The sequence below is a fragment of the Blastococcus aggregatus genome (genome assembly GCF_900221005.1).
In the GTDB taxonomy this organism is placed as follows: domain Bacteria; phylum Actinomycetota; class Actinomycetes; order Mycobacteriales; family Geodermatophilaceae; genus Blastococcus; species Blastococcus aggregatus.
In genome coordinates this window covers 227,579-285,249 of record NZ_OBQI01000005.1, presented here as the reverse complement: position 1 = coordinate 285,249, position 57,671 = coordinate 227,579, and the positions used below count along the sequence as shown (strand labels likewise).

The 57,671-nt window shown below is 75.1% G+C and carries 53 protein-coding genes (2 of these 53 running past the window's edge); 39 read left to right on the top strand and 14 right to left on the bottom strand.

Annotated elements, in window-relative coordinates; all coding sequences use genetic code 11:
• The 5 genes in view from CRP29_RS17065 to CRP29_RS17045 are tightly spaced (at most 1 nt apart) and all read right to left on the bottom strand, a layout consistent with a single transcriptional unit that may run on beyond the window.
• Positions 1-978: the 5' portion of a glycosyltransferase family 2 protein gene (locus CRP29_RS17065; protein WP_097196252.1), read on the bottom strand. Its footprint begins 171 nt before the window's first position; 978 of the gene's 1,149 nt are visible here — the first part of the coding sequence; the start codon lies at positions 976-978; its stop codon lies off the left edge, out of view.
• Entirely contained in the window at positions 975-1,784 is an 810-nt protein-coding gene (locus tag CRP29_RS17060; protein WP_245852953.1) for a carotenoid biosynthesis protein, read from the bottom strand. The genes CRP29_RS17065 and CRP29_RS17060 overlap by 4 nt, the downstream gene beginning before the upstream one ends.
• Positions 1,781-3,454 (bottom strand): phytoene desaturase family protein, encoded by a 1,674-nt coding sequence (locus CRP29_RS17055; RefSeq protein WP_176523017.1) that lies wholly within the window; start codon positions 3,452-3,454, stop codon positions 1,781-1,783. Before CRP29_RS17055 ends, CRP29_RS17060 begins: the two co-directional genes overlap by 4 nt.
• 1 nt (position 3,455) lies before the next feature.
• Positions 3,456-4,049, bottom strand: coding sequence for a GNAT family N-acetyltransferase (locus CRP29_RS17050; protein ID WP_097196251.1), 594 nt, complete (start codon positions 4,047-4,049; stop codon positions 3,456-3,458).
• On the bottom strand, positions 4,046-4,576 hold the full coding sequence (locus CRP29_RS17045) for a YbaK/EbsC family protein (RefSeq protein WP_097196250.1): 531 nt from the start codon (positions 4,574-4,576) through the stop codon (positions 4,046-4,048). Before CRP29_RS17045 ends, CRP29_RS17050 begins: the two co-directional genes overlap by 4 nt.
• A gap of 260 nt (positions 4,577-4,836) precedes the next feature.
• Between CRP29_RS17045 and CRP29_RS17040 the strand changes: the two genes are divergently transcribed.
• The 4 genes from CRP29_RS17040 to CRP29_RS17025 are packed head-to-tail and all read left to right on the top strand — an operon-like array spanning position 4,837 to position 10,094.
• Entirely contained in the window at positions 4,837-5,160 is a 324-nt protein-coding gene (locus CRP29_RS17040) for a DUF6504 family protein (protein ID WP_097196249.1), read from the top strand.
• A complete protein-coding gene (locus CRP29_RS17035) occupies positions 5,160-5,636 on the top strand; it encodes an SAV_6107 family HEPN domain-containing protein (RefSeq protein ID WP_097196248.1) in 477 nt (158 codons plus the stop codon). Before CRP29_RS17040 ends, CRP29_RS17035 begins: the two co-directional genes overlap by 1 nt.
• Positions 5,633-9,466: a DNA polymerase III subunit alpha gene (locus CRP29_RS17030; protein ID WP_097196247.1), complete on the top strand. Its 3,834-nt coding sequence runs from the start codon at positions 5,633-5,635 to the stop codon at positions 9,464-9,466. Before CRP29_RS17035 ends, CRP29_RS17030 begins: the two co-directional genes overlap by 4 nt.
• 25 nt (positions 9,467-9,491) lie before the next feature.
• Positions 9,492-10,094 (top strand): GDSL-type esterase/lipase family protein, encoded by a 603-nt coding sequence (locus CRP29_RS17025; protein ID WP_097196246.1) that lies wholly within the window; start codon positions 9,492-9,494, stop codon positions 10,092-10,094.
• Between the two features lie 40 nt (positions 10,095-10,134).
• On the opposite strand, the gene CRP29_RS17020 is transcribed toward CRP29_RS17025, so the two are convergent.
• Together CRP29_RS17020 and CRP29_RS17015 are read right to left on the bottom strand one after the other, a co-directional pair.
• Positions 10,135-10,335, bottom strand: coding sequence for a hypothetical protein (locus CRP29_RS17020; RefSeq protein ID WP_097196245.1), 201 nt, complete (start codon positions 10,333-10,335; stop codon positions 10,135-10,137).
• Between the two features lie 74 nt (positions 10,336-10,409).
• Complete coding sequence (locus tag CRP29_RS17015; protein WP_097196468.1) at positions 10,410-10,823, bottom strand: GNAT family N-acetyltransferase; 414 nt, start codon at positions 10,821-10,823, stop codon at positions 10,410-10,412.
• A 127-nt stretch (positions 10,824-10,950) separates the two neighbouring features.
• Here CRP29_RS17015 and CRP29_RS17010 point away from each other — a divergent pair, with 127 nt between their 5' ends.
• From CRP29_RS17010 to CRP29_RS17000, 3 genes are all read left to right on the top strand, one after another.
• Complete coding sequence (locus CRP29_RS17010) at positions 10,951-11,439, top strand: VOC family protein (RefSeq protein WP_097196244.1); 489 nt, start codon at positions 10,951-10,953, stop codon at positions 11,437-11,439.
• A gap of 64 nt (positions 11,440-11,503) precedes the next feature.
• The gene (locus CRP29_RS17005) at positions 11,504-12,259 is read left to right on the top strand and encodes a methyltransferase domain-containing protein (protein ID WP_097196243.1); all 756 of its coding nucleotides are present in this window, start codon (positions 11,504-11,506) and stop codon (positions 12,257-12,259) included.
• Positions 12,259-13,461 (top strand): alkaline phosphatase family protein, encoded by a 1,203-nt coding sequence (locus CRP29_RS17000; RefSeq protein WP_097196242.1) that lies wholly within the window; start codon positions 12,259-12,261, stop codon positions 13,459-13,461. Before CRP29_RS17005 ends, CRP29_RS17000 begins: the two co-directional genes overlap by 1 nt.
• Here the strand turns inward: CRP29_RS17000 and CRP29_RS16995 are convergent.
• From CRP29_RS16995 to CRP29_RS16985, 3 genes are all read right to left on the bottom strand, one after another.
• On the bottom strand, positions 13,450-14,436 hold the full coding sequence (locus CRP29_RS16995; RefSeq protein WP_097196241.1) for a ferredoxin family protein: 987 nt from the start codon (positions 14,434-14,436) through the stop codon (positions 13,450-13,452). The two genes, CRP29_RS17000 and CRP29_RS16995, sit on opposite strands and share 12 nt — an antisense overlap.
• A complete protein-coding gene (locus tag CRP29_RS16990) occupies positions 14,433-15,398 on the bottom strand; it encodes a cupin domain-containing protein (protein ID WP_342745236.1) in 966 nt (321 codons plus the stop codon). Before CRP29_RS16990 ends, CRP29_RS16995 begins: the two co-directional genes overlap by 4 nt.
• Positions 15,399-15,712: 314 nt before the next feature.
• Positions 15,713-15,967, bottom strand: coding sequence for a BatC protein (locus CRP29_RS16985; protein WP_097196239.1), 255 nt, complete (start codon positions 15,965-15,967; stop codon positions 15,713-15,715).
• A gap of 243 nt (positions 15,968-16,210) precedes the next feature.
• On the opposite strand from CRP29_RS16985, the gene dinB reads away from it, so the two are divergent.
• Complete coding sequence (gene dinB / locus CRP29_RS16980; protein ID WP_245852951.1) at positions 16,211-17,434, top strand: DNA polymerase IV; 1,224 nt, start codon at positions 16,211-16,213, stop codon at positions 17,432-17,434.
• 126 nt (positions 17,435-17,560) lie between these two features.
• Entirely contained in the window at positions 17,561-17,971 is a 411-nt protein-coding gene (locus CRP29_RS16975) for a DUF3040 domain-containing protein (RefSeq protein ID WP_097196237.1), read from the top strand.
• Between the two features lie 3 nt (positions 17,972-17,974).
• Here CRP29_RS16975 and CRP29_RS16970 read toward each other — a convergent pair whose 3' ends face one another.
• Genes CRP29_RS16970 through CRP29_RS16960 form a run of 3 tightly spaced genes read right to left on the bottom strand, consistent with a single transcriptional unit; the run spans position 17,975 to position 22,637 of the window.
• The gene (locus CRP29_RS16970) at positions 17,975-20,317 is read right to left on the bottom strand and encodes a transglutaminase TgpA family protein (protein ID WP_097196236.1); all 2,343 of its coding nucleotides are present in this window, start codon (positions 20,315-20,317) and stop codon (positions 17,975-17,977) included.
• Positions 20,314-21,648: a DUF58 domain-containing protein gene (locus CRP29_RS16965; RefSeq protein WP_097196235.1), complete on the bottom strand. Its 1,335-nt coding sequence runs from the start codon at positions 21,646-21,648 to the stop codon at positions 20,314-20,316. Before CRP29_RS16965 ends, CRP29_RS16970 begins: the two co-directional genes overlap by 4 nt.
• A 5-nt stretch (positions 21,649-21,653) precedes the next feature.
• Positions 21,654-22,637: an AAA family ATPase gene (locus CRP29_RS16960; protein ID WP_097196234.1), complete on the bottom strand. Its 984-nt coding sequence runs from the start codon at positions 22,635-22,637 to the stop codon at positions 21,654-21,656.
• Positions 22,638-22,860: 223 nt separating this feature from the next.
• Between CRP29_RS16960 and mraZ the strand changes: the two genes are divergently transcribed.
• From mraZ to CRP29_RS16865, 19 genes are all read left to right on the top strand, one after another.
• Positions 22,861-23,295: a division/cell wall cluster transcriptional repressor MraZ gene (gene mraZ / locus CRP29_RS16955; protein ID WP_097196233.1), complete on the top strand. Its 435-nt coding sequence runs from the start codon at positions 22,861-22,863 to the stop codon at positions 23,293-23,295.
• 429 nt (positions 23,296-23,724) lie between these two features.
• On the top strand, positions 23,725-24,720 hold the full coding sequence (gene rsmH / locus CRP29_RS16950) for a 16S rRNA (cytosine(1402)-N(4))-methyltransferase RsmH (protein WP_097196232.1): 996 nt from the start codon (positions 23,725-23,727) through the stop codon (positions 24,718-24,720).
• Between the two features lie 56 nt (positions 24,721-24,776).
• Positions 24,777-25,235: a cell division protein FtsL gene (gene ftsL / locus CRP29_RS16945; RefSeq protein WP_097196231.1), complete on the top strand. Its 459-nt coding sequence runs from the start codon at positions 24,777-24,779 to the stop codon at positions 25,233-25,235.
• A gap of 2 nt (positions 25,236-25,237) precedes the next feature.
• Positions 25,238-27,088 (top strand): peptidoglycan D,D-transpeptidase FtsI family protein, encoded by a 1,851-nt coding sequence (locus CRP29_RS16940; protein WP_097196230.1) that lies wholly within the window; start codon positions 25,238-25,240, stop codon positions 27,086-27,088.
• 94 nt (positions 27,089-27,182) lie between these two features.
• Positions 27,183-28,748, top strand: a complete 1,566-nt coding sequence (locus tag CRP29_RS16935) for a UDP-N-acetylmuramoyl-L-alanyl-D-glutamate--2,6-diaminopimelate ligase (RefSeq protein WP_245852945.1) — start codon at positions 27,183-27,185, stop codon at positions 28,746-28,748.
• On the top strand, positions 28,745-30,142 hold the full coding sequence (locus tag CRP29_RS16930; RefSeq protein WP_097196229.1) for a UDP-N-acetylmuramoyl-tripeptide--D-alanyl-D-alanine ligase: 1,398 nt from the start codon (positions 28,745-28,747) through the stop codon (positions 30,140-30,142). Before CRP29_RS16935 ends, CRP29_RS16930 begins: the two co-directional genes overlap by 4 nt.
• Positions 30,139-31,215, top strand: a complete 1,077-nt coding sequence (mraY, locus tag CRP29_RS16925) for a phospho-N-acetylmuramoyl-pentapeptide-transferase (RefSeq protein ID WP_097196228.1) — start codon at positions 30,139-30,141, stop codon at positions 31,213-31,215. Before CRP29_RS16930 ends, mraY begins: the two co-directional genes overlap by 4 nt.
• A 1-nt stretch (position 31,216) precedes the next feature.
• Positions 31,217-32,638: a UDP-N-acetylmuramoyl-L-alanine--D-glutamate ligase gene (gene murD, locus CRP29_RS16920; protein ID WP_097196227.1), complete on the top strand. Its 1,422-nt coding sequence runs from the start codon at positions 31,217-31,219 to the stop codon at positions 32,636-32,638.
• A 4-nt stretch (positions 32,639-32,642) separates the two neighbouring features.
• A complete protein-coding gene (ftsW, locus tag CRP29_RS16915) occupies positions 32,643-34,070 on the top strand; it encodes a putative lipid II flippase FtsW (RefSeq protein WP_245852941.1) in 1,428 nt (475 codons plus the stop codon).
• Entirely contained in the window at positions 34,067-35,191 is a 1,125-nt protein-coding gene (gene murG / locus CRP29_RS16910) for an undecaprenyldiphospho-muramoylpentapeptide beta-N-acetylglucosaminyltransferase (RefSeq protein WP_097196226.1), read from the top strand. The genes ftsW and murG overlap by 4 nt, the downstream gene beginning before the upstream one ends.
• Positions 35,188-36,660 carry a UDP-N-acetylmuramate--L-alanine ligase gene (gene murC, locus CRP29_RS16905; RefSeq protein WP_097196225.1) on the top strand — a complete coding sequence of 491 codons (1,473 nt, stop codon included), beginning with the start codon at positions 35,188-35,190 and terminating at the stop codon, positions 36,658-36,660. The genes murG and murC overlap by 4 nt, the downstream gene beginning before the upstream one ends.
• Positions 36,657-37,463 carry a cell division protein FtsQ/DivIB gene (locus CRP29_RS16900; protein WP_097196224.1) on the top strand — a complete coding sequence of 269 codons (807 nt, stop codon included), beginning with the start codon at positions 36,657-36,659 and terminating at the stop codon, positions 37,461-37,463. Before murC ends, CRP29_RS16900 begins: the two co-directional genes overlap by 4 nt.
• A gap of 366 nt (positions 37,464-37,829) precedes the next feature.
• A complete protein-coding gene (ftsZ, locus tag CRP29_RS16895; protein WP_097196223.1) occupies positions 37,830-39,101 on the top strand; it encodes a cell division protein FtsZ in 1,272 nt (423 codons plus the stop codon).
• Positions 39,102-39,142: 41 nt separating this feature from the next.
• Positions 39,143-39,880 (top strand): peptidoglycan editing factor PgeF, encoded by a 738-nt coding sequence (gene pgeF / locus CRP29_RS16890; protein WP_176523016.1) that lies wholly within the window; start codon positions 39,143-39,145, stop codon positions 39,878-39,880.
• A complete protein-coding gene (locus CRP29_RS16885; protein WP_097196221.1) occupies positions 39,877-40,623 on the top strand; it encodes a YggS family pyridoxal phosphate-dependent enzyme in 747 nt (248 codons plus the stop codon). The genes pgeF and CRP29_RS16885 overlap by 4 nt, the downstream gene beginning before the upstream one ends.
• A gap of 58 nt (positions 40,624-40,681) precedes the next feature.
• Entirely contained in the window at positions 40,682-41,368 is a 687-nt protein-coding gene (locus CRP29_RS16880) for a cell division protein SepF (RefSeq protein WP_097196220.1), read from the top strand.
• A gap of 70 nt (positions 41,369-41,438) precedes the next feature.
• A complete protein-coding gene (locus CRP29_RS16875) occupies positions 41,439-41,729 on the top strand; it encodes a YggT family protein (protein WP_097196219.1) in 291 nt (96 codons plus the stop codon).
• 100 nt (positions 41,730-41,829) lie between these two features.
• Positions 41,830-42,558, top strand: coding sequence for a DivIVA-like cell division protein Wag31 (gene wag31 / locus CRP29_RS16870; RefSeq protein ID WP_097196218.1), 729 nt, complete (start codon positions 41,830-41,832; stop codon positions 42,556-42,558).
• A 188-nt stretch (positions 42,559-42,746) separates the two neighbouring features.
• Positions 42,747-43,469, top strand: a complete 723-nt coding sequence (locus CRP29_RS16865; protein WP_141437158.1) for a hypothetical protein — start codon at positions 42,747-42,749, stop codon at positions 43,467-43,469.
• On the opposite strand, the gene ileS is transcribed toward CRP29_RS16865, so the two are convergent.
• The gene (gene ileS / locus CRP29_RS16860) at positions 43,466-46,666 is read right to left on the bottom strand and encodes an isoleucine--tRNA ligase (RefSeq protein ID WP_217991636.1); all 3,201 of its coding nucleotides are present in this window, start codon (positions 46,664-46,666) and stop codon (positions 43,466-43,468) included. The genes CRP29_RS16865 and ileS overlap by 4 nt on opposite strands.
• Before the next feature lie 76 nt (positions 46,667-46,742).
• On the opposite strand from ileS, the gene CRP29_RS16855 reads away from it, so the two are divergent.
• From CRP29_RS16855 to dnaE, 11 genes are all read left to right on the top strand, one after another.
• The gene (locus CRP29_RS16855; protein WP_097196216.1) at positions 46,743-48,254 is read left to right on the top strand and encodes a potassium/proton antiporter; all 1,512 of its coding nucleotides are present in this window, start codon (positions 46,743-46,745) and stop codon (positions 48,252-48,254) included.
• A 105-nt stretch (positions 48,255-48,359) separates the two neighbouring features.
• Complete coding sequence (locus CRP29_RS16850; RefSeq protein WP_097196215.1) at positions 48,360-49,598, top strand: DUF4032 domain-containing protein; 1,239 nt, start codon at positions 48,360-48,362, stop codon at positions 49,596-49,598.
• Positions 49,599-49,915: 317 nt separating this feature from the next.
• Complete coding sequence (locus CRP29_RS16845) at positions 49,916-51,115, top strand: extracellular solute-binding protein (protein ID WP_245852932.1); 1,200 nt, start codon at positions 49,916-49,918, stop codon at positions 51,113-51,115.
• Positions 51,112-52,071, top strand: a complete 960-nt coding sequence (locus CRP29_RS16840) for a carbohydrate ABC transporter permease (protein ID WP_097196213.1) — start codon at positions 51,112-51,114, stop codon at positions 52,069-52,071. The genes CRP29_RS16845 and CRP29_RS16840 overlap by 4 nt, the downstream gene beginning before the upstream one ends.
• 3 nt (positions 52,072-52,074) lie before the next feature.
• Positions 52,075-52,908 (top strand): carbohydrate ABC transporter permease, encoded by an 834-nt coding sequence (locus CRP29_RS16835; protein WP_097196212.1) that lies wholly within the window; start codon positions 52,075-52,077, stop codon positions 52,906-52,908.
• Positions 52,909-52,972: 64 nt separating this feature from the next.
• A complete protein-coding gene (locus tag CRP29_RS16830) occupies positions 52,973-54,253 on the top strand; it encodes an ABC transporter ATP-binding protein (protein ID WP_097196211.1) in 1,281 nt (426 codons plus the stop codon).
• 52 nt (positions 54,254-54,305) lie between these two features.
• Complete coding sequence (gene lspA, locus CRP29_RS16825) at positions 54,306-54,893, top strand: signal peptidase II (RefSeq protein ID WP_245852930.1); 588 nt, start codon at positions 54,306-54,308, stop codon at positions 54,891-54,893.
• Complete coding sequence (locus CRP29_RS16820) at positions 54,890-55,843, top strand: RluA family pseudouridine synthase (protein ID WP_245852917.1); 954 nt, start codon at positions 54,890-54,892, stop codon at positions 55,841-55,843. Before lspA ends, CRP29_RS16820 begins: the two co-directional genes overlap by 4 nt.
• Positions 55,844-55,864: 21 nt before the next feature.
• Entirely contained in the window at positions 55,865-56,644 is a 780-nt protein-coding gene (locus CRP29_RS16815) for a CPBP family intramembrane glutamic endopeptidase (RefSeq protein ID WP_097196210.1), read from the top strand.
• Positions 56,641-57,084, top strand: coding sequence for a GNAT family N-acetyltransferase (locus tag CRP29_RS16810; RefSeq protein ID WP_097196462.1), 444 nt, complete (start codon positions 56,641-56,643; stop codon positions 57,082-57,084). The genes CRP29_RS16815 and CRP29_RS16810 overlap by 4 nt, the downstream gene beginning before the upstream one ends.
• Before the next feature lie 181 nt (positions 57,085-57,265).
• Positions 57,266-57,671: the beginning of a DNA polymerase III subunit alpha gene (gene dnaE, locus CRP29_RS16805; RefSeq protein ID WP_097196209.1), read on the top strand. 3,155 nt of this gene lie beyond the right edge of the window; only the first 406 of its 3,561 coding nucleotides appear in the window; its start codon is at positions 57,266-57,268; its stop codon lies off the right edge, out of view.

The window sequence follows — 57,671 nt, the reverse complement described above, 5'->3', positions numbered from 1 at the left end:
GCCGCCGGTCGCGGCGGCGCTGATCGCCCGACCCGCCACCCCGAACGCGTAGCCGACGAGCCCCGCGCGCGACCCGCGCACCGCGGCGACCGCCGGCAGCACCCAGACCGCGGTGAGGGCGCCGGCGGTGACCAGGCCGGCCGCGGGCGAGCCACCGACCGCGGCCCACAGCGACTTGCCGTAGCCCTCCCGCACCCCGGCCCACCCGTCGTACATGCGGCAGACGGCGAGGGTCGAGCCGTCGACGACGGCGCCGCGCCCGCCCGCTGCCTTGACCGCGCGCAGCAGCGCGACGTCCTCGATGACCTCGCCGCGCACCGCCCCGTGCCCGCCGGCCCGCGCGTAGGCCGCGCGCCGCACGACCAGGAACTGCCCGTTCGCGGCCGCCAGCGACGGCCGCGGCGACCGCTCGGCGAGCCGCAGCGGCAGCAGCGTCGCCCAGAGCCACTGCTGGAGGGGCTGGACCAGCCGCTCGGCCGCGCTCACCGTCAGCTGCCGCGGCCAGGGGGAGACCAGGTCCAGCCCGGTGTCGTCGAGGACGGCGATCGCCGCGGCGAGGGCATCGGGCATCAGCCGCACGTCGGCGTCGAGGAAGACCAGGACGTCGGTGTCGCCCGCGGCCGCCGCGCCCTGGGCGCAGGCGTTCGGCTTGCCGAGCCAGCCCGCCTGCGGGGCCCGGGCGGGGACGAGCCGTACGCGCGGGTCGGGGCAGGCCGCGACGAGATCGGGGGTGCCGTCGGTCGACCCGTCGTCGACCACGACCACCCGCAGGTCCGGGACGCCGCGCTGGTCGAGGACCGCGGCCAGGCAGTCGACGACGTCCGCCGCCTCGTCGCGCACCGGCAGGACGACGGTGACCGCGCGCCGCACCGGCGGCGCGGCGGCCGGGGGGCGGCGCAGCAGGGCGGCGTTCAGCGCGGCGTGCGCGGCGCCGGCGACGGACAGCCCGGCGAGCGCGCGGAGCAGCCGACCGCTCACCGCGACCGCTGGAGCGCCAGGACGACGAGCACCACCGCGCCCAGCCCGGCACCCCACGCCGCCGAGCCGGGCAGGCCCAGCCAGCCGGCGTGGGCGAGCGCCCCGCCGAGGGTCATCCAGGCCAGCGCGAGCAGCGGAGCGGCATCCCCGATGGCCGGCCGGGCGGCGGTCCGCGCCACGAGCAGGTCGAGCAACGTCATGAGCACCACGCCGGCCAGCAGCCAGCCGGCCAGGTTGGTGAGCGGGACCGTGTCGATGCCGGGAAGCCCCGGGTCGGGGTGCTCCCACGTCCAGTAGCCGGCGTCCACCATCTGCGGGTCCAGCACGACGTCCCAGGCGGCGAAGAGCGCCGCGGCCCACGCGATGCGGGCGGCCCGCCGTCGCTCCCGGCGGACCGGACGGGCCAGCCGGCCGGCCAGCAGCCAGCTCGGCCAGGCCATCATCAACCAGGCCAGGGGCACCAGGAACGGGACACCGAGCAGCGTCGGGCCCAGGCTGTCGCTGTAGGAGTAGCTGCCGTAGGGGATTCCGGTGGCCAGGCCGACGCTCTCGAACAGCACCGCGACCACCCCGACGAGCACGAGCACGCCGAGGCCGGTGCGCACCCCACGGCTGAGCGCGGCGTGGACCACAGAGAGGGTCGCGCCGAGCAGGACGATGGCCCAGCTGACCGCGTCCCGGGTGTCGCCGTCGGTGAGGGGATAGGCGATCGCCGTGCCCACGAGGGCGAGCGCCAGGACCAGCGGTGCGACCTGTCGTGCGGACCAGGCGCGGGGGAGCGGGAGGGCGGCGATCGAGGGGATCACGAGCGCCTCCGCACCAGCCGACCCGCCGCGCGGCGCAGCGAGCGGCCCGTCGCGGCCCGGGCCCGGGGCAGGGCACCGCGGTCACCGAGCACCACGCGGGCGGCGCTGCGGCCGGAGTTGCCGGACACGCCGCCCCCGGGGTGGGTGGAGGCGCCGGCCAGGTAGAGCCCCGGAAGGCCGGGAACCCGGTAGCCGGAGAGCGCGGGGGTGGGCCGGAACCCGAACATGCTGGCCAGACCCATCTCCACGTGCATGACGTTGCCACGGGGCAGGGACAGTTCCCGCTCGAGCGCCAGGGGCGTCTGGACGTACAGCCGCTGTACCGAGTCGGCGAAACCGGGGGCGAACCGGTCGACCGCCTCGACCAGACGCTGCGCCTCGGCCTCGGCGAGGGCGTCCCAGTCGCCGCCGTCCGCGAGGGCGTAGGGGTACCACTGGCCCCAGAGGGTGACGACGTGCTGCCCGGGCGGGGCGAGCGTGTCGTCGCTGGCGGAGAAGGACATGGCCAGCGGCACCGGCTCCCGCGGCACCCGGCCGGCGCCCCAGTCGCCGTGCGCAGCGGCGAGCTGACCGCGATCGGTGCACAGCAGTTGCAGTCCCTGTAACGACTCCTCCGGCGTGGCGCCGGGATAGCTCGGCGGCGCGGTCGTGAGGGCCCGCACCACCAGGCCGAACCCGTTGCCCACCGGCGGATCGGCGTCGGCCAGCGCCGGGGGTGCGTCCGCGCCGGCGAGCCGGCGGGTCACGCCGATGTGGCAGGCGGCGACGACGGTGCCGGCATGGATCCGCCGTCCCGACTCCGTCTCCACGCCGGTGACGCGCGGACCGGTGCCGTCGTCGTCGACGAGCAGGCGGGCGGCGCCGTCGCCGAGCACGACCCGGCCGCCGTCGTCCTCGAGCCGGCGGCGGAGTGCCTCGGTGAGCCCGCCGGAGCCGCCGACCGGGTGGCCGGGCGGGACGTCGTGCAGCAGCGCGACCCAGCCGACCATCGCGGCGGTGCCGGGCTCGGACATCGGGGGGCCGGACTGGGCGCCGAACCAGGCCAGCGCCGCCTTGAGCCGCTCGCTGCGGAACCAGCGGTCCAGCAGGGCGTCGCCGGATCCCAGGAAGTCGACCGCGAGGTCGCCACCGGGCGTCCGCGCGCGGCCCTCGCCGGGCGCGCCGAGCGGCCAGAAGGAGCGGACCAGCCCGCCGGCGCTCGGCCGCCGCCCGAACGAGGCGACGACGGCGCGGCTGCGGGGGCCCCACACCGCGACGAACTCCCGGTAGGCGGCGGCGTCGTCCTCCCCGCACGCGGCCGCGATCGAGGCGCAGGTCGCGTCGAGGTCGACGGAGAAGACCAGCGGCCGGCCCTCCGGGCCCTCGTTCCCGGGCGCGGGTGCGGGCGCGAAGCCCCACGGGTCGCAGTCGATGTAGCGCAGGCCGGAGGCGGCGAGGTCGAGCTCCTCGACGATGCCGCTGTGCCGGATGATCACGTGCGCGCTCGAGCCGCGGTCGACGCGCACGCCCGGCCAGCGCTCGACGGTCGACACCGCCCCGCCGAGCACGTCGTCGGACTCGACGACCTCGGCCGACAGCCCGGCCCGCGCCAGATAGCAGGCCGCGACCAGGCCGTTGTGGCCCGAGCCGATCACGACGACGTCGACGGCGGTGTCCGGAGCTGGGTTCACCTCAGCTGTTCGCCGGATGCGGGGTGCGCGGATGCAGCGGGAGCTCCGCGCCGAGGATGGCGAACGGCCGCGCGTCGCCGGGGAAGTGGTAGCCGCGGGCGAGGTCGACGAAGCCGTCGGCGTGGTACAGCCGGAACGCCTTCGTGTCGGCGTCCGGGGTCGAGAGCAGGGCGACGGGGTGCGGCAGGTCGGCGACCAGGGCGTGCAGCAGCTGCCGGCCCAGGCCCCGGCTCTGCGCGTCCGGGTGGACGTGCAGCTCGCAGACCTCGAAGGCGCCGGGCAGCCACTTCTTCGCCGTCCGCCGGTCCAGCGCCGCCCGCACCTGGTCGTGCCACCACTGGCCCGGTGCGATCTCGTAGCCGTAGCCGAAGCCGACCAGCTGCTCGCCCCCACCCGCCCCGGTGGCGGCGAAGGCGCCGACGGCGCGGAAGCCGGGACGGTCGGTGTGCTGGATGGCGTAGCCGTACCGGCCCGCGACGACCGCGGAGTCGTAGTCCATCGCGAGGCCGTAGATCGCCAGCGCCTCGTGCATGTGGTCGCGCAGCCACGGGATCGGCAGCTCGGTGATCCGGGTGTCCGGCCTGGTGTCGGTCACGTGCCGACCGCCTCCTCGATGTCGTGGGGACGGGGGGCGGCGGGGGTGTCGTCGCCGACCTCGGCGGGGATGCCGTCGGTGAGCCGGAGCAGCTCGTCGTAGGTGGTGGGGAAGACCGTCGCCGGGTGGCCCGCGGCCGCCCACACCCGCGCGTGGCGGGCGAGCTCGACGTCGACGAGGGTGCCGAGGGGTTCGGGGTGGCCGACGGGGGCGACGCCGCCGATCGGCTGGCCGGTCACCCGCCGGACGAGCTCGGCCGGCGCCCGGGAGACGGAGGGGACGCCGAGCAGGCCGGCGACCTTGGTTTCGTCGACCCGGTGCGCGCCGCTGGTCAGGACGAGCAGCGGTTCGCCGGCGGCGACGAACACCAGGCTGTTGGCGATCGCGCCCACCGGCACGCCCAGTTCGGCGGCGGCCGCGGCGGCGGTGCGGACCTCGGCCGGGAGCACGCGCACCTCGCCGGCCGCGCCCGCCTCCTGCAGCAGGCGGCTGACCACCGCGACCCGGGGGTGCGCGGGCGAGGACATGCGCCTGATCCTGCCACCGGTCCCGGAGGCGTGCGTGCCCCGTCCGCCCGGGGCGTGCGGACCGCCGCACCGGCTCACCGGAGCGGCCGCAGTTCTGAGGGCGCGCGTCGTCTTGACGACGCACCCGCGCTCCGGTCTACTGGACAGCGTTCGAACAGACGTTCGAACGAGGAGTTCCAGTCGCCACCCGCACCCGTCCCCGGCCTTCCCCACGGGGTGGTGCGGACGGCGGGGTGTCGGAGACGTGGGGAGGTCGGTCGATGAGCCGGGTGCTCGGTGAGGCCGTCGAACGGGTCGGCGAAGAGGTGCAGGTGGAGCGGGGTGCCCTCGGTCCGGTGCAGTTCTGGCGCGGGCAGTCCCGCTACCTCGTGGGGGAGCTGCTCGACTCGTGGCTGGAGACCTCCCCCTGGTGGCAGCGCGACGCCGGGGCCGGGGGAGCGTCGGCCGACCTGGTCGCCGCGCGCGAGGTGTGGCGGGTGGAGGCGGTGCGGGCCGGGCGCTCGCGGACGGACTTCGCCGGCGTCTTCGACCTGTCCTGGGACGCCGCCGCGAACCGCTGGTGGCTCGTCCGGGTGCACGACTGATGGGCGCCCGACCGCTGATGGCCGACCAGCTGCCCCTGCCCCCGGCGCTGCCCGCCGCCGCCGTCACGCTGCTGGACCAGGCGCGGCGCGGGCTGGTCGAGGCCGCCGCGAGCAGCGATGTCCGGGAGCGCTACGCCACCGCGCACCTCGGCGCACTGCGGGCCGCGGCGGCCGTGCTGGCTGCCCGCACCCGCCCCGAGTCCGGGCGGCGCCGGCCGCGCAGCGCCTGGGTGCTGCTCGAGCAGGTCGCCCCCGAACTGGGGGAGTGGGCCGCCTTCTTCGCCGCCGGCGCGGCCAAGCGGGCCGCAGCCGAGGCCGGTCTCTCCTCCGCGGTCACCGACCGGGAGGCCGACGACCTGGTCCGGGACGTCGGCACCTTCCTCGCGGTCGTGGAGAACTGCCTGGGCGTCAGCGCCCGGCCCGCCTACCCGCGGCCGCGGGTCGTCGGCGGCACCTCGTCCGAGTCGCCGAGGTGAGTGACCCCTTCGTCCACCTGCACGTCGCGTCGGGCTACTCCATGCGGTTCGGGGCCAACCACCCCGCCGACCTCGTGGCCCGCGCCGCCGAGCACGGGATGGGGGCCCTGGCCCTCACCGACCGCGACGGGCTGTACGGGGCGGTCAAGTTCGCCCTGGCCTGCCGCACGGCGGGGATCCGGCCCATCTTCGGGGTCGACCTCGCCGTCGCGCCGGCGCTGGACACCACCGCGCCACCGGCGCTCGCCCGCGCCCTCGGCGGCGCGACGTCCGGAGCCCGGCCGCCCCGGCTGCACCCCGCTGCCCCGGCGGGCACCCGCCGGGCGCCGGCCCGGGGAGGCGCGGCCGTCGACGCCCGGCTGCCCCGCGCCACCTTCCTCGCCCGGGACGGCGCCGGCTGGGCGTCGCTGTGCCGGCTCACCAGCAGCACCCACCTGCGCGGCACCCGCGGCGAGCCGGTCAGCTCGCTGGCCACGGCCGCCGAGCACGCCACCGGGCTGACCGCGCTGCTCGGTCCCGACTCCGCGGTGGGGCGGGCGCTGGTCGCCGGCCGCGCCGACCACGCCGCAGCACTACTGGACACCTGGCGGGCGGTCTTCGGCTCGAACCTGGTCCTGGAGGTGGTGCACCACCGCGGCCGGGGGGACCGGCAGCGGGCGCAGGCGATGCTCCGGTTCGCCGCCGAGCAGGGCGTGCCGGCCGTGCTCAGCAACGCCGTCCGGTACGTCGACGCCCTGGACGCGCCGACCGCCGACGTCCTCGACGCCGCGCGCCGGCTGGTGCCGCTGGACCTGCGGCACGTCGACCGGCGCACCGCCGAGGGCTACCTGAAGTCGGGCAAGGAGATGGAGCAGGTCGCCGAGGACCTCGTCGGCCCCGACCGGGACGCCGCCCTGCGGTTGCTCGAGCGCACCGCGCGGCTCGCCGAGCAGTGCGCCGTCGATCCCCGGGACGACCTCGGCATCGGCAGCGTCCGCTATCCCGAGCTCGACGTCGTCACCACGCCCACCGAGCGGGGGCTGACCTCGTCGGAGGTGCTGCGGGCGCGCTGCGAGGCAGGGATGGGCCGGCGCGGGATGCCGTCGTCGGAGCGGGTGCGCGCCCGCCTCGACGAGGAGCTGGCGGTGATCGACTCGCTCGGCTATCCCTCCTACTTCCTCACCGTCGCCGACGTGGTCGACCTCATCAAGAGCTTGAGGGTTCGGGCGGCGGCGCGCGGCTCGGGCGCCGGCAGCCTGGTCACCTACCTGCTCGGCATCTCCGACGTCGACCCGATCCGCTACGGCCTGCTGATGGAGCGGTTCCTCTCGCCGCTGCGCCACCAGCTGCCCGACATCGACATCGACGTGGAGTCCGCCCGGCGGATGGAGGTCTACGACGCCGTCCTCGACCGCTTCGGCGCCGACCGGGTCAGCTGCATCTCGATGATGGACACCTACCGGGTGCGGCACGCGATCCGCGACGTGGGCGCCGCGCTCAGCCTGCCGCAGGCCGAGATCGACGCCGTCGCCAAGGCCTTCCCGCACATCCGCGCCAACCAGGTGCACGCCGCGCTCCGCGACCTGCCCGAGCTGCGGGCCAGCCGGTACGGGTCCAGGCGCGCCGGCGGCTCGGGGGATCTGGACCTGCTGTTCGACCTGGTCGCCCGGCTCGACGGGCTGCCCCGGCACATCGCGCTGCACCCGTGCGGCGTGCTGCTCTCCGACGCCACCCTGCTCGACCGCACGCCCGTCGAGAGCAGCTACCTCGGCTATCCGATGAGCCAGTTCGACAAGGACGACGTCGAGGAGCTCGGCCTGCTCAAGCTCGACCTGCTCGGCATCCGGATGCAGTCGGCGATCGCGCACGCCCTGGACGAGGTGGCCCGGGTCGACGGCGAGACCCTCGACATCGACGCCGTCCCGCGCGACGACCCGACGACCTTCGAGCTGATCCGCAGCACCCGCACGCTGGGCATGTTCCAGATCGAGTCGCCGGGCCAGCGCGAACTGGTCGGCAAGTTCGGGCCGCAGACCTTCGAGGACATCATCGTCGACATCTCGCTGTTCCGGCCCGGCCCGGTGAAGAGCGACATGGTCACCCCGTTCCTGCTGGCCCGGAACGGCTGGCGCGAGGCCGAGTACCCCCACCCCGACCTGGAGTTCGCGCTCGCGGAGACCGCGGGAGTGGTGGTCTTCCACGAGCAGGTGCTGCAGGTGGTGTCCCGGATGACCGGCTGCTCGCTGGCCGAGGCCGACGAGGTGCGCCGGGCGCTGGGGGAGAAGGACGCCCATCCCGAGGTGCGGGCGTGGTTCATGCCCCGGGTGCTGGACGCCGGCTACCCGGAGGCGGTGGCCGAACAGGTCTGGCAGGTGCTGGTGGCCTTCGGGTCGTTCGGCTTCTGCAAGGCCCACGCGGCGGCGTTCGCGCTGCCCACCTACCAGTCGGCCTGGCTCAAGACCCACCATCCGGCGGCGTTCCTCGCCGGGGTGCTCACCCACGACCCCGGCATGTACCCGAAGCGGCTGATCCTCGACGACGCCCGCAACTTCGGCATCCGGGTGCTCGGCCTCGACGTCAACGCCTCGGGCGCGACGTACCGGGTCGAGCGCCTGGATCGCGAGGAGGGTGGAGGGGAAGAGGGGTGTGACGAAACCCCGCCCGGGAGTTCCGCCGGGGGCTGGCGGCGGCCGGAGTGGATGCCGGCGACGATGTCCGATCCCTCCCGGTACGGCATCCGGCTGTCCCTGGCCGACGTGAAGGGCATCTCCGACGACGAGGTCGCCCGCGTCGTCACCGGGCAGCCCTACCGCTCGCTGACCGACTTCTGGTCCCGGGCGTCGGTGTCCCGCCCGGTGGTGGAGCGACTGGTGCTGGCCGGTGGGTTCGACTCGCTGTACGGCTTCGGCATGCGCGACCGCGAGTCGCACCGCCCCGCGCACCGGCGTCGGCAGCTGACCCGTCGCGACCTGCTGCTGCAGATCGGCGAGCTCGACCGGTGGAGCCGCAGCGGTGCGCGGGCGAGCTCCGCCGGGCAGCTGAGCCTGGACCTCCTGGGCATGGAGGAGGACGGCGCCGGGCAGGACGCGCTGTTCGGGCTCGACGAGGTGGAGGGGCAGGACGAGCGCGCCGGCGGGCTCGGCGCGGGTCCCGGCTGGGCCGAGGGCAGCGGGTTGCCGGAGTTCACCGACGCCGAACTGGTGCGCGCCGAGCTCGAGGTGCTCGGCCTGGACGCCAGCCGGCACGTCGTCGACTTCTACAAGCCGTTCCTCGCCGCGCTCGGGGCGGTGCCGGCCGACGACCTGCTCGGCTGCCGCAGCGGATCGGAGCTGCTGGTCGCCGGGGTGAAGGTGGCCACCCAGACCCCGCCGATCCGGTCGGGACGCCGGGTGGTCTTCGTGACCCTGGACGACGGGACCGGCTGCACCGACTCCACCTTCTTCGAGGACGCCCAGGGCCCCTACGCCGCGACGGTCTTCCACTCGTGGCTGCTGGTGATCCGCGGCGTGCTGCGCCGCACCGGCGCGCGGGGGGTCTCCCTGCGGGCGACGGGGGCGTGGGAGCTCCCGGCGCTGCACGAGGCCTGGGAGACCGGCGGGCTGGACGCGGTCCGCGACCTGATGGCCGCCCCCGGGGAGTACACCGAGCAGGCGATCGCCGGGGCGGCGGCCTCGCACGGGCCGCGGCCGGTCGTGGTCCGCCCGGTGCTGGTGCACCCCACCGGCTTCCGGATGTCGCCCTACGCCGACATCAAACCGGCCGGCGACGACGCCGGGACGGCAGCGCGGCGGGCGGCGGCCGGCCCGCCCCGCAAGCTGTGGCACTCCAGCCCGGGCAGCTCCGGGCACTGAGCGGAGGACTCGGCAGGATGGCGCCGTGACCCGGGATCTGCGCGTGTGCTTCGTCGGCGACTCCCTCGTGGCCGGCGTCGGTGACCCCGGGCACCTGGGCTGGGTGGGTCGGCTGGCCGTCGGCAGTGAGCGCGACGGTCTGCCGCTCACGCGGTACGTCCTGGGCGTGCGGCGGCAGACCACCGCCGAGGTCGCCGAGCGGTGGGCTGCCGAGTGCCGGGTCCGTCTGGCCGGCGGCGGGTGGGAGTCGCGGGTCGTCCTCTCCACGGGCGTCAACGACACCACCGAGGAGGACGGCGCCCCGCGCCTCGCGCCCCAGGAGTCGGTCGCGGCGCTCACCCGGATGCTGGCCGGTGCGGCGGACGCCGGATGGCCGGTGCTCGTGGTCGGGCCGCCGGCCGTCGCCGACGCAGCCCAGAACGACCGGATAGCCGACCTCGACGACCGCTTCACCCGCGTCTGCGCCGAGCACGACGTGCCGTACGTCCCCGTCGTGACAGCTCTGGCCGCCGACCCGACCTGGATGGCGGAGCTGGCCGTCGGCGACGGTGCCCACCCGGGGGCCGACGGCTACGCCGTGCTCGCCGGCCTCGTCCGCCCGCACTGGCAGCGCTGGCTCGCCGGCTGACCGGGGGGAGTGCGCGGCCCCCCGGTCAGCCGGTCCGGTCTCAGCCCTCGCTGTCCTCGCCGTCGGTCGCGTCCTCGACCTCGCGCTCGGCGTCGTCGACGCCTTCCTCGATGTTCTGCTCGACGTCGTCATCGACGACGTCGGACCCGCAGGCGACGGTCGTGAGGGACGCGGCGGCGATGGCGAACGCGGCCGCGGTGGTGCGGAGCAGGCGACGGCGGGGGCGGGTGGCGCTGGTCATGGCGACTCCTCGGGACGGCAACGGTCCAGGGACTCGTGCCCGCCGGCGGGGTACCGGCAAACGGGCGATCGCCCCTACCGGAGCGAGGGCAGGTGGACCAGGCCCGCGTCGGTCTCCCGGAACCCGCAGGCGCCGACGTAGAAGGACCGCAGCTCCGGCCGGTAGTCGACGTGCAGCCACTCGCAGCCCGCTGTCCTGGCCCCCTCGGCCGCGGCCCGTACGACCATGGCGCCGATGCCCTGCCGCTGGCGGTCGCCCCGGGTCTTCGTGTCGATCAGGAAGGCGTGGTCACCGCCGTCCCACGCGACGTTCACGAAGCCGACGAGGCTGCCGCCCGTCCGGGCGGTCACCCACCCGAGGCTGTGCGGGCGGATCCGGTCCCACCAGCCCGGCACCGGCGTCCCGCCGTGCGAGGCGACGAGGTCCACCATCTCGTCGTCGGACAGCGGCCCACGCCAGGCGATCACCACCGCCGGGTTCTCCCGCATGCCCGGCACCGTAGGTGGACCCGCGCCGCGACGCCCGCCGTTTCCTCCGGCCGGCCGCCGATCAGTTCGAGGGCTCGGCGGCGTCCTATCTCCGACAGCGACCGCACGGCCAGAGAGGACTCCCACCATGCCCAAGCAGATCCCGTGCCTGTGGTTCGACGGCCAGGCCGAGGAGGCCGCGACGCTCTACACCTCGCTCTTCCCGAACTCGAGCGTCGGCGACGTCACCCGCTACGGGCCCGACATGCCCCCGCCGATGAAGGAGGGCGACGTGATGACCGTGAGCTTCACCCTCGACGGCCAGGAGTACACGGCGCTCAACGGCGGTCCGCAGTTCCCGTTCACCGAGGCCGTCTCCTTCCAGATCATGTGCGCCGACCAGGAGGAGGCCGACCACTACTGGTACGGCCTGCTCGAGGGCGGCGGCGAGGAGAGCCAGTGCGGCTGGCTCAAGGACCGGTTCGGCGTCTCCTGGCAGGTGAACCCGGTCCAGCTCACCGCCCTGCTCGGCGACCCCGATCCGGGCCGGGCCCAGCGCGCGACGCAGGCGATGCTGCGGATGCGCCGCATCGACATCGCCGAGATCCAGCGGGCCGCGGACGACACCGGCGCCTGACCCGCGCGCGGCGCCCACCGGCGGGGAAGCGGTGGGCGCCGTCGCGCGCCACTAGGCTCCGACTGTGCCGACCCCGTCCGCTCCCTCGCCCGCCGAGCAGCTCCCCCCGCGGAGCGCGGCCGTCTGGGCGGCGCTGGATCCGGTCATCGGCGCCGGCACCCCGCTGCGCGTGCTCGACGTCGGCGGCGGCAGCGGCATGTTCGCCGTCCCGCTCGCACGGCTCGGCCACTCGGTCACCGTCGTCGACCCCAGCGCCGATGCGCTGGCCACGCTCGCCCGGCGCGCCTCGACGGCCGGCGTCGGCGACCGCGTCCGCGGGATGCAGGGCGACGGCGACCAGCTCGGCGAGCTGCTCGCCACGCTTCTCCCGGACGGCGGCGGCTACGACCTGGCCCTCTGCCACTCCGTGCTCGAGGTCGTCGACGACCCCGCCCTCACCCTCCGGGAGATCGCCGGCGCGCTGCGCCCCGGCGGCCAGGTGAGCGTCGCCGCGGCGAACCGCGCCGGCGCCGTCCTCGCCCGCGCCGTCGCCGGGCACCCGGTCGAGGCGCTGGCCCTGCTGGAGGACCGCGACCCGGCGGTCGGTCGCACCCGGCCCATCGCCCGGCGCCGGTTCACCCCCGCCGACCTCCTCGCGCTCGTCGAGGGAGCCGGCCTGCGTCCCGGGCCCTGGCGCGGCGTCTCGGTCGTCGCTGACCTGCTCGACGCCTCCTCGGGAGCCGACCCCGGTGCGGTCCGCGCCCTCGAGCTCGCCCTGGCCGGCACGTCGCCCTACCGCGAGGTGGCCACGGGCCTGCACGTCCTCGCCGCCCACCCCTGATGCCGCCGGCCTCCACGCCCCTGCCCGCCGACCTCCACCGGCCGGCCTACGGCACCGCGACCCTGGCCGACGTCCTGCCGGGCGCCGCGGCGGCGCTCGGCGTCCCGATGGACCGTGGCGACGCCCCCGCGGACCCGCTGGGCCTGGCCACCGCGCTCGCGGGGGCACGGCGGGTGGCAGTGCTGCTCGTCGACGGGCTCGGCGCCGACCTCGTGCGGCAGCACGCCGACCTCGCACCGACCCTCGCCGGCCTGGCCAGCCCGGCCGGCGACCTCTCCGCACCGTGCCCGAGCACCACCCCGGTCAGCCTCACCACCCTCGGCACCGGCCTCCCGCCGGGCAGCCACGGCGTGCTGGGCTTCGTCACCATCGTTCCCGGAGAAGTCAGCGCAACGGGGGAGGACCGGGCCCTCAACCACACCCAGTGGCGCGACGACCCCGACCCCGACACCTGGGCGCCGCAGCCGACCGTCTTCGGGCGGGCCGCGGCGGCCGGCGTGCCCGCGACCGTCGTCGCCCCGTACGCCTACACCGGCAGCGGGCTGAGCCGGGCGGCCTACCGCGGCGCCGCCTACACCGGCACCGTCGGCGCCGGCGACCTCGCCGCCCTGGTCCTGCGGGCGCTCCGGGCCACGCCGCGCGCCCTGGTCTACGGCTACTTCGCCGACCTCGACCTCACCGGGCACGTCCGCGGCGTCGACTCCGACAGCTGGCGGGCCCAGCTCCGGCTGGTCGACCGCATGGTCGAGCACATCGTGGCCGGGCTCCCCGGCGACGCCGCCCTCCTGGTCACCGCCGACCACGGCATGCTCGACGTCCCGGCCGGCACCCGGCTCGACCTCGACGTCGTCCCGGAGCTGCACGACGGCGTCCGGCTGCTGGCCGGCGAACCGCGGGCGCGCTACGTGCACGCCCTCCCTGGCGCGGCCGCCGACGTGCTGGACCGGTGGCGGGAGGTGCTGGGGGAGCGGGCCTGGGTCGTCTCCCGCGAGGAGGCGGTCGGCAGCGGCATCTTCGGCCCGGTCGACCCCGGCGTGGCCGCCCGCATCGGCGACGTCGTCGCGCTCGCCCGGGGCACCTGGGCGCTCACCGCCTCCGAGCGCGAACCCGGGCCCAGCCGGTTGACCGCCTTCCACGGCTCGCTCACCGCGACCGAGCTGGCCATCCCGCTGCTCGTCGCGTCCGGCGCGTCACTGACCTGAGCCGGGTCGCCCGTCGTCCCGGCTGACCGACAGCCGGTGCCAGGTGCGCACCCGGCCCGGCCGGGCTGCCGAGCAGGTGAGGTGCACGGCCTCGGGCGAGGGGCGGCTCTCCACGACGACGGTCACCGGTCCCGGGGTGCCGGCCAGCGCGACCTGCCAGCGCTCCACGTCGGGGGCGGGATCGGGCAGCCGGGTGGCCTCCAGGGGAGCCAGGTCGTCGACCCCGAGCAGTCCGAGCTCCTCGCGGGCGCCGTGCTGGGCGGCCTGCACGTGCGCCGGCAGCCCGGCCCGGCCGCGCAGCCACGCCAGCGCCACCTGTCCCTGCTGGTGGGCGGCCACCAGCAGGCCGCCGTCGCCGGGCACCTGCCCGTAGTAGAAGCCGTGGGGGAGGACGACGACGTTGGCGGCGAAGCGGTCGCCGCCGAGGTGGCTGCACTCCCACACGTCGGCCGGTCCGGGCGCCGGCATGGCGCGCGCCAGCGGCCGGCCACGGAGCGCGCAGCAGGCGTCGTGCCCGCCGTGCGTGCAGACCAGGTAGGCCGGCCCCGCCGCCGGTTCGCCGACCGAGCCGTCCCAGGGCGCGGTCAGCAGGTCGGCGTCCGACGTCCGCACCGACCACCACATCCCCTCGCGCCCGGGGCGGCTGTCGGCGTACGCCCACCGGCCCCCGGCGTCGGCGAGCCGGTCACCGGGACGGCGGACGAGGAGCACGCGGACGTCCTCCCGCCGGGCCCGCTCCGCCAGCAGCGGCGCCACCCGCGCGTCGAACCGGGACTGCAGCAGGGCGTCCCGGCCCCACGGCCCGGGCTGCTCCACCAGCAGCCAGCGCTGCACGGGGGAGGCCGTGGCGACGCCCGAGTCACCGCGCGCGAGCGCCTGCACCGAGCAGCGCGCGGCGTCCAGCCGCCCGGCAGGGCGGGGCGGGACGTCGGCGCGGCAGAGGTCGTCCGGGGGGAGGGGCGCGGGGGGAGTCACGGTCCGGCGACTGCGGCGTCCGGGACGACGACGACGGCCTCGGTGACCAGGCGCCGCGCGAGGGTGATCCGCTCGTCCGGCTCGAGCCCGGGCAGGTCGCCCACCTTCAGCTCGCCGACGGCCAGGAGCTCGGTCAGCGCCGCGCGGACCGAGCCCGGGAAGGAGTGCGTCCGGCGCCCGCCCAGCAGCGTCAGGCGGCCGTCGTCCTCGTCGCGCAGGACGCAGCGCAGCCGCGGGCGGAGCCGGACGACGGTGTCGGGGGTGAGGGCGGCCGCGGCGGCCGACGAGGCCAGCGGCGCGACCGGCTCGGGGCGCACCTGCGCCCAGGTGCGGGCGCGCAGCTGCTCGGCGACCTCGGCGGGATCCACCCGGCCCAGCCACGCGCGCAGGCCCTCGACGACGGCGGTGATGTCCTCGCGGAGGCTGTCGGGGTCGGCGAGATCGACGCCCAGCGGCAGCGAGCCGCGCAGCGCGGGGTCCTCGGCGGCCAGGGTGCGGACGAGCTCGAGCGCCGCCTCGGCCGCGCCCCAGCGGGTGACCGAGTGGATGCCGATGGTCAGGTGGGCGCTGATCTCGCCGAGCGCGGTGGCCGAGTGCAGGAAGCCGCGGGGCAGGTAGAGGACGTCACCCGGCTCGAGGACGGCGTCGATCACCGGCTCGCGGGCGGCCGCGGCGGCGACGTCCTCGCGGCGGTCGGTCCAGACCTGGGTGCGCAGCGGGTCGCGCAGCACCGGCTCGTGGATGGTCCAGTGCTTCTGCCCGGCGACCTGCAGCACGAAGACGTCGTGCACGTCGTAGTGGGCGTCGAACCCGCGCGAGGACGGCGGGGTGACGTACGCGTTGACCTGGGTGGGGTGGCCGAGGTCGGCGGCCAGCTGGTCGGCGAACTCGATCAGCGGCGGCCACAGCCGGTGCAGGCCCTGCAGGACCACCGTGCTGCCGTCGGCGAACAGTCGAAGCACCGCGTCCGAGCTGACCTGGTCGGCGATCTCGGCGCCGGCGCCACCGGGGCCGGTGAAGCGCTTCGGGTCGACGACCTGGCCGTCCTTCGCGATGCGCAGGAAGGGCGTGCGCAGCCCGCGGCGGGAGAGCAGCTCGTCGACCGCGGCGAGGTCGAGCAGGTCGGTGAAGGTGTTACCGGTGTCCGCGGCGCGGGTCAGCAGAGGGGTGTGCCCCCAGTGATCGCGGGCGAAGACCTCGGGGTCGGCGTTCGTGCACCGCCGCAGGGCCGGGCGGAGCAGCTGCTCCGCCCGGCCCTGCGGGGCGGGCTGCTCGCTCAGGCCGAACCGTCCGCGCCACCGTCGGCGCCACCGTCGGCACCACCATCGGCACCACCGTCCGCGCCACCGTCGGCACTGCCATCGGCGCCGCCGTCCGCGCCACCATCGGCACCGCCGTCGTGCCCGCCGGGCGTACCGGCCGCGCCGTGGTCGGCCGCGCCCGCGCTGCCGTCGGCCGGGCCGTGGGCGCCGCTGTCCGCGCCGCCGTCGGCACCGCCGTCGCCGCTGGTCATCTCGTCGTCCAGAGCCATGGGCTCCTCCGCTCCGTCAGGGATCGGCCGCCGGTCGGCGGCTCTCCGTCGCTGTCTACCTCGCCCGTCGAGGTCCGACACATGCGCACTCTCCTCCATGGACGGCGGCGCCGGTCACGAGTGCGTCACGGCCGCGGGGTCGCCGCGCCCACCCGCCCGGGAGGCGGTTACCGTCGACACCGGAACCGAACAGGTGTTCGAACACGAGGGGGCGGAGTGGTCGGTCGCGCGCAGGGGTGCACCGTGCTGCACGTCGACATGGACGCGTTCTTCGCCAGCGTCGAGGTGCGGCGGCGGCCGGAGCTGGCCGGCACGCCGGTGATCGTGGGCGGGGCGGGCAACCGCGGCGTGGTCACCTCGGCCACCTACGAGGCCCGGCGCTACGGCGTGCACGCGGCCATGCCCACCGCGCGCGCCCTGCGGCTGTGCCCGACGGCGACGGTGGTCCCCGGCGACCTGGCGCTCTACGGCGAGGTCTCCCGCTCGGTGATGGCCCTGTTCCGCTCGATCACCCCGCTGGTGGAGCCGCTGAGCCTGGACGAGGCGTTCCTCGACGTGCAGGGCGCCGGCCGCCGGCTGGGCGACGCCGCCGAGATCGGGGAGTACCTCCGCGCCCGCGTGTTCGACGAGCAGGGGATCACCTGCTCGGTCGGCGTGGCGAGCAGCAAGTTCGTCGCCAAGCTGGCCTCCACCTCCGCCAAGCCCGACGGGATGCGGATCGTCCGCCCGGCCGAGGTGATGGACTTCCTGCACCCGCTGCCGGTCGGCGCGTTGTGGGGCGTGGGCCCCAAGACCGAGGAGCAGCTGCTGCGGCTGGGGCTGCGCACCGTGGGCGACCTCGCGCACGTGCCGGCGCGGACGCTGCAGCGGGCGCTGGGCCCAGCGGCCGGTGGCCACCTGCACGAGCTGGCCTGGGGACGGGACCCGCGCCGGGTGGTCCCGAACGAGCCGGAGAAGTCGGCCGGCCACGAGGAGACCTTCGGCACCGACGTCGACGACCCGGTGGTCATCCACCGCGAGCTGCTGCTGCTCGCCGAGCGGACGGCGGGCCGGCTGCGCTCGGGCGGCTGGCTGGCCCGGACGGTGAGCATCAAGGTGCGCTTCGCCGACTTCGCCACGATCACCCGCAGCCGCACCCTCGACGTCCCGACCGACGTCGGGCAGGAGCTCTACGACACCGCCCGGTCGCTGTTCGACGCGCTGGGGCTCGAGCGGGCCCGCATCCGGCTGGTCGGCGTGCGCGCCGAACGCCTGGTGGAGGCCGGGTCGGCGCCCCAGCAGCTGGAGCTCGGCGCCCGCGAGCACGGCCGGCGCGACGCCGAGCTGGCCGCCGACCGTGCCGCCCGCCGGTTCGGTGCGGGCGCGGTCCGCCCGGCCACGCTGCTGCACCGCGACGGGCGGCCGGGGCGCTCCGGAGGGGCCTCCGGAGCCCGCGTCCGACCCGCTGTCCGGCACCCGGAGGGGTGATCACCGACAGTTCGCCCACGGCTCGCCGTATCGTCACCTTTCGCGCCCCGCAAAGGGCTCGTATCCTCGAAGTCACCGTCGGCGGGAGCCTCCGACGGCCATGGCTCCGCCCACCTGGAGGTCGACGTGCCGCTCTCCGAGCACGAACAACGGCTGCTGGAGCAGATCGAGCGCGCCCTCGTCGACGACGACCCGAAGTTCGCGTCGTCCGTCCGCACCGGGGACCGCCGCCTGAAGGCCCGACGCCGGCTGCAGATAGGCGCCGCCCTCGTCGTCGTCGGCTTCGCCGTGCTGGTCGGCGGCGCGGTCGCCGAGTCGGTGATCCTGGGGGTGCTCGGCTTTCTCGTCGCCTTCGCCGGCGCTGCTCTCGCCGTCCTGAACTACAAGGTCGCCACCGGGGCGGTCGAGTCCGGTCCCGCACCGGCCGGCGGCCGCGGTCCGGCCGGCCCCGCGCGGGCCGGCCGCGGGAACCGCGGCGGCCGTCAGCCGCTGAAGAACCGGCTCGAGGAGCGGTTCCGCCGCCGCTACGACCAGTAGCCCTCAGCTCCCGGCATCTCCCGCCCGCAGCCGTCGTCCTCCGGGACGGCGGCTGCGTCGCATCTCGGCCCACCCGCGCATCCACGCCGGCAGCGCGGCGCGCACCGCGGCCGGGAGCGACGCCGGCCAGAACGCCGCCCGCAGCCGGGCCCGGCGGTCCACGCTCCCGCGCAGCTCGCGCCGGGCCGTGTGGAGCGCCGCATCCAGCCCGTCCTCCTGCACGGAGGTCGCCGGCCCGTAGCCGGCCAGCTCCTCGGCCCGCGCCAGCCGCGCGATCGCCGCGGCGCCCTCGGGGCCGGTCCGCTCCGCGAGCGCCCGGCCGGCCTCGCGCGGGGTCCAGGCCGGATCGCGGGGAACGCCGAGGTCGTCGGCGGTGGCGGTGACCTCGTCCCACAGCGCGGCCGCCGTCCCCAGCGACAGCCGGCGACGACGCTGCAGCAGCCGGGCGCCGGCCGGGACCGCGGCGGCCGCCCCGACCAGCAGCGCCAGACCCGCCGGGGGCGCCCACGACGACTCGGCGTCGGGTGCCGCGTCGGGAACCGGCCCGTCGGTCGCCTCGCCGCCCGGGATCAGCGGGTACTGCGGGTCCAGCAGGAGCAGTTCCGGCGGGATGTCCTGCTGCAGCTCGGGGGTCTGCTCCGGCAGGTCCTCGGTCGCGATCCGCGGAGCCCACGGCAGGTCGGCCCGGCGACCGATGTCGATCGGCGTCGGGTCGAAGGGCACCCAGCCCAGGTCGACGAAGAAGACCTCCACCCACGCATGCGCGTCGTCGCTGGTGATCAGCCGGTCGCCGTCCTCCTGCAGGGTCCCCGGCGTGTACCCGAGCGCGACCCGGGCCGGCATCCCCGCCGCCCGCACCATGACCGCCATCGCCCCGGCGTACTGCTCGCAGTACCCCCGACGCTCGGTCAGGAAGTCGACCAGGTCGTCCCCGCTGGTACCCGGGGAGGTGGAGAGGGCGTAGCGGAAGCGGTTGGCCCCGTCGGTCAGGAAGTCCAGGATCCGCCGGACGCGGTCGTACCCGCCCTCGACACCGTCGACCAGCTCCTGCACCTGGGCGGCCACCCGGGGGTCGAGATCCTCGGGCAGGGCCGTGAAGCGCACCCGGTCGGGATGGTCCGCGGGCAGGGCGGGTGCGGCCTGCAGCTGCTCCGGCGAGGGACGGACCTCCGAGGCGGCCACCTCGTAGCGCCGGCCCCGGCTGGAGACGTCCCTACCCACGACGGTGTCGGTGACCGGGTCGAAGCGCCAGCCGTTCTCCCCACCGGTCATGTCCACCGACTGCGGCGCGACCGGTACCGGCAGGAACCGGTCGTCGTGCCCGATCGCCTCGATGGTGGCGGTGAACGCCCGACCGGACTCCGGGTAGTGCCCCGTCGGCAGCTGGGAGGTCAGCGGCAGCTGGGCCTCGGGACCGTTCAGCGTCCACCCGTCCTCGGCGTCGTACCGGTCGACCGTGACCGCGCGCAGGTACCCGGGGTCGGGGACCGAGGCGTCCATCCGGAGGAGATCGACGGGGTCGTTGCGGGTCAGCTGCCCGTACATGTCCGCCACCGGGTCGAGCCGCGTCCCGGTGGACCCGGGGCCCTCGCCGCCGCTCACGGTCCCCTCGGGGAGGGTCGGCAGCACCCCGCCGGCGAGCACGCCGACCAGCACCGCCACCCCGCCGATGCGCAGCGCGGTGCTCCCGCCGACGCTCCGTGGCCCGCTCACCCGGCCGGCCGCCTCCAGCCGCCCGGCCTGGTCGGCCCACAGCAGCAGCGCGAACCCTGCGGCCGGGGCGACGACCGGCACGAGGCCGATGTCACCGCCGAGGGTGAACACCGGCACGCCGACCAGGGCCAGCAGCGCCAGGCCGGCGAGGGCGCCCTGCCGGACCGCGACCGCGAGCAGGTCGACCAGCACCGCGACCAGCCCCACGAAGCCGGCGATCAGGGCGGTGAGCGAGGCCACGGGCAGGGCGGGTGCCACCTGCTCGGCGATCTCGTCCATCCCGTCGCGCAGGACGACGACGAGCTCCCGGACGCCGGCGGGGGTGGGGAGGAGGCCGCCGGCCTCGGTGAAGCGCCGCGCGAGGTAGCCGGTCACCGCGGCCAGCTGGCCCAGCGGCACCAGCACGGTCCCGAGCGCGGCGAGCACGGCCGGGACGGGCCGGCCGGGGAAGGCGCGGGCCGCGATCACCGCCCCGGCGAACCGCAGCGCCAGCCCGGTCAGCAGGACGACGAGCAGGACGTTCACCACCGGGCGGACCCACGTCCCCGACGACAGCACGGGGGAGAGGGCGAGCGCGCCGAGCAGCGTGGCGGCCGCGGCAGCCAGCGCGGTGCGGACGTCGCCGGCCGTCATCGGACCGCACCCGCCACCGAGGGGCCCGCCACCGCCGGCGCGCCGAGCGCTGCCCAGACCTGCTCGACCGGATCGCCGGCCCGCGCCACGGCGACCCGCCACCCGGCCGCCCGGAGGAGGTCGGCGGACTCCTCGCGCTGGTCGGCCAGCGCCGTGCCCGCGGCCGACGACCCGCGCCGGTGCCCCCGGACGGCGGGCAGGAAGCTGCCCAGGTCGAGCAGCACGGCGAGGTTCGCCGCCGGGCCGGGCCGGGCGCGGAGCACCTCGGCGACGTCGTCGGGCCCCAGCGCCCCGAGCAGGCAGACCACCTGCCCGTCGCCCCCGATGCGGCGCAGCGCCTCGATCCCGGGGCCGAGATCCGTCCGGGCGGAGGGGACGAGCGCGCCGAGCCGGTCGAGCAGCTCCTCGGGTGCGGCGCCGAGCGGCCCGGCCGGGAGCCGGCCCGAGCCGTGCAGCTCACCCTCCTCGGTGACCACCCGGATCTCGTGACCCCGCCGGCCCAGCCCGACGGCGATGCTGGCCGTCGCCTCCACCACCCACTCGAGGCTGTCGGCCGGGTCCGGGTCGTGCTGGCCGGCGATCAGGTGCGCGGGCCGGCGGGCGTCGAGCAGGACCGTGGTCCGTGCCCGCCAGGGCCGCTCCTCGAGCCGGACCTTCAGCTCGCCCGTCCGCGCCGTGGCTCGCCAGTGCACCTTGCGCAGGTCGTCACCCCGGCGGTACTCGCGGATGCTCACGTCGTCCTCGCCGTGCACGGCGATCGCCCGACGGGAGCCCTCGCCGCCGTGCCCGTCCAGCGCCGAGGTCGGGCCGAGCGGCTGCACCCGGGGGACGACGAGCAGCGGCGCGGTGCCCGTGCCGGCGCTGCTGCGCTCGACCAGCCCGAAGGGGTCCACGACGCGCGAGCGCAGCGGCCCGAGGGTGAAGTGGCCCCGGCGCCGGGGGGTGAGCCGGTACCGCAGGGCGGTGCGCCGGCCGGTGCCCGCCCGGCCGACGGCGAACCGCGGTTCGGGGCCGAGCGCGGCCGGCAGGTGCTCGGTGAGCAGCCAGGTGGCCCCGGGACGGCGGCCGGCGTTGGACAGCTCGAGGGTGACCTCGGTGCTCTCCCCGCGGCGCACCCGGGCCGGCGCCGCCGTCCGCTCGACCGTGGGCCGGAACCGCTCGCGCGCCACCACGACGGCCGAGACGAGGGGGAGCGCCAGGACGAAGACGGCGAGCCGCACCACCGGCCGCTCGCCCATCAGCGCGCCGGCCGCGAGCAGGGCGGCGCCGCCGGCGGGCAGCCAGCGGCCGCGGCGCGTCAGCGCGGTCCGCGGCCTGCCCGGTGCCCGCACCGGTGTCAGCGCCCGCGCGGGACGGGCAGCGTGACGACCAGCTCGGCGACCACGTGCTCGGCGGTGCGACCGCCCCCGACGGACTCCGGCGCCATCAGCAGCCGGTGCGCCAGCACCGGTCCGGCCAGCTCCTTGACGTCGTCGGCGAGCACCATGTCCCGGCCGGCCAGCGCCGCCGAGGCGCGGGCGGCGCGGAGCAGCTGCAGCCCGGCCCGGGGGGAGGCGCCCAGCCGCAGCGCGGGCGAGCGGCGGGTGCCCTCCACCAGGTCGACGACGTAGCGGCGCACGTTCTCGGACACGTGCAGCCGGCCGACCGCCGCGATCAGGTCGCGCACCGAGGCCGCGTCGGCGACCGGCTCGAGGTCGGCCAGCGGATCGGTGGTGGCGCGGTCGTCGAGCATCGCCAGCTCCGCCGTGCGGTCCGGATAGCCCATCGAGACCCGCGTCGTGAACCGGTCGCGCTGGGCCTCGGGCAGGGGATAGGTGCCCTCCATCTCCAGCGGGTTCTGCGTCGCCATCACCAGGAACGGCCGCGCCAGCTCGTAGCTGACGCCGTCCACGGTCACCTGGCGCTCCTCCATGCACTCCAGCAGCGCCGACTGCGTCTTCGGGGAGGCCCGGTTGATCTCGTCGGCCACCACGACGTTGGCGAAGATCGCGCCGGGCTTGAACTCGAACTCGCGCGACTCCTGGTCGTAGACGGCGACCCCGGTGACGTCGCTGGGCAGCAGGTCGGGCGTGAACTGGATGCGGCGGACCGTCGCGTCGACCGACGCCGCGAGCGCCTTGGCCAGGGTGGTCTTGCCGACGCCGGGGACGTCCTCGATCAGCAGATGGCCCTCGGCCAACAGCGTCACCAGGGCCAGGCGGACGACGGCGTCCTTGCCCTGCACGACCCGGCCGACGTTGGCTGCGATGCGGCCGGCTGCGGCGGCGATGTCCACGGGGGGACCGGTCACTTCGCCGGGCGTGCGCGTCACCTCGGTCACCCCACCCACGGTACGTGGATCGGGGCGCTCCGGAGGGGTGCCCGATCGCCCCCGGCACCCGGGACGGCGACGGCCGGGTGGCGCGGTGGGGAGGGCGACCACGACACGGCGGCAAGTGGTGTCCAGTGGGGGCTAGTGGGTTACTGTGTCGCCTGGTGGGGAGGCAGGGACCGCTCAGGGGTCGCTGCGGAGCCAGTGGAGGACAGATGCGGGGGGTGATCCGGTGTTCGTCGGCAGCTACCCCCTGCGCCTCGACGAGAAGGGCCGGCTCGCCCTGCCGGTCCGCTTCCGCGACCAGGTGGCCGGCGGCATGGTGATCAAGAAGGGCCAGGAGCGCTGCGTCTACGGCCTCACCATGGCCCGCGTCGCCGAGCAGAGCGCCGCGATGGCCGCGATGGCCCCCTCCGACACCGCACGGGCGCGCATGGCCGCCCGCATGAGCTTCGGGTCGATGGTCGAGATCGAGCCGGACAAGACCGGCCGCATCACCATCCCCGCGAGCCTCCGCGAGTACGCCGGGCTGGACCGCGACGTCGTCATCGTCGGCGTGGACACCCGCTTCGAGATCTGGGACGCCGGCAACTGGGAGGCCTACGTGGCCGAACTGGAAGCCGCCTACGCCGACATGGAGAGCGAGGGGATGCCGACGCTGTCGTGATCCCAGGCCGCCCCACCCGCCCCCACCCGGGCCCCGGGAGCACCGTTCGAGCCGCCTTCCCCGCGGCTCGACCGGATTCGGCCCCAGCCGCCTTCCCCGCTGCTGGGTCCCGCTCCCCGGAGGACCGCCGTACCGGCGGGTGCGACCGGCTCCGCCCTCCCCGGCGGACCGGCACCGGCGACCACCCGGCCCCGCGGGGCACCACCTGACGCTCTTCCCCGACGCCAGGCGGCGCCCCGCGGGGGCCGGATCCCCACCGACCACCCCACTGCCGCACCACCCGGGCCCACCGGCCCCACCCCGCCCCACCGGCCCCACTCCGCCCCACCCGACCGATCCCGTTCCGCCGGCAGGCACCACATCCCCCCGGCGCCCCCCGGGGCGCGGCACCATCCCAGTCCACGAATCGGTCCCGAGAGGCAGTCGACGATGAGCAGCACCGGATCCGCCGCGGCGCCGGACGCGCCCCGGCCCCCGGTGCACGTGCCCGTCCTGCTGCAGCGGATCACCGAGCTGCTCGGCCCGGCCTGCGCCGCCCCCGGCGCCGTGCTCGTCGACGCGACCCTCGGCCTCGCCGGCCACTCGCTGGCCCTGCTGGACGCCCACCCCGGTCTCCGGCTCGTCGGCCTGGACCGCGACCCCGACGCCCGCGCCGAGGCCGCCCGCCGCATCGAGGCCGCCGGCCACACCGACCGGGTCACCCTGGTCCCCGCCGTCTTCGACGAGCTGCCCGACGTCCTCGACCGCCTCGGCATCGCCGAGGTGCAGGCCGTCCTGTTCGACCTCGGCGTCTCCTCGCTGCAGCTGGACCGGCCCGACCGCGGCTTCAGCTACTCCGCCGACGCGCCGCTGGACATGCGGATGAACCCCGAGACCGGGCGCACCGCGGCCGAGATCGTGAACACCTACCCGCCGAAGGAGCTGGCCCGGGTGCTCCGCGTCTACGGCGAGGAGCGGTTCGCCTCGCGCATCGCCGCCGCCATCGACCGCGAGCGCGCCCGCGAGCCCTTCACCTCCACCGCCCGGCTGGCCGAGCTCGTGCGCGACGCGATCCCGGCCGCCACCCGGCGAACCGGCGGCCACCCCGCCAAGCGGACCTTCCAGGCCCTGCGGATCGAGGTCAACGACGAGCTCGGCGTCCTCGAGCGCGCCCTGCCGGCGGCGATCGAGGCACTGGCCGTCGGCGGGCGGATCGCCGTCATCACCTTCCACTCGCTCGAGGACCGCATCGTCAAGCAGACCCTCGCCGAGGGCGCGACCGACCACACCCCCCACGGCATGCCCGTGCCCCTGCCGGAGCACGGCCCCGTGCTCCGGCTCCTGACCCGTGGCGGCGAGGCCGCCTCCGACGACGAGGTCGCCGCGAACTCGCGCGCGGCCTCGGCCCGCGTCCGCGCGGCCGAGCGCATCCGGAGAGCGGCATGAGCACCCGAGCCACTGCCCGTGTCGCGGCAGCACCGCGGACCGCACCCTCGCGCCCCGTGCCCCGGACCGCGCCGCGGCCGTCCCGGCCGCAGCTGAGCGTCGTGGCCCCGCCGGCCGCCCGGCCGCGCCGGAGCCCCCGCCGGTCCCTGCGCTCCCGCCGGGCGCCCTTCGTGCTGCTCGTGGTGGCCCTGCTGGCCGGCACCACCCTGGGTCTCCTCGTCCTCAACACCGCCATCGCGGTCGATTCGCTCGAGGCCAGCCGGCTCCGGGCGGAGAACACCTCGCGGGCGCAGGAGGTGCAGCGCCTCGAGCAGCAGGTCATCGACGGCAACACCCCCGCCGCGATCGCGCAGGCCGCGATCGAGGCCCGACTGGTTCCCGCAGGACCGGCTGCCTACCTCGTGCTCGGCCCCGACGGCGCGCCGGTCCTCCGCGGCGAGCCGGTTCCGGCCGAGGCGCCGCCGGCGCCCGCCGAGGTGCCGCCGGCAGCGGCGCCCCCCGCGGGCGGGAACTGATCGTGGCGGGCACCGTCCGCGGCCCCGGGGCGGGACCGCGCAACGGCGGCCGGCCGGCACCGCGCACGGGCCCGGGGGCCTTCACCTCGCGCCGCGCCCCGGGCAGCCGGCGCAGCGGGGGAGCGGGGCTCTCCCTGGCCCAGCGCACCCGGCGCAACCGGATCGGGCTGATCCTGCTGGTGGTGCTGCTGGTCGTGGTCGTCGGCCGGCTCGCCGTCGTCCAGGGCATCGACGGCGCGGCGTACGCCAGCGCAGCCTCCCAGGACCGGCTGCGCACCTATCCGATCGCCGCGGTCCGCGGCGAGATCACCGACCGCGAGGGCCGGCCGTTCGCCTACACCGCCGACGCCTTCCGCGTCGTCGCCGACCCCACCGTGGTCGGCGACCCGGCCCGGACGGCCCTGGCGCTGACCACCGTGCTGGGAGTGCCGGTCGCCGAGCTGACCGAGCAGCTCACCGCCGAGCGCCGCCACGTCGTGCTCAAGCCACAGCTGCCCCCCGAGGTGGCGAACGCCGTCGAGGAGCTCGAGCTGCCGGGGGTCTTCCTCGAGGACGACCCGGTGCGGCGCTATCCGGCCGGCGCGGTGGGCGGCCAGACGGTCGGCTTCATCGGCGTGGACGGCACCGGCCTGGCCGGCATCGAGCAGACCTTCGAGGACGTCCTCGCCGGGACCCCGGGCACCCGCCGGGTCGAGGTGGGCAGCGGGGGCAACCCCATCCCCTCCCGCGGCATCGACGAGGAGCTCCCCGCCACCGACGGCAGCGACGTCACGCTGACCATCGACCAGGACCTGCAGTACGTCACCGAGCAGCGGCTGGCCGAGGCGTGCGCCGACGGCGCGACGACGCGGGCATCGGCGGTGGTCCTGGACGTGACGACCGGTGAGGTCGTCGCCATGGCGTCCTGCCCCGGCTACGACCCCGGGAACTACGGTGCCACGCCGGAGCAGCTGAAGAACCCCACGGTGTCCGACGTCTTCGAGCCCGGCTCGGTGCTCAAGGCGGTCACGCTCGCGGCGGCCCTGGAGGAGGGGAAGGCGACGCCGGACGAGTCCTTCCCCGTCGACGGGCACATCCAGGCCGGCAACCGGGTGGTCACCGACGCGCACGACCACGCGCCGGTCGACTGGACCGTCACCGGCATCCTGGCCAAGTCCAGCAACGTCGGGACGATCATGCTGGCCCGCAGGGTGGGCGACGCCACGCTCGAGCGGTACCTGCGCGCCTTCGGCCTGGGCAGCCGCACCGGCATCGAGCTGCCCGGCGAGAGCAAGGGCATCTTCCAGGAGTCCGACGAGTGGAGCGAGATCCAGGCCGCCAACGTGGCCATCGGGCAGGGCGTCTCGACGACCACGCTGCAGCTGGCCTCGGTCTACCAGGCGATCGCCAACGGCGGCGTGCGCGTCGAGCCGCGGATCGTCCGCTCGGTGACCTCGCCGGACGGCCGGGTGGAACGGGCGGAGCGCCCCGAGCCGACCCGGGTGGTCAGCGAGGAGACCGCCGACGCCATGGCGTACATGCTCGAGGCCGTGGTCGGCCCCGGCGGCACCGCGCCGCTCGGGCAGATCGAAGGATTCCGGGTCGCCGGCAAGACCGGCACCGCGCAGCGGACGAACCCGGAGACCGGCCGGTACGAGGGCGGCGGCTACTTCACGACGTTCGCCGGCTTCGCCCCCGCCGACGACCCGCAGTACGTGATCGCCGTCGACCTGGAGCGGCCGACGAGCTCCGCCGAGGGCGGCCAGGTCGCCGCGCCGGTGTTCCGCGACATCCTCCGGTATGCGCTGACCGCCGACGGCGTCGTCCCGTCGGGCACGGCGCGGCCGGAATTCGAGCTCACCTCCACCCCCTGACCGCGCCGGCCCCCGTGGGGCGGAGGCCGACGGCGTGCCCGGGGAGAGCGCAGCTGCACGGGTCCGGCCCACGACGCCGGTAGATTGGAGCCCCGTGACCACGTCCGACGGCGGGTCGGTGCCCCCGCCCGTGGGAAGCCGCCCCCGCACCCCGCGCCCCGTGCCGCTCTCCGGGCTCGCCGACCTCGTCGGCCGGCCCTCCTCCGAGGCGTCGGACGTCGTCGTCTCCGGCCTCACGCTGGCGTCGGCGGAGGTCTGCCCCGGCGACCTGTACGCGGCCCTGCCCGGCGCCCGCACCCACGGCGTCCGGTACGTCGGCGACGCCGTCGAACGGGGCGCCGTCGCCGTGCTGACCGACCCCTCCGGCCGGCAGGAGGCGGCCGCGACCGGGCTGCCCGTGTGCGTGGTCGACGACCCGCGCGCCGTCCTCGGGGAGGTCGCCGACCGCATCTACGACCGGCCGAGCGAGCGGATGCAGGTCATCGGGATCACCGGCACCAACGGCAAGACGACGACGGCGTACCTGGTCGAGGCCGGGCTCGCCGCGGCCGGCCGCGCCACGGGGCTGATCGGCACGGTGCAGACCCAGACCCGTGCGGCGGACGGCGGCGTCACCGCGCTGCCCAGCGTCCGCACCACGCCCGAGGCCCCCGCGGTGCACGCATTGCTGGCGGCCATGGCCGAGGCCGGGGTGTCGAGCGTGGTCATGGAGGTCTCCAGCCACGCGCTGGTCCTGGGCCGGGTGGGCGCGGTCCGCTTCGCCGCCGCCGGCTTCACCAACCTCGGCCGCGACCACCTGGACTTCCACGGCGACCTCGAGGAGTACTTCCGGGCGAAGTCGCTGCTCTTCGACGGCCGCGCGGCCGTCGAGGTGGTCGACGTCGACGACGAGCACGGCCGGCGGCTGCTCGACCGGCCCGGCCGCCCCCGCCCGGTCACCGTCTCCACCGAGGGCGCGCACGCCGACTGGCGGGCCACCGACGTCGCCCCGGGGGCCGACGGCGGCTCCACCTTCACGCTGCACGGCCCCGACGGGCTGCGCCGGCAGGGCAGCGTGCGGCTGCCGGGCCGGTTCAACGTGGCCAACGCGGTGCTCGCCGTCGCCCTGCTCGACGCCGTCGGTGTCCCGGTCGACGCGGCGCTGGAGGGCATCGCGAGCACGGTGGTCCCCGGGCGGATGGAGCCGGTCGAGGCCGGCCAGCCCTTCGTCGCCGCGGTCGACTACGCGCACACCCCCGACGCCGTCGCCACCGCGCTCGGCGCCCTGCGGACGGCGACGGCGGGGCGGCTGATCACCGTCCTCGGCTGCGGCGGTGACCGCGATCCCGGCAAGCGGGCGGCCATGGGCGCGGCCGCCGCCGCCGGCAGCGACGTCCTGGTCGTCACCGACGACAACCCGCGCTCGGAGGAGCCGGCCGTCATCCGGGCCGCCATGCTCGCCGGCGTCCTCGACGTGCCGGAGGACCGGCGCGCGGAGGTGCACGAGGTCGGCGACCGCCGCGAGGCCATCGCGGCGGCCGTGGCCCTGGCCCGGCCCGGCGACACCGTGCTGGTCGCGGGCAAGGGGCACGAGACCGGCCAGGAGATCGCCGGCACCGTGCACCCCTTCGACGACCGCGCCGTGCTGCGCGAGGTCCTCGCCGCGGGGGTGCCGCGGTGATCCGGCTGACCCTGGCCGAGGTGGCCGACCTGACCGGCGGCACGCTCACCGGCGGCGACCCGGCCACCGCCGTGACCGGGGCCGTCACCCTCGACTCGCGCACCGTCGCCCCGGGCGACCTCTTCGTCGCCGTGGCCGGCGAGCGGGTCGACGGGCACGACTTCCTCGGCGCCGCTGCCGCGGCGGGCGCCGTCGCCGCCCTCGGCAGCCGGACCGACCCCGCCCTGCCCTGTGTCGTCGTCGATGACCCCGTGGTGGCCCTCGGCCGGCTCGCCGCCGGTGTGCACGCCCGGCTCGCGGGCAGCGGCCTGATCACGATCGGGCTGACCGGCTCGTCGGGCAAGACCTCGACCAAGGACCTGCTCGGCCAGGTGCTCGGGGCGGCCGGCGAGACGGTGAGCCCGCCCGGCTCGTACAACAACGACATCGGCCTGCCGCTCACCGTGCTCTCGGCCGGCGAGACCACCCGCTACCTCGTGCTGGAGATGGGCGCCCGCGGCGTCGGCCACATCGCCCGGCTGTGCGGCGTCGCCCGGCCCGACATCGGCGTCGTCCTCAACGTCGGCTCGGCGCACCTGGGCGAGTTCGGCAGCGCGGACGTCATCGCGCAGGCCAAGGGCGAGCTGGTGGAGGCGCTGCCCGAGGGCGGCACCGCCGTCCTCAACGCCGACGACCCCCGAGTGCTGGGCATGGCCCCGCGCACCCGCGCCCGCGTGGTGACCACCGGCCGGGGCCCGACCGCGGACGTCCGCGCCGTCGACGTCACCCTGGACGGCTCCGCCCGCGGCCGGTTCACGCTCGTCGCGGGGGGCGAGGAGCACCCGGTCGCGCTGCAGGTCGTGGGGGAGCACCAGGTCGCCAACGCGCTGTCCGCGGCGGCGGCCGCGCTCGCCGCCGGCCTGGCACCGGCGGACGTCGCCGCCGCGCTCTCCGCGGCCGGTCCGCGCAGCCGCTGGCGCATGGAGGTCGAGCGCCGGGCCGACGGCGTCACCGTGGTCAACGACGCGTACAACGCCAACCCCGAGTCGATGCGGGCCGCGCTGGCCGCTCTCGCCGGGCTGACCGCCACCCGGCGGATCGCGGTGCTGGGCGCCATGGCCGAGCTGGGGCCCGGCGCCACCGCCGAGCACGAGCGGCTGGGCCGCGACGCCGCGGCCGCCGGGATCGACCTCGTCGTGGCCGTCGGCCCCGATGCGGTAGGCATAGCCGACGGAGCGGCCGCAGCCGGGCGTCGTCCAGGAGAGGAGTCGGTGCTCGTGCCGGACCGGGCCGCTGCCCGTCAGCTGATGTCGGAGGTGCTGCGCCCCGGGGACGTCGTCCTCGTGAAGGCCAGCCGTTCCTACGGCTTGGAGCTGCTCGCCGCCGACCTGCTCGAGGAGGGGGTTCCGCGATGAGGAGCGTCCTCATCGCCGCGGGCATCGGCCTGATCATGTCGATCCTGCTCACCCCGGTGGCCATCCGCGCCTTCCGGCGGCAGGGGCTCGGGCAGGAGATCCGGGACGACGGCCCCGAGAGCCACCTGTCCAAGAAGGGCACGCCCACCATGGGCGGGACGGTGATCGTCGGCGCCACCCTGGTCGGCTACCTCGTCGCACACCTGGCGTTCGTCGGCGACGACGGCTGGGGCTTCAGCGCCACCGGCCTGCTGCTGCTGTTCCTGATGGTCGGCATGGGCACCGTCGGCTTCCTCGACGACTACCTCAAGATCCGGCACCGCCGCAGCCTGGGCCTGAACAAGACCGCCAAGCTGGTCGGTCAGCTGATCGTCGGCGTGACCTTCGCGGTGCTCGCGATCAACTTCCCCAGCAACGGGCTCACGCCGGCCTCGACCGTCGTCTCCTACGTCCGCGACATCGAGCCGCTGGCGCTGGGGTCGATCGGCTTCGTGATCCTGGCCTACCTGTTCATCGCCGGGTTCTCCAACGCCGTGAACCTGACCGACGGCCTGGACGGGCTGGCGGCCGGCTCCTCGGCCATGGTGCTGGCGTCCTACATCGTCATCTCGTTCTGGCAGTTCACCCACGACTGCGCCAGCGAGCTCATCGACGGCTGCTACCAGGTGCGCGACCCGCTGGACATCACCCTCGTCGCGGCCTCCGCCATGGGCGCGTGCCTGGGCTTCCTGTGGTGGAACACCAGCCCGGCGCGCATCTTCATGGGCGACACCGGCTCGCTGGCCCTCGGCGGGCTCATCGCGGGGCTGGCCATCGTCACGCGCACCGAGCTGCTGCTGGTCGTCCTGGGCGGGTTGTTCGTCGCCGTCACGCTCTCGGTGGTCATCCAGGTCGCCTTCTTCCGGGCGACCCGGCGCCGGGTGTTCCGCATGGCGCCGCTGCACCACCACTTCGAGCTGGCCGGCTGGACCGAGAACACCGTGATCGTGCGGTTCTGGCTGGTCACCGGCATGGCCGTCGCCTTCGGGCTGGGGCTGTTCTACGCCGACTGGCTCTCCTTCGCGGGGCTCTGAGGTGACCGATCTCCGGGATGCCACGGTCCTGGTCGCGGGCCTCGGGGTCTCCGGCGTCGCCGCGGCGCGGGTGCTCCTGGGCCTCGGCACGACCGTGGCGCTCAGTGACGCCCAGGAGCGCCCGGTGGTCGCGGAACTCACCGCGGCCGGCGCGACCTGGCTGGGCGAGCTGTCGGCGGTGCCCGACGGCACCGACCTCGTGGTCACCTCCCCGGGCTGGCGTCCCGACCACCCCCTGCTCGCCGACGCCGCCCGCCGCGGCGTCGAGGTGGTGGGGGAGCCGGAGCTCGCCTGGCGGCTGCGGATCGCCGGCCCCGACGGCGTCCCCGCGCCCTGGCTGGCGGTCACCGGCACCAACGGCAAGACGACGACGGTCACCATGCTGGAGGCGGTCCTGCTCGCTGCCGGCCGCCGGGCCGTGGCCGCGGGGAACGTCGGCCGGCCCCTGGTCGAGGTGGTCACCGCCCGCGACCCCGACGGGACGCCGACCTTCGACGCGATCGCCGTCGAGCTGTCCAGCTTCCAGCTGCACTGGTCCTCGACCCTCGCGCCGGCCGCCGCCGCGGTGCTCAACGTCGCCGACGACCACACCGACTGGCACGGCTCCTTCGCCGCCTACCGCGACGCGAAGGCCCGGATCCTCGAGCGCACGCCGGTCGCCGTCGCCGACGCGGGCGACCCGGTGGCGGCCGCCCTGGCCGCCGCCCACCCGCACCCGGTGACGGTCACCCTCGGCGAGCCCGGGCCGGGCCAGCTCGGCGTGCGCGCCGGGGATCTGGTCGACCGGGCCTTCGCCACCGAACCCGCGGGGGAGGTGCTGCTCGAGGCCGGCCTGCTGCAGGTACCCGGGCCGCACAACACGATCAACGCGCTGGTCGCCGCGGCGCTGGCCCGCGCCGCCGGCGTCCCCGCCGAGGCCGTCGGCCGGGGCCTGGCCGGTTTCCGCGGCGGCGCCCACCGCAACGTGCGGGTCGCCACCGTCGACGGGGTGGACTGGGTCGACGACAGCAAGGCCACCAACCCGCACGCGGCCGGGGCGTCGCTGGCCTCCTACCCGCGCGTGGTGTGGATCGCCGGGGGGCTGCTCAAGGGCGCCGACGTCGATCCGCTGGTCGCCGCCGTGGCGTCGAGGCTCGCCGGAGTGGTCCTGCTGGGCCGCGATCGGGACCGGATCGCCGCAGCGCTGGCGCGACACGCCCCGGCGGTCCCCGTCGTGACGGTCCCCAGCGGCGACGATGGCGGGATGGATGGGACGGGTGTGACTGCCGAGGCGACGACGGCGCGCGTGGTGGCCGCCGCGCGTGGCCTGGCGCGCCCCGGGGACACCGTGCTGCTCGCCCCCGCGGCCGCGTCCATGGACGTCTACCGCGACTACGCCCACCGGGGCACGGCCTTCGCCGACGCGGTCCGGGCGCTGGGCTGAGGCCATGACGACGACGCAGACCCGTCCTCGTCCCGGCCGCGCCGCGCGCGAGGAGCGGGCGCCGGTCCGGCGCTGGTCGGGCCCGGCCTGGCTCGACGGGCCGATGACCAGCTGCCACCTGGTGCTGGGCTCGGCCGGCCTGCTGCTGCTCATCGGCCTGGTCATGGTGTTCTCCGCCTCCTCGATCGAGGCCGCGCTGGCCGACGAGCCCGCCTGGGCGCCCGGCGTGCAGCAGCTGATCTGGGCGGGCCTGGGCCTCGGCGCGATGCTGGTGACGATGCGGCTGCCGATCGGGCTGATCCGCCGCTGGTCGCCCATCGGCCTGGTGGTCGTCGCCGTCCTGCTGCTCCTGGTGCTGGTGCCCGGCATCGGCGTGCGGCTCAACGGCGCGCGGCAGTGGATCGACCTGGGCTTCACGCTGTTCCAGCCCTCCGAGCTGGCGAAGATCGTGTTCGCGCTCTGGGGTGCGCACGTCCTCGCGCTGCGCGAGCGCTACCTGACGACGTCCTCGCTGCTGGTGCCGGTGCTGCCGGTGTTCGGCGTCCTCTCGCTGCTGATCATCGCCGAGCCGGACTTCGGTGGGGTCGTGAGCCTGGGGCTGGTGCTCACCGGGCTGCTCTGGGCCGGCGGCATGCCGCTGCGCTGGTTCGGCCTGGCGGCCGCCGGCGGCGCCGCCCTGCTGGCCGTCGTGGTGACCGTCTCGGCCGAGCGCCGGGACCGCCTCACCTCGTTCATGGACCCGTTCGCCGACCCGACCGACAGCGGCTTCCAGGCGATCCGCGGCATGTACGCGCTGGCCAGCGGCGGGCTGTGGGGCGTGGGCCTGGGCAACAGCGCGATGAAGTGGAACATCCTCCCCGAGGCCGAGTCGGACTACATCTTCGCGATCATCGGCGAGGAGCTGGGCTTCCTCGGCTGCCTCGTCGTCGTCACCCTCTACGGGGTGCTGGCCTACGCCGGCTTCCGCATCGCCCGCCGGGCCGCCGACCGCTTCGTGCAGCTGTCCTGCGTCGCCATCACCGTGTGGCTGGTCGGCCAGGCCACCATGAACATGGGCTACGTGGTCGGTCTCCTCCCGGTGACCGGCGTGACCCTCCCGCTGATCTCCGCCGGTGGCACGTCGCTCATCCTCACCCTCGCGGTCGTCGGTCTCCTCGCCCGCTTCGCCTGCACCGAGCCGGCCGCGGTGGAGTCCCTGAGCTCCCGGGACCGCGGGCGGATCTCGCGGCTCCTGCTGCCGGCGCCCGCGGCCGCCGTCGAGCCCGTCCGGCCGCGCCGCCGTCCGGAGGACCGGGACGCCCGCAGCCGGGTCGTCGGCAGCGGCCGCACCCTGGTGCACGCCCGCAGCGCACCGGCCCGCTCGCAGCGCCCCGCCGAGCGCCCCGCGCGCACCCCTCCGCCGCCGGCCCGCCGGCCCGGGGGACAGCGGTGAGTGCTCTGACGTCCCGGCCGCTCTCGGTCGTCCTCGCCGGCGGGGGCACCGGCGGGCACATCGAGCCGATGCTCGCCCTCGCCGACGCCCTGCGCCGCTCCCCGGCCGCCGGCACCGGGCTGCGGATCACCTGCCTCGGCACCGAACGCGGCATGGAGACCCGGCTGGTCCCGGCGCGCGGCTACGACCTGCGGCTGATCCCGCCCGTGCCGCTGCCGCGGAAGCCGACGCCCGACCTGCTCCGGGTGCCCGGGCGGGTGTGGCGCGCGGTCGCCGAGACGCGCGCCCTGCTCGACGAGCTGCACGCCGACGTCGTCGTGGGCTTCGGGGGATACGTGGCCCTGCCGGCCTACCTGGCGGCGCGGCGGGCCGGGGTGCCGGTCGTGGTGCACGAGCAGAACGCGCTGCCGGGCCTGGCCAACCGGATCGGCGCTCGGCTCGCGGCGCGGGTGGCGGTCACGACCCCGGGGACGCCGCTGCACCGCGGCGAGCACGTGGGCATGCCGCTGCGCACCGCGATCAGCTCGCTGGACCGGGCAGCGATGCGGGCCGAGGCGCGCGTCGCCTTCGGGCTGGACGCGGACCGCCCCACGCTGCTGGTGTTCGGCGGCTCGCAGGGCGCGGCCACGCTCAACCGGGCGGCCGTGGGCGCCGCAGATGCGCTCGGCGCCGCCGGGATCCAGGTGCTGCACGCCCGCGGTCCGAAGAACACCGATGTCGTCGCCCCCGGCCGCACCGCCGGGGCGGCGCCCTACGTCGTCGTCGACTACCTGGAGCGCATGGACCTCGCCTACGCCGCCGCCGACCTCGCCCTGTGCCGGTCCGGCGCGGTGACCGTCGCGGAGCTCTCCGCCGTCGGGCTGCCCGGCGCCTTCGTCCCGCTGCCCATCGGCAACGGGGAGCAGCGCCGCAACGCCCTCCCGGTGGTCGAGGCCGGGGGAGGGCTGCTGGTGGAGGATGCCGAGCTGACCCCGGCCTGGATCGCCGAGCACCTCGTCCCGCTGCTCACCGACGCCGACGCGCTCGCCGGGTACGCCCGGCACGCGGCCGCGGCGGGGGCGCCCGACGCCGACGAGCGGCTGGCTGGGATCGTGCTCGACGTGGCTGGAGCAGGCACGTGAGCGCCGCGGACGTCGCTGCCTGGACGGGCCCCGTGCCCTCGCCCCCGGAACTGGGCGCGGTGCACTTCGTGGGCATCGGCGGCGCCGGCATGAGCGGCATCGCCCGCATCCTGCTCGCCCGCGGCGTGCGCGTCTCCGGCAGCGACCGCCGGGACACCCCGACGCTGCTGGCCCTGCGCGCCCTGGGTGCGCGGGTCGAGGTCGGCCACGCCGAGGACCACCTGGGCGATGCCGACACCGTCGTCGTCTCCACCGCGATCCGGGACGACAACCCCGAGCTCGCCGCGGCCCGGGCCCGCGGGCTGCGCGTGCTGCCGCGGGCGGTGGCGCTGGCCTCGGTCATGGCGGGCCTGCGCAGCGTGGCGGTGGCGGGGACCCACGGCAAGACCTCGACGACCTCGATGCTCACCGTCGCCGTGCAGGCCTGCGGCGTCGATCCCTCCTTCGCCATCGGCGGCGACCTCAACGAGTCGGGCAGCAACGCGCACTCCGGCGAGGGTGACGTCTTCGTCGCCGAGGCCGACGAGAGCGACCGCTCCTTCCTGCTGCTGGCCCCGTTCGCCGGGATCGTCACCAACGTCGAGGCCGACCACCTGGACAACTACGGCGACCTCGCCGCGGTCGAGGTGGCGTTCGAGCGCTTCCTGCAGACCGTCGACCCCGGCGGCTTCGTCGTCGTCTGCGCCGACGACCCCGGCTCCGCCCGGCTGCGCGGCGTGCCGTGCCCGGCGCGGCTGCGGACCTACGGCCGTTCCGCCGACGCCGACCTGCGCCTGGACGACCTGCGGGTCGAGGGGGACGCGACCAGCTACACCGCGGTGCTCGACGGCGCCGAGCTCGGCCGGGTGCGGATCCTCGTGCCGGGCGAGCACATGGCCCTCAACAGCGCCGCGGCGCTGCTCACGGGCCTGGAGCTCGGGCTGCCGGCGGAGGGGCTGATCGACGGGCTGGGCCGCTTCGGCGGCGTGCACCGCCGGTTCGAGCTGAAGGGCGTCGTCGACGGCGTGCGGGTCTACGACGACTACGCCCACCACCCGACCGAGGTGCGCGCCCAGCTGCGGGCCGCGCGCGCGGTCGCGGGGGACGGGCGGCTCGTCGTGGCCTTCCAGCCGCACCTCTACAGCCGGACGCGGGAGTTCGCCGCCGGGTTCGGCGAGGCACTCGGCCTCGCGGACGAGGTCGTCGTCATGGACGTCTACGGCGCGCGGGAGGACCCGGTGCCCGGCGTGACCGGCGCGATGGTCGCGGACGCCGTTCCGCTGCCCGCCGGACAGGTGCTCTTCGAGCCGTCCTGGTCGGCGGCCGCCCCGGCGCTCGCGGACCGGGCGCGGGCCGGTGACCTGGTCATGACGATGGGGGCCGGCGACATCTCGATGGTCGGCCCCGAGGTGCTGCAGGCGCTGACGGCCCGTGCGGCCGACCGGGACGGGGAAGGCGGGGCGGGCGACGCGACGGGCGCACCCCGGTGAGCCGCACGGGGACGACCACCCGCGACCGCGACCGCGGCGCGCCGCGGCGGCCGTCCGAGCGCCGCGGCACCGCCCCGGTCACCCCGCTGCGCGACCGCCGCCGCCGGGGGACGTCGGGCCGCCGGCGGCGCGCGGTGCAGGCCGCTGCCGGCGTCCTGGTGCTGGGTGTGCTCGCCTGGGCGCTCTGGGCCGGCCCCCTGCTGTCGGTGCGCTCGGTCCAGGTCGACGGGGCCACCACGCTGCCGACCGACCTGGTGCGCGAGGCCGCAGGCATCGCGGACGGCACCCCGTTGCTGCGGGTCGACGTCGACGCCGCCCGCGAGGCCGTGGCGGAGCTCCCGCAGGTCGAGTCGGTGACGGTCAGCCGCGGCTGGCCCAGCCGCGTGGTCATCACGCTGGTGGAGCGGACGCCGCTGGCGGTCGTGGGCGAACCGGGCCGCCGCTCCCTGCTGGACGCGCGGGGTGTGCTCTTCGACACCGTCACGGGGGAGCCCCCCGCCGGGGTCGTCCCCCTGGCCGTCGACGACCCCGGTCCGGACGACGCCGCGACCGCCGCGGCGCTCGCGGCCATCGGAGCGCTGCCTCCTGCGCTGCGCGAGCAGGTGACCCTCGCCGCCGCCCCGGACGCCGACCGGATCACGCTGACGCTCGCCGACGGCACGCTCGTGCAGTGGGGTGGTCCCGAGGCGTCCGAGCAGAAGGCGGAGATCCTCGGCGCGCTGGTCGAGGAGATCGCCGAGGGCGCCCTGGAGCCGGCCGCGGAGCTGGACCTGAGCGTCCCCGAGGCCGTCGTCCTGCGCTGAGCCGGTCCGGGCCGTAGCGGACGGTCGCCGGGTGCCTCCGCACGGCTGGGACCGGCCCTCCGGGGCGACACGCCGACCGTCGCGACACGCCCGGCGGCAGAAACAAATGTCGCGGATGTGATTCCTGGGATCGGCGGGAGTCTGCACCTCGGGATGAGACGAATCGGGGGCGAGTCGTCACGATCAGTGGTGCACATGTGATCGATGAGTCGCGAGTGGTCGGTCGTGTTCCGCCCTACCGACACGCCGAGCCGGACGGGGTGCTTGTAGCGGCTCTCGACCCCCACCTAGCTTCATCCACGTCGACCTGGTTGACATAACTGTAAGGCTGAACTTGAGGATGAGGGTCCAGTTGGGGAGCGCCGCATGACACCTCCGCACAACTATCTAGCGGTCATCAAGGTCGTCGGCATCGGCGGCGGCGGGGTGAACGCGGTCAATCGCATGATCGAAGTCGGCCTCAAGGGGGTCGAGTTCATCGCGATCAACACCGACGCCCAGGCCCTGCTGATGAGCGACGCCGACGTCAAGCTCGACGTCGGTCGCGAGCTCACGCGAGGTCTCGGCGCCGGCGCCCAGCCCGACGTGGGCCGGCAGGCCGCCGAGGACCACCGCGAGGAGATCGAGGAGGTCCTCAAGGGGGCCGACATGGTCTTCGTGACGGCCGGCGAGGGCGGCGGCACCGGTACCGGTGGCGCACCCGTCGTCGCGTCGATCGCGCGCAAGCTCGGCGCGCTGACCATCGGTGTGGTCACCCGCCCGTTCGCCTTCGAGGGCAAGCGGCGCGCGGTGCAGGCCGAGTCGGGCATCGAGGAGCTGCGCAACGAGTGCGACACGCTCATCGTGATCCCGAACGACCGGCTGCTCCAGCTCGGCGACCGGAACGTCAGCGTGATGGACGCCTTCCGCACCGCCGACCAGGTGCTGCTGTCCGGTGTCCAGGGCATCACGGACCTGATCACCACGCCCGGCCTGATCAACCTGGACTTCGCCGACGTCAAGTCGGTGATGTCGGGGGCCGGGTCTGCGCTCATGGGCATCGGCAGCGCCCGCGGTGACAACCGCGCGCTGCTCGCCGCCGAGCAGGCGATCGCCAGCCCGCTGCTGGAGGCCTCGATGGAGGGCGCCCACGGCGTCCTGCTGTCGATCTCCGGTGGCTCCGACCTCGGACTGTTCGAGATCAACGAGGCCGCGTCGCTGGTCTCCGACGCCGCGCACCCGGACGCCAACATCATCTTCGGCGCCGTCATCGACGACGCCCTGGGTGACGAGGTGCGGGTGACCGTGATCGCCGCCGGCTTCGACAGCGGCAAGCCCAACGTGCGCAAGGACGGCGCGGCCGCCACGGTCCCCGGGAGCCAGTCCAACGGATCGGTGCCCAGCGGGCTGTCGCCGCACCGCCGACCCGCGATGACCCCGATGGCCCCGGTCACCGCTCCGGCGCCGCAGGGCTCCGGCGAGCGGCTCGCGCCGGCTCCGCCGGCGCAGGCTCCGGCAGCCCGCCCGGCGCCGGCGCAGGGCGGCGGCATCACCGTGCCGCCGCTGCCGCCGATCCCGAGCGCGATCAACGGTCGTCGGCCGCTGTCGAACGAGGACTTCGAGGAAGAGCTGGACATCCCCGAGTTCCTGAAGCAGTAGCTCCGCGAGCAGGAGGTCGGCGCGGCCGTAAGGTCGAGCCGATGAGTACTCCACCGACCGCCTCGTCGTCGGTGCGACCCCGCCGGGTCGTCACCGACCGACGGGGCGGTCGTTCGTTGCCGCCCTACGACTCCTTCAACCTCGGCACCCATGTCGGCGACGACCCCGCCGCGGTCGCCGCCAACCGGACGCGCGTGGCCCGCGAGCTCGCTGTCGGCGAGGACCGGCTGGTCTGGATGGACCAGGTGCACGGCACGCAGGTCGCGATCGTGGAGGGCCCGCAGGACGGGCCGCTACCCGGGACCGACGCCGTCGTCACCACCACGCCGGGCCTCGTCCTCTGCGTCCTCGTGGCCGACTGCGTGCCCGTGCTGCTCGCCGATCCGGTGGCCGGGGTGGTCGCCGCGGTGCACGCCGGTCGCGAGGGCGTGCGGCGGGGGGTGCTGCCCGCCACCCTCTCGGCCATGGCCAGCCTGGGCGCCCGGGCCCGCCACGTCACCGCGCTGCTGGGGCCGGCCGTGTGCGGCGCCTGCTACGAGGTGCCCGAGGCGATGCAGGCCGAGGTCGCCGCCGTCGCCCCGGCGGCTGCCGTGCGCACCCGGCGGGGCACCCCGGGCCTCGACCTGCGCACCGGGCTGGCCGAGACGCTGGCCCGCGCCGGCGTGACCGAGGTCGTGCACGACCCGCGGTGCACCGTGGAGGACCGGCAGCTGTTCTCCCACCGCCGTGACGGCGTCACCGGGCGGCAGGCCGGGCTGGTCTGGCTCGATCCGGCATGACCGGCCTCGAGCAGCGGCTCCGCGCCGTGCGGGCCCGGATCGAGGCGGCCGCCCGCGCCGCCGGACGGGATCCGGCGACGGTCGCGCTGCTCGCCGTCAGCAAGACCTGGCCGGCTGCGGACGTCCGGGCCCTGGCCGCGCTGGGCCAGGCCGACTTCGGCGAGAACCGGGCGCAGGAGCTGATCGGCAAGGCGGGCGAGCTCGCGGACCTGCCGCTGCGCTGGCACTTCATCGGCCAGCTCCAACGGAACAAGGCGGCCGCCGTGGCGCGGCTGGGTGCCGTCGTCCACTCCGTCGACCGCACACCGCTCGCGCAGGCCCTGAGCCGGGCCGGAGAGGCCGCGCAGCGCCCGGTGGACGTCCTGCTCCAGGTGGACCTCGGCGGCCCGGAGGGCGAGCTGGGCGGCCGCGGGGGAGCGGCTCCCGCGGACGTGCCCGGCCTGGCCGACGACGTCGCGGTCCTGCCCGGCATCCGGCTGCGCGGGCTCATGGCGGTCGCGCCACGCGGGGAGGAGCCCGGTCCGGCGTTCGCCCGCCTGGCCGAACTGGCCGCTCGCGTGCGGGTCGACCACCCGGAGGCCGTCGAGCTCTCCGCGGGCATGAGCGGGGACCTCGAGGAGGCGGTCGCTGCGGGCGCGACGATCGTGCGTGTCGGAACCGCGCTGTTCGGCAGCCGGCCCCTAATCTCCCCTCAAGACACACGAGTCACACCAGTCCCAGGGGCCTCCGGAGCCCCGGAGTGACTCCCGTCGACGGTCGTCGAACGTGCACGCTGAGCACGCTGGCAGAGGGGGAGGTCCGATGGCTGGAGCCATGCGGAGGATGGGGATCTACCTGGGGCTCGTCGAGGACGACGACGCCCGCGGGTACGGCCGGTACGACGCCCGGCAGTCCGACCATCCCGATGCGGACCGCCGGTACTCGCGGTACGACGAGGGCCGGTACGACGACTACCCGGACGGCGACTACCCGGCCGGGTACGCCGACGAGGAGCCCGCGGAGCCGGCGCCGGTGCGCGCCGCTCCGGAGCCGCTGAACGTCCGCCGTGTCGCCCCGGCCCGCCCTCTCGGGCTGGCGCCGTCGGTCGGCGGGGGCGGTGGCTCCCGGATCAGTGCCATGAGCAGCGGCCCCGTCGGCGCTGCCGGCCTGGCCGTCCGCGAGCCGGTCGCCGACGTCGTGCCCGAGCCGGCGCCCGTGCCCGCGCCGCAGCCGTACCGGATCACCACCCTGCACCCGCGCACCTACAACGAGGCGCGCGTGATCGGGGAGCGGTTCCGCGACGGGATGCCGGTCATCATGAACCTGACCGAGATGGACGACGCCGACGCGAAGCGGCTCGTCGACTTCGCCGCGGGCCTGTCGTTCGGGCTGCGCGGTAGTATCGAGCGCGTCACGGCGAAGGTGTTCCTGCTCAGCCCGCAGAACGTCGACGTGACGGCCGAGGACAAGGCGCGGATCCGCGAGGGCGGGTTCTTCAACCAGTCCTGAGGCACGCGCAGGCACCCGCCCGCGCGCCCCATGACGGCGGCACGACTCGTGCCCTGGATGAACGAGGACCGTGGCACTTCTCTGGTTGATCGTCTACGTGGTCCTGACCGTCTTCCTCGTGCTGCTCTTCGCGCGGTTCGTGGTCGACTGGGTGATGGTGCTGGCCCGGAGCTGGCGTCCCGCGGGTGTCGTCGCGGCCGGCCTCGAGCTCGTCTACAGCACCACCGACCCTCCGCTCAAGGCCGTGCGCCGCGTGATCCCGCCGCTGAACCTGGGAACCATCCGGCTGGACCTCGGTTTCATGGTGGTCCTCATCGGCGTGGTCATCCTCCGTGGGATCGTCGGCGGTCTGGCGCGCTAATGTCCTCGACGATGCCCGGGCTGCACGGCCGGACGATCGACGCGGTCCTCCACCAGCCGTCCGCAGCCCTCCAGTCCCGCCGTACCTCTAAGGTGACCTGATGCCACTCACGCCTGCCGACGTGCACAACGTCGTCTTCAAGAAGCCGCCCATCGGCAAGCGGGGCTACGACGAGGACGAGGTCGACGCCTTCCTCGACGTGGTGGAGGCCGAGCTGGCCCGCCTCATCGAGGAGAACAACGAGCTGCGCTCCGGCGCCGGCAGCCGCGTCCAGGCCCGCGCCGAGGAGCGCCCCGAGGCCCCGGCCCCGGCGCCCGCCCCGGTGGCGGCCGCGCCCCCGGTGCAGCCGCAGCAGGACGACAGCGCCCGGGCCTCCCGGATGCTCGCCCTGGCCACCGAGACGGCCGACCGCTACGTCAACGAGGCCAAGACGCAGGCCGAGCAGATGCTCAGCGGCGCGAAGACCAACAGCGAGCGGCTGATGACCGACGCTCGCACCAAGAGCGAGCAGATGGTCACCGAGGCCAAGCACCGCGCCGACTCGATGATCGGCGACGCGCGCACCCGGGCGGAGACCCTGGAGCGCGAGGCCCGGGCCAAGGCCGCGGCCCTCGACCAGGACGCCGAGCGCCGGCACGTCGAGGCGATGGGCAGCCTCGAGGAGAAGCGGAGCAGCCTCGAGCGCAAGATCGAGGAGCTGCGCACCTTCGAGCGCGAGTACCGCACCCGGCTGCGCTCCTACCTCGAGTCGCACCTCCGCGACCTCGACAGCCGCGGCTCGGCGGAGCCGGCGACGAACGCGCGGCAGAACCAGCACGCTTCCGCCTGACGACAGCCCCGGGAGCATCGCAGCGAGGAACGAGCGAGGCGCGGAGTCAGGCAGAGCACTCCGCCTGACGACAGCCCCGCCTGATCCCAGGCCACGACAGGGCCCTCGGACCATCGGTCCGGGGGCCCTGTCGCGTCCGGTGAGCGCGGCGAGCGCGATGCCGGGGCGGTGCCCCTAGAGTCCTGGGCGTGATCGTCGCGGCCGGATTGTTGGTGCTCGGAGGTCTGGGACTGTTCGTGGCCGGTGTGCTCACCGGGGTCACGACCTTCTACTGGGCGTGCGTCGGCGCGTGCGTCGTCGCCGCCGTCCTGCTGTTCCTCGCCCGGCGGCGGATGAGCGCGCCCACGGCGCCCGCGGCTGCGTCCGCGCCCGCGGCTGCGTCCGCGCCCGCGGCTGCGTCCGCGCCCGTCGCGGCGCCCGCCGTCGCGTCCGCGCCCGCTTCCGCGCCGGCGCACGCGTCCGGCTCGACATCGACATCGGCTCCGGCCGGTGCTGTCGTCGCCCGGACGCCGTCCGCGGAGGAGGGGCCCGGCACCGGCCGGCACGCCGTGGTCGGCCGGACGCACGCCGAGGACGCGGCCGTTCCTGCCGCCGCGGCGACGGCGACACCGGGCATCGGCGACGGCGCCCCGTCGTCCGCCGGCCAGGCCGCGGAGGCGGGGGAGCCCCCGGTCGAGGAGGTCGAGGTGACCGACCTGCTCCTCGTCGTCGACCTGACCGACGAGGTGCTGGTCGTCGACGAGCACCCGCGGTACCACGTCGCCAGGTGCCGGCACCTCGCCGGCCGGGACACGATCCCCCTCCCGGTCGACGAGGCCAAGTCCGACGGGTTCACCCCGTGCGGCACCTGCCGGCCGGACGCGACCCTCGCCGACCGGGTCCGCGCGAAGCGGACGGCCTCGGAGAACTAGCCCGCGCGGACCACCCAGAACCGGGAGCCCTCGGGGCCCTCGATCCCCTCGCCGCCGTTCCCGGCGCCGGCCTGCACGCGCACGGCGAGCACCTCCGCGGCCAGCTGGTCGGCGTGCTCCTCGAGCGCCTCGGCGACCGCGCCCTCGGCCACCCAGGAGAGCTCGATCCGGTCGCTGACCTCCAGGCCGGCGTTCTTGCGCGCCTCCTGCACCAGCCGGACGACCTCGCGGAACAGCCCGGCCCGCTCGAGCTCGGGGGTGAGGGTGAGGTCCAGGGCCACGGTGAGCCCGCCGCCGCTGGCCACGGTCCAGCCCTCGCGCGGGGTCTCGGTGACGATCAGGTCGCCCTCGGCGAGCGTGACCGGCGCGCCGTCGACATCGACGGTCGCGGTGCCGGCCCGGTAGGCGGCGGTGAGCTCGGCCGGGTCGGCCGCGGCGACGGCCTGGGCCACCGCCTGCACCTGCTTGCCGAGGCGGCGGCCGACCGCACGGAAGTCCACCTTGAGGCTGACGTCGACCAGGGACCCGTCGGTCGCCGAGATGTCGGCGAGCTCCACGACGTTGAGCTCGTCGGCCACCTCGGCGACGAGGTCACGGGGGAGCGTGGACCACGCGGGGGCCGCGACCAGGGCGCGGGCCAGCGGCTGCCGGGTGCGCACCTTCGCCGACGTGCGCGCCGAGCGGCCGAGCTCCACGAGCCGGCGGACGAGGTCGACCTGGGCGACGAGAGCGTCGTCCCGCGCCTCCTCGTCGACGGTCGGCCAGGAGGCCAGGTGCACCGAGTCGACGGCGCGGTCGGCCGCCGGCCCCACGAGACCCGGGACGACGGCGCGGTTCCAGACCTCCTCGGTGACGAACGGCGTGAACGGCGCCATCAGCCGGGTGAGCCCGTCGAGCACCTCGTGCAGCGTGGCGAGGGCGGCGGGGTCGCCCTCCCAGAAGCGCCGCCGGGAGCGCCGGACGTACCAGTTCGACAGGTCGTCGACGAAGCCGGCCAGCAGCCGGCCGGCGCCCTGGGTGTCGAAGTCCTCCATCGCGTCGGTGACCTCCTGGGTCACCGCCGCCAGCCGGGCCAGCGCCCAGCGGTCCAGCAGCGGGCGCTCGGCGCGCGCCGGCGCCGGCGTCGCCGATGGATCCCAGCCGTTGGCCTCGGCGTACAGGGTGAAGAAGCTCGCGGTGTTCCAGTAGGTCAGCAGCACCTTGCGGACGACCTCGGACAGCGTCTCGTGGCCGACGCGGCGGGCCGACCACGGCGAGCCGCCGGCCAGCATGAACCAGCGCACGGCGTCGGCGCCGTGCCGGTCCATGAGCGGGATCGGCTCGAGGATGTTGCCCAGGTGCTTGCTCATCTTGCGGCCGTCCTCGGCCAGGATGTGGCCCAGGCACAGCACGTTCTCGTAGGAGCTCTGCTCGAACACCAGCGTGCCGACGGCCATCAGCGTGTAGAACCAGCCGCGGGTCTGGTCGATCGCCTCGCAGATGAACTGCGCCGGGTAGGCGGCCTCGAACTGCTCCTGGTTGCGGTGCGGCGCGCCCCACTGGGCGAACGGCATCGACCCCGAGTCGTACCAGGCGTCGATGACCTGCCGGACCCGCCGGTAGGTGCCCTCCTCGCCGGGCAGCGTGAAGGTGACGTCGTCGATGAACGGCCGGTGCGGGTCGAGGTCGGCCAGGTCGCGGCCGGTCAGCTCGGAGAGCTCGGCCAGCGAGCCGACGGCGACCATCCGGGCCGGGTCGGCGTCGTTGCGCCAGATCGGCAGGGGAGTGCCCCAGTACCGGTCACGGGACAGCGCCCAGTCGACGTTGTTGTTCAGCCAGTCGCCGTAGCGGCCGGTCTTGATGCTGTCGGGGTACCAGTTCGTCTTCTCGTTCTCGGCGAGCAGCTGGTCCTTGATCTGGCTGGTCCGGATGTACCAGGACGGCTGCGCGTAGTACATCAGCGGCGTGTGGCAGCGCCAGCAGTGCGGATAGCTGTGCTCGAACCGGTGCTCGCGCCACAGCACTCCCCGGGCCTGCAGGTCCTCGACCAGGGCGGCGTCGGCGGCCTTGAAGAAGTGGCCGCCCACCAGCGGGATCTCGGGCAGGAAGTGGCCGGAGGCGTCGATCGGCACCACGACGGGCAGCCCGTAGCCGCGGCAGACCGCGAGGTCCTCGGCGCCGAACGCGGGCGACTGGTGCACCAGGCCGGTGCCGTCCTCGGTGGTCACGTAGTCGGCGAGCACCACGTAGTGGGCCTCCACCGGGCGGCCATCGGGGCCCTCGGGGAACTCGACCAGCTCGAAGGGGCGCTGGTAGTGCACCCGCTCCCAGTCGCGACCGGTCGTGCGGGCCAGCACCTCGCGGGGCGCGTCCGGGTCGAGGACGGCGTCCAGCAGCGGCTCCGCGACGACGACGGTCGCCTCGGCGCCCGCGTGCTGCGTGCGCACGACCACGTACGTGACGTCCGGGTGCACGGCGACGGCGGTGTTGCTGGGCAGCGTCCAGGGCGTCGTCGTCCAGACCAGCAGGTCGGCCTTCCCCGCCCACTCGCCGCTGGTGACCGGCAGCCGCACGTAGACCGAGGGGTCGGTGATCGACTCGTACCCCTGGGCCACCTCGTGGTCGGAGAGGCCGGTGCCGCAGCGCGGGCAGTACGGGGCGACGCGGTGGTCCTCGACCAGCAGGCCCTTCTCGAAGATCTGCTTGAGCGACCACCACACGCTCTGGATGTAGCTGGTGTCCATCGTCCAGTAGGCGGTGGACATGTCGACCCAGTAGCCCATGCGGCGGGTGAGCTCGGAGAACGAGTCGACGTGCCGCTCGACCGACTCCCGGCACTTCGCGTTGAACTCGGCGATGCCGTAGCGCTCGATGTCGGGCTTGCCCGCGAAGCCGAGCTCCTGCTCGACGGCGATCTCGACCGGCAGGCCGTGGCAGTCCCAGCCGGCGCGGCGCGGGACGTGCCAGCCCTGCATGGTCTTGAAGCGGGGGAAGACGTCCTTGAACGCCCGCGCCTCGATGTGGTGGGTGCCCGGGCGGCCGTTGGCCGTGGGCGGGCCCTCGTAGACGTTCCACTGCGGCGACCCCGCGGTGCGTTCCATGGTCCGCGCGAAGACCTTGTCGGCCTCCCAGCGCTGCAGGATCTGCTGTTCCAGCGCCGGCAGGTCGACCTGCGGGGGCATCGCGGCGAACGGGCCGGTGGCCGAGGGGGAACTCACGCGCCCATTCTCCCCGAGGCGGCAAACCGGTTCCGCGGGGCGTCCGGGAGACTGCTGCCATGGGGGACGGCGGCCGGTGAGCACGACGGTGACGCTGGCGCTGGGCATCGGCGCCGTCGTGGTGCTCGTGGCCGCGATCGCCCTGCGCCTGGCCGACCGGCTCGGCATGCCCAGCCTGCTGCTCTACCTCGCCCTCGGCGTGGGGCTGGGGGAGAGCGGCCTGGGCATCGAGTTCGAGGACTTCGACCTGGCCGCGAACCTGAGCATCGCGGCACTGGTGATCATCCTGGCCGAGGGTGGGCTGACCACCCGGTGGGACGACCTGCGCCGCGCGCTCGGGCCCGGGGTCACCCTCGCCACCGTCGGGGTCGCCGTCAGCGTCGTCGTGACCGCCTCGTTCGCCGTCTGGCTGCTGGACGTGGAGTGGGGCTTCGCGCTGCTGCTCGCGGCCGTCATCGGGTCCACCGACGCCGCCGCGGTCTTCGCGGTGCTGCGCCGGCTGCCGCTGCCGCGCCGGCTGGTCGCCGCCGTCGAGGCGGAGAGCGGGCTCAACGACGCACCGGTCATCCTGCTGGCCGCTGCGCTGGTCTCCCAGCTCAACGGCGGTGAGACGCACGCCTGGTACGTCGTCCTGGGCGAGGTGGCCCTCGAGCTGACCGGCGGTGCGCTGGTCGGCCTGGCCGTCGGTTTCGGGGGTGCCTGGCTGCTGCGGCGGGTCGCGCTCCCGGTGGCCGGGCTCTACCCGCTCGCCACGCTGGCCATCTGCGTCCTCGCCTACTCCGCGGCCACGCTCGCGCACACGTCGGGGATCGTGGCGGTCTACCTGTGCGGCGTCGTCCTGGGCAACGTCCGCATGCCGCACCGGTCGGCCAGCATCGGCTTCGCCGAGGGGACGGCGTCGCTGGCCCAGATCGGCCTGTTCGTGCTGCTGGGGCTGCTCGTGTCGCCGAGCCGGCTGCCCGACGCCCTGCTCCCGGCGCTGCTGGTCGGGGCTGCGCTGCTGCTCGTGGCCCGGCCGCTGTCGGTCTTCGCCAGCCTCGTGTGGTTCCGCTGGCCGCTGAGGCACCAGGCGTTCGTCTCGTGGGCCGGGCTGCGCGGGGCCGTGCCCATCGTGATCGCCACCTTCCCGCTGACCGCGGACGTGCCCGACGCGGCGATGATCTTCGACACCGTCTTCGTCCTCGTGGTCGTGTTCACCGTCGTGCAGGGCGGGCTGCTGCCGCTCGTGACGCGCCGGCTGGGGATCGCGGCGCCGGCCATCCCGCGCGACGTCGACGTCGAGTCCGCCCCGCTGGACGAGCTCGACGCCGACCTGCTGCAGCTCACCGTCCAGGAGGGCTCCCGGTTGCACGGTGTCTACCTGCCCGAGCTCCGGCTGCCGGAGGACGCCGCCGTGGTGCTCATCGTCCGGGACGGCCGGCCGTTCGTGCCCGACGAGGAGACCCGCCTGATGCGCGGCGACCAGGCGCTCATCGTCTCCGCGCGACGCTCCCGGCGGGAGGCCGAGCGGCGGCTGCGGGCGGTCAGCCGGGCGGGTCGGCTGGCGTCCTGGCGGGGCGAGAACGGCGCGCCGACCGGCGTCGACTGAGGATCCCGCGGCGCTGCGGGCACCCGGCGTGCCGTGGGAGGGTGACGTCCCGGGGCGCCGTGCGGGCACGGCGCCCGACGCTTGCTGCGACCGACGGAGTTCGCCATGCGCTTCCTCTTCCGGCCCCCGGCCAACGAGGCGGCCGAGCTGCTGAGCCTGCCCTGGGACCGACCGCTCGAGGAGTGGGACGACCGGCTCCTGCTCGAGGTGCCCCAGCGCGGCATCTCCCGGCACGTCGTCCGGTTCGTGGCCGCGGGCGGGCACGTCTACGCGCTCAAGGAGATCGCCGAACGGCTGGCGCGGCACGAGTACGCGCTGCTGGCCCGGTTCGAGGAGGAGGGGCTCCCGTCGGTGAGCGTGCTGGGCATCTGCGTGGATCGTCCCGGCGACCAGCAGGCGATCCTGGTGACCCGGTACCTCGAGTACTCGATGTCCTACCGCTGGCTGTTCTCGCGCCCGCCGGGTGACCACTCCGCCGAGCAGCTGCTCGACACGATGGTCGTGCTGCTCGTGCGGCTGCACCTCGCGGGGGTGTTCTGGGGCGACTGCTCGCTGTCCAACACGCTGTTCCGGCTGGACGCCGGCACGCTGGCCGCCTACCTCGTCGATGCCGAGACCGTGGAGCGCTACCCGAGCCTGACGCCGGGGCAGCGCAACCACGACGTCGACCTGGCCCGGGAGCGCGTCGGTGCCGAGCTGCTCGACCTCCGGTTCGGCGGTCTGCTGCCCGACGACATCGACCCGATCGAGGTCGCCGACAGCCTGCCGCTGCGCTACGCCTCCCTCTGGGACGAGGTCACCCGGGAGGAGACCTTCTCCCCGGAGGAGCAGCAGTACCGCGTCGCGGAGCGGCTCCGGCGGCTCAACGAGCTCGGCTTCGACGTCGGTGAGATCGAGATCGTGACGTCTCCCGAGGGTTCCCGGCTGCGGGTGGAGACGCGGGTATCCGAGCCCGGGCACAACCGGAGGGAACTCTTCCGGCTGACCGGCATGGAGGTCCAGGAGCGGCAGGCACAGCGGCTGCTCAACGACGTCCGGGCCTACCGGGCCTGGCTCGAGCAGCGCACCGGGGGACCGGTGCCCGAGCCGGTCGCGGCGCACCGCTGGCTGGCCGAGGTCTACCAGACCGTGATGGCCGCCATCCCGCCGGAACTGGCCGGCCGGCTGGCGCCGGCCGAGATCTTCCACGAGGTGCTCACCCATCGCTGGCTGCTCTCGGAGCAGGCCGGCCGCGACGTCGGGACGGCGGAGGCGGTGCGCTCCTACGTGGCGAACGTCCTCCCGCGCACGCCCGCGGAGGTCACCACCCCCTCGGTCATCGCCGAGCGCGCGACCGGCCGCTGAGCCGGGATCCGCGGGGGCATCGGGGCTGATGAGGGCGTCGCGGGGGAGCAGGTCACGAGACGGTGACGGTTCGAATTGACAGCGAAAGTGGCCTGCACCACGCTCCCAGCACTGCTCTTGATCAGCTCGTGAGGCGCCAACGGAGGCGATGACCGATGCCGAACGCTCCAGGCCGTTCCCGATCCCGGGGGCGCGCCCCGGCGCCGCTCCGACGGAGGAGCCGGCAGCCCCGACGGAGGCTCGCCGGCGCCGCAGCCCTCCTGGTCACGGCCGGCACGCTCGCCGCCTGCGATGGTGACAGCGGCGGCGCCTCGACGTTGACCTGGTACATCAACCCGGATGCCGGGGGCCAGGCGGAGATCGCCGCCCGGTGCACCGAGGAGGCCGGTGGCCGCTACACCATCGAGACGGCGCTGCTCCCTCGCGATGCCGCCTCCCAGCGCGAGCAGCTCATCCGGCGGCTGGCCGCCAACGACGACTCGATCGACCTGATGAGCCTCGACCCGCCGTTCATCCCGGAGTTCGCGCAAGCCGGCTTCCTGGCCCCGGTGCCCGACGACGTCGCGGAGCGGGTGACCGAAGGGGTCGTGCAGAGCGCCGTCGAGGGGTCGACGTGGGACGACGAACTGGTCGCCGTCCCGTTCTGGGCGAACACCCAGCTGCTCTGGTACCGGAAGTCCGTGGCCGAGGCCGCGGGGCTGGACATGACGCAGCCGGTCACCTGGGACCAGATCGTCGAGGCGGCGGAGGGCCAGGGCAAGCTCGTCGGCGCCCAGGGCACCCGCGCCGAGTCCCTCACCGTCTGGTTCAACGCCCTCATCGAGTCCGCGGGAGGCGAGATCATCACCGATCCCTCGCCCGAGGACCCCGCCCAGATCGAGCTCGGACTCACCTCGGAGGCCGCGACGCGGGCCACGGAGGTCATGCAGATGGTGGCCGAGTCCGACGCCGCAGGCGCGGCGTTCTCGACCTCGACCGAGGACTCCACCGCGACCGGCTTCGAGAGCGACGACGGCGGCTTCCAGGTCAACTACCCCTTCGTCTACCCGCGGGCGCTCGGTGCCGCCGAGGCAGGCACCCTCGACCCCTCGGTCCCGGACGACTACGCGGCCACGATCTACCCGAGGGTCGACGAGGACACCGAGGCCGCACCCCCCTACGGCGGCATCAACCTCGGCGTCGGGGCGTTCAGCCAGAGCCCCGAACTGGCCTACGAGGCAGCGGAGTGCATCACCTCCGACGAGAACCAGGCCGAGTACTTCGTGACCAACGGCAACCCGGCCTCCTCCGAGGCGGTCTACGACGACGAGGAGGTGCTGGAGGCCTTCCCGATGGCCCCGGTCATCCGGGACTCCCTGGACATCGCGGCGCCCCGTCCGCAGACGCCGTACTACAACGAGATCTCGGTCGGCATCCAGCGCAGCTACCACCCGCCGTCGGGCGTCACGCCCGGCAGCACGGGTGAGGCAGCCACCGAGCTCATCGACGCGGTCCTGGAGAAGGAGGACCTGCTGTGAGCACCACGACGCTCCCCCCGACGAAGAAGACCGAACCGGTCTCCGCCCCGAAGGGCGGGATCAGCGACCGCGCCCGCAGCGAGCGGAAGCTCGGCTGGCTGCTCGCCGGGCCGGCGTTCGCGGTCATGCTGCTGGTGACGGCCTACCCCATCGCGCAGGCGACCTACGAGTCGCTGTTCGACTACCGGCTCACCGACCCGGACAACCGATCGTTCACCGGCCTCAACAACTACTGGGTCATCCTCACCGACACCCTGTGGTGGCAGTCCATCGGCGTGACCGCATTCATCACCGCCGTCACGGTGGCGGTGGAGCTGGTGCTCGGGTTCGGGCTGGCCCTGGTGATGGTCAAGGCGCTGCGGGCGCTGCGGCCGGTGCTGCGGGCGGTGATCCTCATTCCGTACGCGGTCATCACCGTGGTGTCGGCGTTCGCCTGGCAGTTCGCCTTCGACATCAACTCCGGGTTCGTGAACAGCTCGTTCGCCTGGATACCGGGGGTCGCTGCGGACACCGACTGGTTCGGTGACCGCTGGACCGCGCTCCTGGTCATCTGCCTGGCCGAGATCTGGAAGACCACCCCGTTCATCTCGCTGCTGTTGCTCGCGGGCCTGGCCCAGGTCCCCGAGGTGCTGCAGGAGGCGGCGAAGGTCGACGGCGCGACACGGTGGCAGCGGCTGTGGCGGGTGACGATCCCCAACATGAAGGCGGCGATCATGGTCGCCCTGCTGTTCCGCACGCTGGACGCATTCCGCGTCTTCGACAGCATCTTCATCATGACCAACGGCGCCAACGGCACCGAGTCGGTGTCCTTCCTGGCCTACCGGCAGACGATCGCGCGGCTGGAGATCGGGCTCGGCTCGGCGGTGTCGGTGCTGCTGTTCCTCGCCGTGGTGCTGATCGCGTTCGTCTTCATCAAGCTCTTCAAGGTCGACCTGGCCCAGGCGCGGGGGGAGTGACCCATGTCCACGAGGAAGAAAGTCCTGTGGGGCGTTGCCGCCGCAGTCATCATCTTCTACTGCCTGTTCCCGATCGCCTGGATCGTCTCGCTGTCGTTCAAGGCGCCGAGCGACCTGTCCAACCAGAGCTTCTTCCCGAGCGCGCTCAGCTGGGAGAACTACGAGTTGATCTTCACCGGCAGCGCCAGCGACCTGTTCCTGCCGGCGCTCAGGAACTCCTTCGGCATCTGCCTGATCGCCACGGCGATCTCCTGCCTGCTCGCGATGTTCGCGGCCTACGCGATCGCCCGGCTGGACTTCCCGGGCAAGACGCTGATCCTGTCCACGGCGCTGGTCGTGGCGATCTTCCCGGTCATCTCGATCGTCACGCCGCTGTTCAACCTGTGGCGCAACATCGGTCTCTACGACACCTGGCCGGGCCTGATCATCCCCTACCTCTCGCTGACGCTCCCGATCTCGATCTGGACCATGTCGGCGTTCTTCCGGGAGATCCCCTGGGAGATGGAGCAGGCAGCCCAGGTCGACGGTGCGACCACGTGGCAGGCGTTCCGCAAGGTGATCGTCCCGCTCGCCGCACCCGGCGTGTTCACCACCGCGATCATCGCCTTCTTCATCGCCTGGAACGACTTCATCTACGGCATCTCGCTGACCTCCACCGAGGCGGCGCGGCCGGTCCCGGCGGCGCTGGGTCTGTTCACCGGTGCCTCGCAGTTCGAGGAGCCGACCGGCGCCATCTCGGCGGCCGCCGTGATCGTCACGATCCCGGTCGTCGTCCTGGTCCTGCTGTTCCAGCGGCGCATCGTCGCCGGCCTCACCAACGGCGCGGTGAAGGGCTGATGGCCGTGACCGCGCACCAGTTCCCGATCTCACGACCCGCATCCCACCGAGGGGACGAGCTCTGATGGCCTCCATCGAGATGAAGAACATCGTCAAGCAGTACGGCGACGGGTTCCCGGCGGTGAACGACGTCAGCCTGGACATCGCCGACGGCGAGTTCATGATCCTGGTCGGCCCCTCCGGCTGCGGGAAGTCGACGCTGCTCCGGATGATCGTCGGCCTGGAGGACATCACCAGCGGCGAGATGATCATCGGCGGCAAGCGGGTCAACGACCTCGCTCCCCGGGACCGCAACCTGTCGATGGTCTTCCAGAACTACGCGCTGTACCCGCACATGACGGTGTACGAGAACATCGCCTTCCCGCTGCGGCTGGCCAAGATGCCCGACGACGAGGTCCGGCGTCGCGTCACCGAGGCCTCCGACGTCCTGGAGCTCAAGGACCACCTCGAGCGCAAGCCGGCCAACCTCTCCGGTGGCCAGCGCCAGCGCGTCGCGATGGGCCGCGCGATCGTCCGGCAGGCCGAGGCCTTCCTCTTCGACGAGCCGCTGTCCAACCTCGACGCCAAGCTGCGCGGACAGATGCGCACCGAGATCTCCCGGCTCCAGCGCCGGCTGGGCATCACCACGGTCTACGTCACGCACGACCAGACCGAGGCCATGACGCTGGGCGACCGGGTCTGCGTCCTGCGCAAGGGCAAGATCCAGCAGGTCGCCAGCCCGCGGGAGCTCTACGAGCAGCCGGTCAACCTGTTCGTCGCGGGCTTCATCGGCTCGCCGCCGATGAACTTCCTGCCGGCCACGCCCGAGGGCAACCGGCTGAAGACCCCGTTCGGCGACATCGAGATCGAGGCGTCCCGGGCGTCCAAGCTCGGCGGCCACGACCTGCTGATGGTCGGCATCCGCCCGGAGTACTTCGAGGACGCGTCCCTGGTCGAGGAGCACAAGCGCCCGCTCGGCTCGACGTTCCGCGCCCGGGTCGACGTGACCGAGTGGCTGGGTGACTCGCAGTACGCCTACATCCCCTACGAGGCCCCGGAGGCGATCACCAACCAGCTGCGCGACCTCTCCCGCGAGCTGGACGCCGAGGAGCTGCGCACGCAGGCCATCGTGTCCATCGACTCCACCAGCCGGATCCGCGAGGGCCGCGAGGCGGAGTTCTGGCTGGACAGCCGCAAGGTGCACGTCTTCGATCCGGAGACCGGCGAGAACCTCACCCGGGACGCCGAGGCAGGTGCCGAGCTGACCCGGCTGGCCACCCAGGACCGGGTGGAGCAGGTGGAGGAGTCCCAGAGCAGGGCGTCCGCCGAGCAGGAGACCGGCGGGGCCACGGCGGCCTCGGCCTGACCGCCCGCGCGGGGTCGGGGCTCGGGCCGGCGGCACGGCTATCGTCGTCGGCGTGACCGAGCAGCCCGACCCCGTCGGCGTACCGGCGGCCAGGCCGCGCATGCGGTTGCTGCTGCTCCTCGCCGCGGGCGTGTTCCTGCTCGACCTGGTCACCAAGCTCGTCGTCGTCGCCACGATCGAGCCGGGTGAGGACATCCGGGTCCTCGGTGGGGCGCTGTACCTGACCCACCTGCGCAACACGGGCGCGGCGTTCTCCTTCGCCGAGGGCTTCACCGTGGTGTTCAGCCTGGTGGCCGCGGCCGTCGTCGTCGTCATCGTGCGGACGGCGCGACGGCTGTTCTCCACGGGCTGGGCGGTCACGCTGGGCCTGGTGCTGGGCGGCGCCGTCGGCAACCTCATCGACCGGATCTTCCGCGACCCGGGCTTCCTGCGCGGCGGCGTCGTCGACTTCCTGTCGGTGTTCGGCCCGGACGGGGACGTGTGGCCGGTCTTCAACGTCGCCGACTCCGCGATCGTCTGCGGCGGCGTCCTCGGGGCGGTCCTGGCGCTGCGCGGCATCGACTTCGACGGCACCCGGGCGGGTACCGAGCCGGCGGGCTCCACCGGGAGCGGGAGCCGTCCCGTCACAATGGGGGAGTGACCAGCTCCCCCGGCCTGCCCGCGTCCGGGATCCACCGCGCCCTGCCCGTCCCCGACGGGCTCGAGGGGCAGCGGGTGGACCAGGCCCTGGCACGGCTGTTCGGGCTCACCCGCACCGTCGCGGCCGAGGTCGCCGACGCCGGCAACGTCCTGGTCGACGGCCGGGTGCGGGGTAAGGGCGACCGCCTCAGCGGCGGCAGCTGGCTCGAGGTCGAGCTCCCGCCCCCTCCGGGCGAGCCGGTGGCGCCGCGCCCCGTCGAGGGGATGACGATCCTGCACGACGACGACGACCTGGTCGTCGTCGACAAGCCCGTCGGCGTCGCCGCCCACCCCAGCCCCGGATGGGAGGGGCCGACGGTCATCGGCGGGCTCGCCGCCGCCGGGTACCGGGTCTCCACCTCGGGTGCGGCGGAGCGCCAGGGCGTCGTGCACCGTCTGGACGCCGCCACCACCGGCGTGATGGTGGTCGCGAAGAGCGAGCGCACCTACACCGCGCTCAAGGCCGCCTTCAAGGAGCGCACCGTCGAGAAGGGCTACCACGCCCTGGTGCAGGGGCACCCGGATCCCTCGCGGGGCACCATCGACGCCCCGATCGACCGGCATCCGAAGCACGACTGGCGCTTCGCGGTGGTGCAGGGCGGGCGGCCCTCGGTGACCCACTACGAGGTCATGGAGGCGTTCCCCGCCGCCAGCCTGGTCGACATCCGGCTGGAGACGGGCCGCACGCACCAGATCCGGGTGCACTTCTCCGCCCTGCGCCACCCCTGCGTCGGCGACACGACCTACGGCGCCGATCCCACGCTGGCCGCCCGCCTGGGGGTGAGCCGGCAGTGGCTGCACGCCGTCCGGCTCGGCTTCGCGCACCCGGCCGACGGGCGCTGGGTGGAGTTCACCAGCGAGTACCCGCCCGACCTCGCCGGCGCGCTGGCCGTCCTGCGCGCCGAGGCCTGACCCGGCCGCCGAGGATCTGCCGTGACCGGGCTCCCCGAGACCCTCGCGGACTTCGGCCCGGCCGCGTTCGCCGCGGTGGTCGTGGCGGTGTACCTGGTCGCCGGCGAGCCGGTGGCGGGGCACGTCCTGCACCGCCGCTTCGAGGGGCGGCTGCGCACCGATCCGGACGCCCGGCGCTCCTTCTACGGCCGGCTGCTGGTCCTCGAGTGGGGGCTGGCGCTGCTCGCGCTGGTCGTGTGGCTCTCGGCCCCGGGGGTGGACGCCGCCGCCGTGGGGCTGGCGTGGCCGCGGACGCCCGGGCCGCTGGTGCTGGTGCTGGTGGTCCTGGTGCTGGTGTTCGTCCTGGCCTCCACCCGGGCGCTCCGGGGAGGTGCGCTCAACGAGGTGCCCCCGCCGGCGCGGGCGGGGGAGGGGCGGCACGCCGAGCCGCCGGGGCACGCCACCCTGGCCCTGCTGCCGCGCACCGCGGCAGAGCGCCGGCTGTTCACCGTGGTCGGGCTGACCGCCGGCATCTGCGAGGAATGGCTCTACCGCGGGTTCTTCCTCGCCGTGGTCGCCGCCGTCGCGGGCGGCCTGCCCTCGTGGGCCCTGGTGGTGGTCGCCGCCGTCGCCTTCGGGCTGGCGCACGCCTACCAGGGCCGCGCCGGCATCGTGCTCACCGGCGTGCTCGGGGGCGTGATGGCCGCGCTCTACCTCGACACCGGGTCGCTGCTCCTCCCCGTGCTGCTGCACGCGGCCATCGACCTACGCTTCCTCCTCGTGCCCACCCGCGCCCTGCCCGCCGGACGTCCCGCGTGGTGACCGGCCCCGCCGCCCGCGTCGCCGGCCCGGCCGACTGGCCCGAGATCATCGCCCTGCGCACCCGCGTCTTCGTCGAGGAGCAGGGGGTTCCGGCGGAGATCGAGCAGGACGACCGGGACGCGACCGCGGTGCACGTGCACGCCCGCGACGAGGCCGGCCGGGTGGTGGCCACGGGGCGCCTGCTGCTCCCGGCGGACGGCTCGACGACGGCGTCCCTGGGTCGCATGGCCGCCGACCCGGGGGTGCGCGGGCGCGGGTTCGGCGCGGCCGTGCTGGCCGAGCTGCACGAGCAGGCACGGCTGCGCGGGGTGGCCGCGATCGAGCTGCACGCCCAGCTTCCCGCCCGGGGCTTCTACGAGCGGGCCGGCTACACCGCCGTCGGCGAGGAGTACCTGGAGGCGGGGATCGCGCACGTCACCATGCGCCGCGAGCTGACGTGACGGCGCCTCCGGGGCGCATGTGACGGATCGGTCCGGATGTGAGCAGACACGTCGTGTCAGACCCTCGGAGTAGACAGCTTCCAGTGCGAGGATCGACCCGCACACCGGTCTTCCCCGCCGGTCGCCCGCCGGAGAACCTGCCGGCCGGGCACGCACGACCACCGAGGAGCACCGACCGCCCGTGAGCAGCAAGTCCGACTCCTTCGCGCACCTGCACGTCCACACCGAGTACTCGATGCTCGACGGCGCGGCGAAGCTGCCCGAGGTGACGAAGGCGGCCGCCGAGCAGGGCATGCCGGCGCTGGCCATGACCGACCACGGCAACGTGTTCGGCGCCTACGACTTCTACAAGCAGGCGACCAGCGCGGGCGTGAAGCCGATCATCGGCATGGAGGGGTACTACACGCCGGGCTCGCGGTTCGACCGCGCGCCGTTCGACTTCGGCGACAAGCTCCTCGACGAGGAGGGCGACGGCGGCAACAACCGCGGCAAGGCCGCCTACACCCACATGACGCTGCTGGCCCGCACCACCGAGGGGATGCACAACCTCTTCCGCATCTCCTCGCTGGCCAGCCTCGAGGGCCAGT

Excerpts from the sequence above, each read along its gene's own strand:
- CRP29_RS16850 (WP_097196215.1), top strand. The coding sequence starts at position 48,360 with ATGCGCTTCCTCTTCCGGCCCCCGGCCAACGAGGCGGCCGAGCTGCTG.
- CRP29_RS17010 (WP_097196244.1), top strand. The coding sequence starts at position 10,951 with ATGCCCAAGCAGATCCCGTGCCTGTGGTTCGACGGCCAGGCCGAGGAG.
- CRP29_RS16830 (WP_097196211.1), top strand. The coding sequence starts at position 52,973 with ATGGCCTCCATCGAGATGAAGAACATCGTCAAGCAGTACGGCGACGGG.
- CRP29_RS17015 (WP_097196468.1), bottom strand. The coding sequence starts at position 10,823 with ATGCGGGAGAACCCGGCGGTGGTGATCGCCTGGCGTGGGCCGCTGTCC.
- CRP29_RS17035 (WP_097196248.1), top strand. The coding sequence starts at position 5,160 with ATGGGCGCCCGACCGCTGATGGCCGACCAGCTGCCCCTGCCCCCGGCG.
- CRP29_RS17040 (WP_097196249.1), top strand. The coding sequence starts at position 4,837 with ATGAGCCGGGTGCTCGGTGAGGCCGTCGAACGGGTCGGCGAAGAGGTG.
- CRP29_RS17000 (WP_097196242.1), top strand. The coding sequence starts at position 12,259 with ATGCCGCCGGCCTCCACGCCCCTGCCCGCCGACCTCCACCGGCCGGCC.
- CRP29_RS16970 (WP_097196236.1), bottom strand. The coding sequence starts at position 20,317 with ATGACGGCCGGCGACGTCCGCACCGCGCTGGCTGCCGCGGCCGCCACG.
- CRP29_RS16985 (WP_097196239.1), bottom strand. The coding sequence starts at position 15,967 with ATGGCTCTGGACGACGAGATGACCAGCGGCGACGGCGGTGCCGACGGC.
- CRP29_RS16880 (WP_097196220.1), top strand. The coding sequence starts at position 40,682 with ATGGCTGGAGCCATGCGGAGGATGGGGATCTACCTGGGGCTCGTCGAG.
- mraY (WP_097196228.1), top strand. The coding sequence starts at position 30,139 with ATGAGGAGCGTCCTCATCGCCGCGGGCATCGGCCTGATCATGTCGATC.
- ftsW (WP_245852941.1), top strand. The coding sequence starts at position 32,643 with ATGACGACGACGCAGACCCGTCCTCGTCCCGGCCGCGCCGCGCGCGAG.
- rsmH (WP_097196232.1), top strand. The coding sequence starts at position 23,725 with ATGAGCAGCACCGGATCCGCCGCGGCGCCGGACGCGCCCCGGCCCCCG.
- ftsZ (WP_097196223.1), top strand. The coding sequence starts at position 37,830 with ATGACACCTCCGCACAACTATCTAGCGGTCATCAAGGTCGTCGGCATC.
- wag31 (WP_097196218.1), top strand. The coding sequence starts at position 41,830 with ATGCCACTCACGCCTGCCGACGTGCACAACGTCGTCTTCAAGAAGCCG.
- CRP29_RS16835 (WP_097196212.1), top strand. The coding sequence starts at position 52,075 with ATGTCCACGAGGAAGAAAGTCCTGTGGGGCGTTGCCGCCGCAGTCATC.
- CRP29_RS16885 (WP_097196221.1), top strand. The coding sequence starts at position 39,877 with ATGACCGGCCTCGAGCAGCGGCTCCGCGCCGTGCGGGCCCGGATCGAG.
- pgeF (WP_176523016.1), top strand. The coding sequence starts at position 39,143 with ATGAGTACTCCACCGACCGCCTCGTCGTCGGTGCGACCCCGCCGGGTC.
- CRP29_RS17045 (WP_097196250.1), bottom strand. The coding sequence starts at position 4,576 with ATGTCCTCGCCCGCGCACCCCCGGGTCGCGGTGGTCAGCCGCCTGCTG.
- CRP29_RS17020 (WP_097196245.1), bottom strand. The coding sequence starts at position 10,335 with ATGACCAGCGCCACCCGCCCCCGCCGTCGCCTGCTCCGCACCACCGCG.